The organism is Kitasatospora sp. NPDC041988 (assembly GCF_055588525.1).
The window spans coordinates 1-57,113 of sequence record NZ_JBVJCO010000045.1 but is presented as its reverse complement, the minus strand read 5'-3'; the positions used below and the strand labels follow the sequence as shown (position 1 = coordinate 57,113).

At 71.7% G+C, this 57,113-nt stretch carries 51 protein-coding genes; 41 read left to right on the top strand and 10 right to left on the bottom strand.

The genetic code is table 11. The features are described 5' to 3' along the window. The first annotated feature begins 11 nt into the window (after positions 1-11). The 5 genes from ACZ6NC_RS33145 to ACZ6NC_RS33125 all read left to right on the top strand — a co-directional run bounded on the left by ACZ6NC_RS33145 (position 12) and on the right by ACZ6NC_RS33125 (position 6,648). Positions 12-1,370 (top strand): ammonium transporter, encoded by a 1,359-nt coding sequence (locus ACZ6NC_RS33145; protein WP_465737558.1) that lies wholly within the window; start codon positions 12-14, stop codon positions 1,368-1,370. Beyond that, entirely contained in the window at positions 1,370-1,708 is a 339-nt protein-coding gene (locus tag ACZ6NC_RS33140) for a P-II family nitrogen regulator (protein ID WP_148642777.1), read from the top strand. Before ACZ6NC_RS33145 ends, ACZ6NC_RS33140 begins: the two co-directional genes overlap by 1 nt. Positions 1,709-1,840: 132 nt before the next feature. After that, positions 1,841-4,336: a [protein-PII] uridylyltransferase gene (locus ACZ6NC_RS33135; RefSeq protein WP_465737557.1), complete on the top strand. Its 2,496-nt coding sequence runs from the start codon at positions 1,841-1,843 to the stop codon at positions 4,334-4,336. A 133-nt stretch (positions 4,337-4,469) separates the two neighbouring features. After that, the gene (gene ffh / locus ACZ6NC_RS33130) at positions 4,470-6,035 is read left to right on the top strand and encodes a signal recognition particle protein (RefSeq protein WP_465737576.1); all 1,566 of its coding nucleotides are present in this window, start codon (positions 4,470-4,472) and stop codon (positions 6,033-6,035) included. A gap of 70 nt (positions 6,036-6,105) precedes the next feature. After that, complete coding sequence (locus ACZ6NC_RS33125; protein WP_465737556.1) at positions 6,106-6,648, top strand: GNAT family N-acetyltransferase; 543 nt, start codon at positions 6,106-6,108, stop codon at positions 6,646-6,648. Between the two features lie 318 nt (positions 6,649-6,966). On the opposite strand, the gene ACZ6NC_RS33120 is transcribed toward ACZ6NC_RS33125, so the two are convergent. Beyond that, complete coding sequence (locus tag ACZ6NC_RS33120; protein ID WP_465737555.1) at positions 6,967-7,791, bottom strand: class I SAM-dependent methyltransferase; 825 nt, start codon at positions 7,789-7,791, stop codon at positions 6,967-6,969. Between the two features lie 278 nt (positions 7,792-8,069). Between ACZ6NC_RS33120 and proS the strand changes: the two genes are divergently transcribed. The 18 genes from proS (at position 8,070) to ACZ6NC_RS33030 (ending at position 25,307) form a co-directional block, all read left to right on the top strand. Beyond that, positions 8,070-9,482, top strand: coding sequence for a proline--tRNA ligase (gene proS / locus ACZ6NC_RS33115; RefSeq protein ID WP_465737554.1), 1,413 nt, complete (start codon positions 8,070-8,072; stop codon positions 9,480-9,482). A 566-nt stretch (positions 9,483-10,048) separates the two neighbouring features. Continuing rightward, positions 10,049-10,627 carry a hypothetical protein gene (locus ACZ6NC_RS33110; RefSeq protein WP_380327407.1) on the top strand — a complete coding sequence of 193 codons (579 nt, stop codon included), beginning with the start codon at positions 10,049-10,051 and terminating at the stop codon, positions 10,625-10,627. 490 nt (positions 10,628-11,117) lie between these two features. After that, a complete protein-coding gene (gene rpsP, locus ACZ6NC_RS33105) occupies positions 11,118-11,546 on the top strand; it encodes a 30S ribosomal protein S16 (RefSeq protein ID WP_396325485.1) in 429 nt (142 codons plus the stop codon). A gap of 2 nt (positions 11,547-11,548) precedes the next feature. After that, a complete protein-coding gene (locus ACZ6NC_RS33100) occupies positions 11,549-11,788 on the top strand; it encodes an RNA-binding protein (protein WP_030306741.1) in 240 nt (79 codons plus the stop codon). A gap of 162 nt (positions 11,789-11,950) precedes the next feature. Next, a complete protein-coding gene (gene rimM / locus ACZ6NC_RS33095) occupies positions 11,951-12,511 on the top strand; it encodes a ribosome maturation factor RimM (RefSeq protein WP_465737553.1) in 561 nt (186 codons plus the stop codon). Between the two features lie 191 nt (positions 12,512-12,702). Then, on the top strand, positions 12,703-13,521 hold the full coding sequence (gene trmD, locus ACZ6NC_RS33090) for a tRNA (guanosine(37)-N1)-methyltransferase TrmD (protein WP_465737552.1): 819 nt from the start codon (positions 12,703-12,705) through the stop codon (positions 13,519-13,521). Between the two features lie 154 nt (positions 13,522-13,675). Beyond that, positions 13,676-14,026, top strand: a complete 351-nt coding sequence (gene rplS / locus ACZ6NC_RS33085; protein WP_063347674.1) for a 50S ribosomal protein L19 — start codon at positions 13,676-13,678, stop codon at positions 14,024-14,026. A 77-nt stretch (positions 14,027-14,103) separates the two neighbouring features. Further along, positions 14,104-15,060 carry a signal peptidase I gene (gene lepB / locus ACZ6NC_RS33080; protein ID WP_465737551.1) on the top strand — a complete coding sequence of 319 codons (957 nt, stop codon included), beginning with the start codon at positions 14,104-14,106 and terminating at the stop codon, positions 15,058-15,060. Next, positions 15,044-16,030 (top strand): signal peptidase I, encoded by a 987-nt coding sequence (gene lepB, locus ACZ6NC_RS33075; protein WP_465737575.1) that lies wholly within the window; start codon positions 15,044-15,046, stop codon positions 16,028-16,030. The genes lepB (ACZ6NC_RS33080) and lepB (ACZ6NC_RS33075) overlap by 17 nt, the downstream gene beginning before the upstream one ends. 245 nt (positions 16,031-16,275) lie before the next feature. Then, positions 16,276-17,277: a signal peptidase I gene (lepB, locus tag ACZ6NC_RS33070; RefSeq protein ID WP_465737550.1), complete on the top strand. Its 1,002-nt coding sequence runs from the start codon at positions 16,276-16,278 to the stop codon at positions 17,275-17,277. Positions 17,278-17,494: 217 nt separating this feature from the next. Then, positions 17,495-18,181 (top strand): signal peptidase I, encoded by a 687-nt coding sequence (gene lepB, locus ACZ6NC_RS33065; protein ID WP_465737549.1) that lies wholly within the window; start codon positions 17,495-17,497, stop codon positions 18,179-18,181. Between the two features lie 181 nt (positions 18,182-18,362). Continuing rightward, positions 18,363-18,836, top strand: a complete 474-nt coding sequence (locus ACZ6NC_RS33060) for an NUDIX hydrolase (RefSeq protein ID WP_465737548.1) — start codon at positions 18,363-18,365, stop codon at positions 18,834-18,836. 55 nt (positions 18,837-18,891) lie between these two features. Further along, positions 18,892-19,218: a DUF2469 domain-containing protein gene (locus tag ACZ6NC_RS33055; RefSeq protein ID WP_030056781.1), complete on the top strand. Its 327-nt coding sequence runs from the start codon at positions 18,892-18,894 to the stop codon at positions 19,216-19,218. A 363-nt stretch (positions 19,219-19,581) separates the two neighbouring features. Further along, entirely contained in the window at positions 19,582-20,037 is a 456-nt protein-coding gene (locus ACZ6NC_RS33050) for a YraN family protein (RefSeq protein WP_465737547.1), read from the top strand. 1 nt (position 20,038) lies between these two features. Next, positions 20,039-21,733, top strand: a complete 1,695-nt coding sequence (locus tag ACZ6NC_RS33045) for a YifB family Mg chelatase-like AAA ATPase (protein WP_465737546.1) — start codon at positions 20,039-20,041, stop codon at positions 21,731-21,733. A gap of 38 nt (positions 21,734-21,771) precedes the next feature. Next, a complete protein-coding gene (dprA, locus tag ACZ6NC_RS33040) occupies positions 21,772-22,950 on the top strand; it encodes a DNA-processing protein DprA (protein WP_465737545.1) in 1,179 nt (392 codons plus the stop codon). 680 nt (positions 22,951-23,630) lie between these two features. Then, a complete protein-coding gene (gene whiG / locus ACZ6NC_RS33035) occupies positions 23,631-24,431 on the top strand; it encodes an RNA polymerase sigma factor WhiG (RefSeq protein ID WP_465737574.1) in 801 nt (266 codons plus the stop codon). 303 nt (positions 24,432-24,734) lie between these two features. Continuing rightward, entirely contained in the window at positions 24,735-25,307 is a 573-nt protein-coding gene (locus ACZ6NC_RS33030) for a TetR/AcrR family transcriptional regulator (RefSeq protein ID WP_465737573.1), read from the top strand. Positions 25,308-25,319: 12 nt separating this feature from the next. On the opposite strand, the gene ACZ6NC_RS33025 is transcribed toward ACZ6NC_RS33030, so the two are convergent. Further along, positions 25,320-26,063, bottom strand: coding sequence for a M23 family metallopeptidase (locus ACZ6NC_RS33025; protein WP_465737544.1), 744 nt, complete (start codon positions 26,061-26,063; stop codon positions 25,320-25,322). Between the two features lie 674 nt (positions 26,064-26,737). Between ACZ6NC_RS33025 and rpsB the strand changes: the two genes are divergently transcribed. The 6 genes from rpsB (at position 26,738) to rlmN (ending at position 32,935) form a co-directional block, all read left to right on the top strand. Continuing rightward, positions 26,738-27,634, top strand: a complete 897-nt coding sequence (rpsB, locus tag ACZ6NC_RS33020) for a 30S ribosomal protein S2 (protein WP_465737543.1) — start codon at positions 26,738-26,740, stop codon at positions 27,632-27,634. Between the two features lie 129 nt (positions 27,635-27,763). Then, positions 27,764-28,603 carry a translation elongation factor Ts gene (tsf, locus tag ACZ6NC_RS33015; protein WP_465737542.1) on the top strand — a complete coding sequence of 280 codons (840 nt, stop codon included), beginning with the start codon at positions 27,764-27,766 and terminating at the stop codon, positions 28,601-28,603. A 263-nt stretch (positions 28,604-28,866) separates the two neighbouring features. Further along, positions 28,867-29,631: a UMP kinase gene (gene pyrH / locus ACZ6NC_RS33010; RefSeq protein ID WP_465552086.1), complete on the top strand. Its 765-nt coding sequence runs from the start codon at positions 28,867-28,869 to the stop codon at positions 29,629-29,631. Positions 29,632-29,750: 119 nt separating this feature from the next. Further along, entirely contained in the window at positions 29,751-30,308 is a 558-nt protein-coding gene (gene frr, locus ACZ6NC_RS33005) for a ribosome recycling factor (protein ID WP_465737541.1), read from the top strand. A gap of 281 nt (positions 30,309-30,589) precedes the next feature. Further along, the gene (locus ACZ6NC_RS33000; RefSeq protein WP_465737572.1) at positions 30,590-31,729 is read left to right on the top strand and encodes a phosphatidate cytidylyltransferase; all 1,140 of its coding nucleotides are present in this window, start codon (positions 30,590-30,592) and stop codon (positions 31,727-31,729) included. 105 nt (positions 31,730-31,834) lie between these two features. Beyond that, a complete protein-coding gene (gene rlmN, locus ACZ6NC_RS32995; protein WP_465737540.1) occupies positions 31,835-32,935 on the top strand; it encodes a dual-specificity RNA methyltransferase RlmN in 1,101 nt (366 codons plus the stop codon). An 82-nt stretch (positions 32,936-33,017) separates the two neighbouring features. Here the strand turns inward: rlmN and ACZ6NC_RS32990 are convergent, their stop codons facing one another. From ACZ6NC_RS32990 to ACZ6NC_RS32975, 4 genes are all read right to left on the bottom strand, one after another. Next, positions 33,018-34,169 (bottom strand): hypothetical protein, encoded by a 1,152-nt coding sequence (locus ACZ6NC_RS32990; protein WP_465737539.1) that lies wholly within the window; start codon positions 34,167-34,169, stop codon positions 33,018-33,020. 27 nt (positions 34,170-34,196) lie between these two features. Further along, entirely contained in the window at positions 34,197-34,982 is a 786-nt protein-coding gene (locus tag ACZ6NC_RS32985; RefSeq protein ID WP_465737538.1) for an ABC transporter ATP-binding protein, read from the bottom strand. Positions 34,983-35,302: 320 nt separating this feature from the next. Beyond that, complete coding sequence (locus ACZ6NC_RS32980) at positions 35,303-36,697, bottom strand: aspartate aminotransferase family protein (RefSeq protein WP_396325959.1); 1,395 nt, start codon at positions 36,695-36,697, stop codon at positions 35,303-35,305. Beyond that, positions 36,694-37,167, bottom strand: coding sequence for an Lrp/AsnC family transcriptional regulator (locus ACZ6NC_RS32975; protein ID WP_030243538.1), 474 nt, complete (start codon positions 37,165-37,167; stop codon positions 36,694-36,696). Before ACZ6NC_RS32975 ends, ACZ6NC_RS32980 begins: the two co-directional genes overlap by 4 nt. Before the next feature lie 251 nt (positions 37,168-37,418). On the opposite strand from ACZ6NC_RS32975, the gene ACZ6NC_RS32970 reads away from it, so the two are divergent. From ACZ6NC_RS32970 to ACZ6NC_RS32960, 3 genes are all read left to right on the top strand, one after another. After that, positions 37,419-38,912, top strand: a complete 1,494-nt coding sequence (locus ACZ6NC_RS32970) for a gamma-aminobutyraldehyde dehydrogenase (RefSeq protein ID WP_465737537.1) — start codon at positions 37,419-37,421, stop codon at positions 38,910-38,912. Between the two features lie 236 nt (positions 38,913-39,148). Further along, the gene (locus tag ACZ6NC_RS32965; protein ID WP_465737536.1) at positions 39,149-40,507 is read left to right on the top strand and encodes an aminotransferase class III-fold pyridoxal phosphate-dependent enzyme; all 1,359 of its coding nucleotides are present in this window, start codon (positions 39,149-39,151) and stop codon (positions 40,505-40,507) included. Positions 40,508-40,574: 67 nt separating this feature from the next. Then, positions 40,575-41,771: a polyamine ABC transporter substrate-binding protein gene (locus tag ACZ6NC_RS32960; protein WP_465737535.1), complete on the top strand. Its 1,197-nt coding sequence runs from the start codon at positions 40,575-40,577 to the stop codon at positions 41,769-41,771. A 61-nt stretch (positions 41,772-41,832) separates the two neighbouring features. Here ACZ6NC_RS32960 and ACZ6NC_RS32955 read toward each other — a convergent pair whose 3' ends face one another. Continuing rightward, positions 41,833-43,485: a PucR family transcriptional regulator gene (locus tag ACZ6NC_RS32955; protein WP_465737534.1), complete on the bottom strand. Its 1,653-nt coding sequence runs from the start codon at positions 43,483-43,485 to the stop codon at positions 41,833-41,835. 444 nt (positions 43,486-43,929) lie between these two features. Between ACZ6NC_RS32955 and ACZ6NC_RS32950 the strand changes: the two genes are divergently transcribed. The 9 genes from ACZ6NC_RS32950 to ACZ6NC_RS32910 all read left to right on the top strand — a co-directional run bounded on the left by ACZ6NC_RS32950 (position 43,930) and on the right by ACZ6NC_RS32910 (position 54,385). Continuing rightward, the gene (locus ACZ6NC_RS32950; protein WP_465737533.1) at positions 43,930-45,441 is read left to right on the top strand and encodes a gamma-aminobutyraldehyde dehydrogenase; all 1,512 of its coding nucleotides are present in this window, start codon (positions 43,930-43,932) and stop codon (positions 45,439-45,441) included. Positions 45,442-45,491: 50 nt separating this feature from the next. Beyond that, positions 45,492-46,745 (top strand): ABC transporter substrate-binding protein, encoded by a 1,254-nt coding sequence (locus ACZ6NC_RS32945; protein WP_465737532.1) that lies wholly within the window; start codon positions 45,492-45,494, stop codon positions 46,743-46,745. A gap of 37 nt (positions 46,746-46,782) precedes the next feature. Continuing rightward, a complete protein-coding gene (locus ACZ6NC_RS32940; RefSeq protein ID WP_465737531.1) occupies positions 46,783-47,925 on the top strand; it encodes an ABC transporter ATP-binding protein in 1,143 nt (380 codons plus the stop codon). Then, the gene (locus ACZ6NC_RS32935; protein WP_465737530.1) at positions 47,922-48,866 is read left to right on the top strand and encodes an ABC transporter permease; all 945 of its coding nucleotides are present in this window, start codon (positions 47,922-47,924) and stop codon (positions 48,864-48,866) included. Before ACZ6NC_RS32940 ends, ACZ6NC_RS32935 begins: the two co-directional genes overlap by 4 nt. Next, complete coding sequence (locus ACZ6NC_RS32930; protein ID WP_465737529.1) at positions 48,866-49,669, top strand: ABC transporter permease; 804 nt, start codon at positions 48,866-48,868, stop codon at positions 49,667-49,669. Before ACZ6NC_RS32935 ends, ACZ6NC_RS32930 begins: the two co-directional genes overlap by 1 nt. Before the next feature lie 84 nt (positions 49,670-49,753). After that, positions 49,754-51,148 (top strand): NAD(P)/FAD-dependent oxidoreductase, encoded by a 1,395-nt coding sequence (locus ACZ6NC_RS32925; RefSeq protein WP_465737528.1) that lies wholly within the window; start codon positions 49,754-49,756, stop codon positions 51,146-51,148. Between the two features lie 144 nt (positions 51,149-51,292). Continuing rightward, the gene (locus tag ACZ6NC_RS32920) at positions 51,293-51,724 is read left to right on the top strand and encodes a bifunctional DNA primase/polymerase (RefSeq protein WP_465737527.1); all 432 of its coding nucleotides are present in this window, start codon (positions 51,293-51,295) and stop codon (positions 51,722-51,724) included. 145 nt (positions 51,725-51,869) lie between these two features. Continuing rightward, a complete protein-coding gene (locus ACZ6NC_RS32915; protein WP_465737526.1) occupies positions 51,870-52,652 on the top strand; it encodes a hypothetical protein in 783 nt (260 codons plus the stop codon). Positions 52,653-52,861: 209 nt separating this feature from the next. Beyond that, a complete protein-coding gene (locus ACZ6NC_RS32910; RefSeq protein ID WP_465737525.1) occupies positions 52,862-54,385 on the top strand; it encodes a CoA-acylating methylmalonate-semialdehyde dehydrogenase in 1,524 nt (507 codons plus the stop codon). A gap of 89 nt (positions 54,386-54,474) precedes the next feature. Here ACZ6NC_RS32910 and ACZ6NC_RS32905 read toward each other — a convergent pair whose 3' ends face one another. From ACZ6NC_RS32905 to ACZ6NC_RS32895, 3 genes are read right to left on the bottom strand one after another with little or no spacing between them, the layout of a single operon-like run. After that, a complete protein-coding gene (locus ACZ6NC_RS32905; RefSeq protein ID WP_465737524.1) occupies positions 54,475-55,119 on the bottom strand; it encodes a TetR/AcrR family transcriptional regulator in 645 nt (214 codons plus the stop codon). Between the two features lie 56 nt (positions 55,120-55,175). Further along, entirely contained in the window at positions 55,176-55,952 is a 777-nt protein-coding gene (locus tag ACZ6NC_RS32900; RefSeq protein ID WP_465737523.1) for a DUF4166 domain-containing protein, read from the bottom strand. Then, positions 55,949-56,743, bottom strand: a complete 795-nt coding sequence (locus ACZ6NC_RS32895) for a hypothetical protein (protein WP_465737522.1) — start codon at positions 56,741-56,743, stop codon at positions 55,949-55,951. The genes ACZ6NC_RS32900 and ACZ6NC_RS32895 overlap by 4 nt, the downstream gene beginning before the upstream one ends. Positions 56,744-57,113: the final 370 nt, after the last annotated feature.

Here is a 57,113-nt window from a genome sequence, read left to right as displayed (position 1 = left end):
AGGAGACGCCGATGCCGGACGGCTTCAGCGCGGGCGATACCGCCTTCGTGCTCATTTGTGCGGCCCTGGTCATGGTGATGACCCCGGGCCTGGCCTTCTTCTACGGAGGCATGGTCAGGGCCAAGAGCACACTCAACATGCTGGCGATGAGCTTCCTCTCGCTCGGCATCGTCAGCGTGCTCTGGGTCCTCTACGGGTACTCGCTCAGCTTCGGGCCCGACGCGGGAGCCGGCCTGATCGGCAACCTGGACTTCCTCGGGATGCGCGGGATCGAGCTGAACGACCTGACCGGAACGATTCCGGTCACCGCGTTCTCCGCCTTCCAGCTGATGTTCGCGATCATCACCCCGGCGCTGATCAGCGGCGCGGTCGCGGACCGCGCCAAGTTCACCGCCTGGGGCCTGTTCATCGCGCTCTGGGTGACCGTCGTGTACTTCCCGGTCGCGCACTGGGTCTTCTTCTTCGACGGCGGCAACGGCGGCTGGCTCGGCGACCGCAACGGCGTGATCGACTTCGCCGGCGGCACCGCCGTGCACATCAACGCCGGCGTCGCGGGCCTGGCGCTCTGCCTGGTGCTGGGCAAGCGGGTCGGCTTCCGCAAGGACCCGATGCGCCCGCACAGCCTGCCGCTGGTCATGCTCGGCTCCGGCCTGCTCTGGTTCGGCTGGTTCGGCTTCAACGCGGGCTCGGCGCTGGCTGCCAACGGCGTCGCCGCGATGGCCCTGGTCAACACCCAGGTCGCCACGGGGGCCGCGCTGGTCGGCTGGCTGGTCTACGAGAAGCTGCGGCACGGCGCGTTCACCACGCTGGGCGCCGCCTCCGGCGCGGTGGCCGGCCTGGTCGCCATCACCCCGGCCTGCGGCTCGGTCAGCCCGCTCGGCGCGGTCGCGATCGGCCTGATCGCCGGTGCCGTCTGCGCCGCCGCGATCAGCCTCAAGTACCGCTTCGGCTTCGACGACTCGCTCGACGTGGTCGGCGTGCACGCGGTCGGTGGCGCCATCGGCTCGCTGCTGGTCGGCCTCTTCGCCACCGGCACCGTCGGCCAGACCGCCAAGGGCCTCTTCTACGGCGGCGGCCTGGAGCAGCTCGGCAAGCAGGCGATGGGCGTGGCCGTGGTCGGCGCGTACTCCTTCGTCCTCTCCTGGCTGCTGGCCAAGGCGATCGACAAGACGGTCGGCTTCCGGGTCGCCGAGGAGGTCGAGGTCGCCGGAATCGACCAGGCCGAGCACGCCGAGTCCGCGTACGACTTCAGCGCGCTGGGCTCCGGGCTCGCCCGGACCACCCCGGCCCCGGCCGCGGCCGTGGTCGCCGCCCCCGCCGCTGCGAAGACCACCGACAAGAGCACCGAGAAGACCGAGGTCGACGCCTGATGAAGCTCATCACCGCGGTCATCAAGCCGCACCGCCTGGACGACGTGAAGGCCGCCCTGCAGGCCTTCGGGGTGCACGGTCTGACCGTGACCGAGGCCAGCGGCTACGGCCGCCAGCGCGGCCACACCGAGGTCTACCGGGGCGCGGAGTACACCGTGGACCTGGTGCCCAAGGTCAGAATCGAGGTCCTGGTCGAGGACGACGACGCCGAGCAGCTGATCGACGTCCTGGTCAAGGCGGCCCGGACCGGCAAGATCGGGGACGGCAAGGTCTGGAGCATCCCGGTCGAAACCGCCGTCCGGGTCCGGACCGGCGAGCGCGGCCCCGACGCCCTCTAGACCGGGCAAGCCCTAGCATTCAGCTCGTTCAGCTTGATCACGCAGGCGGACCTGCGACCGGCCCCCGGTCGCAGGTCCGCTGACGGCGTATCGGCGCCGTTGGCTCAACCGCACGACGGACGGGGACTTCGCATGGCCACCGAAACCGACGACCCCTGCGACTACGGTGCCGCCCGCGCCCGGCTGCTGGGCGAACCCGGCCCCGCCGGCAGCGCCCGCCGCGCCGCACTGGCCGCGCTCACCGACGACTGGCTGGCCGGTCTGCTCACAGCGGCCGGCTCCCCGCCCGGCGTCGCCCTCGTCGCCGTCGGCGGCTACGGGCGCGGGGAACTCTCCCCGCGCAGCGACCTCGACGTCCTGCTGCTGCACGACGGCCCGCTCGACCCCGCGCTGCCCGAACGGATCTGGTACCCGGTCTGGGACACCGGCACCGCCCTCGACCACTCGGTACGCACCCCCGCCGAGGCCCGCGCGGTCGCCGCCGCCGACCTCAAGGCACAGCTCGGTCTGCTGGACGCCCGGCACATCGCCGGCGACCCGGCGCTCACCGCCGGGCTGCGCTCCGCCGTCCTCGCCGACTGGCGCGCCGCCGCCCCCGCCCGCCTGCCCGAGCTGCGCGAACTCGGCCGAGAGCGGGCCGAGCGGCACGGCGAGCTCTCCTTCCTGCTGGAGCCGGACCTCAAGGAGGCCCGCGGCGGCCTGCGCGACGTCGTCGCGCTCAACGCGATCGCCGCCACCTGGCTGGCCGACGCCCCGCGGGACGGCCTGGACGCCGCCGCGCTGCGGCTGGCCGACGTCCGGGACGCGCTGCACCTGGCCACCGGCCGGGCCACCGAGCGGCTCAGCCTCCAGGACCAGGACCAGGTCGCCGAGCGGCTCGGCGTGCTGGACGCCGACACCCTGCTGCGCCAGGTCTACGAGGCCGCCCGCACCGTCGCCTACGCGAGCGACGTCACCTGGCGGGCGGTGGACCGGGTGCTGGCCGCCCGCTCCGGCCGGGGCCGGCGAACCTCCCGGCTCTCCTTCCCGTTCACCGGCTCCGGGCGCGGCGCGGGTGCGGTGGCCCGGGGCGCCGTCGAGCGCCGTCCGCTCGCCGAGGGCGTGGTCGAGCAGGACGGCGAGGCGGTGCTCGCCCAGGGCGCCCGCCCGGCCGCCGACCCGGTGCTGCCGCTGCGCGCCGCGGCCGCCGCCGCGCAGAACGGTCTGACCATCTCCTACGCGACCGTGCGCCGGCTGGCCGCCGAATGCCGTCCGCTGCCGGTGCCCTGGCCGGACGAGGCCCGCGAGCAGCTGGTCACGCTCCTCGGCGCGGGCGAGGCCTGTCTGCCGGTCTGGGAGGCTCTGGAGGCCGAAGGACTGATCACCCGGCTGCTGCCGGACTGGGAGCGGGTCCGCTGCCGTCCGCAGCGCAACGCGGTGCACCGCTGGACGGTGGACCGCCACCTGGTGGAGACGGCGGTGCGGGCCGCCGCGATGACCCGCCGGGTGGCCCGGCCGGACCTCCTGCTGGTCGCCGCGCTGCTGCACGACATCGGCAAGGGCTGGCCCGGCGACCACAGCGAGGCGGGCGAGGTGATCGTCCGCGATGTGGCGGTCCGGATGGGCTTCGACCGGGAGTCGGTCGAGACCTTGGCGATGCTGGTCCGCCACCACCTGACCCTGGTGGACACCGCGACCCGGCGGGACCCGGACGACCCGGCGACCGTGGAGGCGATCACCAAGGTGGTCGCCACCCTGCAGCAGCTGGAGCTGCTGCACGCGCTGACCGAGGCCGACGCGACCGCGACCGGCCCTGCCGCGTGGAGCCGCTGGCGGGCCTCGCTGGTGGACGGGCTGGCCGCCCGGGCCGCCGCCCAGCTGGCCGGTGCGTACCCCGCCCCGGGGGAGGGCGCGCCGACCGCCGAGCAGGAGCGGCTCGCGGTGGAGGCCGCCCGGACGGGCGGTCCGGCGCTCTCGCTGCTGGCCCAGGCCGAGGTGGCGGCCCGGGCGGAGACGACCGGCGGGGCCGGGGTGACGGGCGGGCCGGGTACGGGCGGGTCGGGCACGGGCGAGCCGGGCGCCGAGCCGATGGGCGTCCGGCTGACCCTCGCCGTACCGGACCAGCCAGGACTGCTCGGCACCGTCGCCGGGGTGCTGGCGCTGCACCGGCTGACCGTCCGCTCGGCCGGCCTGCGCGAGCTGGACCCGATCGGCGCCGGCCCGGTGCTGCTGCTCTCCTGGACGGTGGCCGCCGAGTTCGGGGAGCTGCCGGAGGCGGCCCGGCTCCGGGCCGACCTGCGCCGGGCGTTGGACGGTTCGCTGGACGTCTCGCGCCGGCTCGCCGAGCGCGACGCGGCCGCCCCGCGCCGGCGCGGCATCCCGACCCCGCCGCCGCTGGTCGCGGTGGCGCCCGCGGTGGCCTCGGCCACCGCGACGGTGCTGGAGGTGCGCGCCCACGACGCCCCCGGCCTGCTGCACCGGATCGGCCGGGCGCTGGACGGCGCCGGCGTCCGGGTCCGGACCGCGCACGTCTCCACGCTCGGTGCCGATGCCGTCGACTCCTTCTACCTCACCGACGACGCGGGGCGGCCGCTCACCGCCCAGCGGGCCGGGGAGGTGGCGGCCGCGGTCCGGGCGGCGCTGGGCTGAACCCTGCCCCAGGGCACGTCAGGCACCCTCCGGGGCAGGTCGTCCCGGGGGTGGAGACCGTTCCCAGGGCGGCCGGATACCCTTGGGAGCGACGACCGTACCGATACCGATGCCGCAGAGGACCCGCGACGACGTGTTCGACACCCTTTCCGATCGCCTCGCAGCGACGTTCAAGAACCTCCGGGGCAAGGGCCGCCTCAGCGAGGCGGACATCGACGCCACCGCCCGCGAGATCCGCATCGCGCTGCTGGAGGCGGACGTCGCGCTGCCGGTCGTGCGGGCCTTCATCAAGCAGGTCAAGGAGCGGGCGCTCGGCGTCGAGGTCTCCGGCGCGCTGAACCCGGCGCAGCAGATCATCAAGATCGTCAACGAGGAGCTCATCGCGATCCTCGGCGGCGAGACCCGCCGGGTGAGGTTCGCCAAGAGCGGCCCGACGGTGATCATGCTCGCCGGTCTCCAGGGCGCCGGTAAGACCACCCTGGCGGGCAAGCTCGGCCACTGGCTGAAGAAGCAGAAGCACACCCCGCTGCTGGTCGCCTGCGACCTCCAGCGCCCCAACGCCGTCAACCAGCTCCAGGTCGTCGCCGACCGCGCGGGCGTGGCCTTCTACGGCCCGCAGCCCGGCAACGGCGTCGGCGACCCGGTGCAGGTCGCCCGCGACTCGATCGAGTACGCGAAGCAGAAGCAGTACGACGTCGTGGTCGTCGACACCGCCGGCCGCCTCGGCATCGACGCCGAGCTGATGCAGCAGGCCGCCGACATCCGGGCCGCGGTCAACCCGGACGAGGTCCTGTTCGTCGTCGACGCGATGATCGGCCAGGACGCGGTCACCACCGCCCAGGCCTTCCTCGACGGCGTCGACTTCACCGGTGTGGTGCTCTCCAAGCTCGACGGCGACGCCCGCGGTGGTGCCGCGCTGTCGGTCGCGCACGTCACCGGCCGGCAGATCATGTTCGCCTCCAACGGCGAGAAGGTCGACGACTTCGACGCCTTCCACCCGGACCGGATGGCCTCGCGCATCCTCGGCATGGGCGACATGCTCTCGCTGATCGAGAAGGCCGAGCAGACCTTCTCGCAGGCGGAGGCCGAGAAGATCGCCTCCAAGCTGCAGGGCGGCGGCAAGGACTTCACGCTCGACGACTTCCTGGCCCAGCTGGAGCAGGTCCGGAAGATGGGCTCGATCTCCAAGCTGCTGGGCATGCTGCCGGGGATGGGCCAGATCCGCGAGCAGATCAACAACATCGACGACAAGGACGTCGACCGCGTCGGCGCCATCATCAAGTCGATGACGCCGGCCGAGCGGACCGACCCGAAGCTCATCAACGGCTCGCGCCGCGCTCGTATCGCCAAGGGCTCCGGCGTCCAGGTCGGCGAGGTCAACAACCTGGTCGAGCGGTTCTTCGAGGCCCGCAAGATGATGTCGGCGATGGCCTCCGGCAAGGGCATCCCCGGCATGCCGGGGATCCCGGGCATGGGCGGCGGCTCGAAGAAGTCCTCGAAGAAGGCGCCGACGGCCAAGGGCAAGCGCAAGAGCGGCAACCCGCTGAAGCGCGCGCAGGAGGAGGCCGCGGCCGCCGAGCGCCGCGCGCTCGGCGCGGGCGGCGGCCAGGACCCGGCCCAGGGCGGCGCGTTCGGTCTCGGCGCGGGCAAGGGCCCGGCCGACTTCGAGCTGCCGAAGGAGTTCAAGGACCTGCTGTAGGGCCCGGTAGGCCTCCCTGTCGCGGGTGAACGGCCCGCCGCCCGGTTCCTCCGCGCGGCGGGCCGTTCGCATGTCCGATGATGAGGGGGTGAGAGTGACGATCAGGGCCCCGCGGGCCGAGGACGAGGTTGCGTACGCGGAGGCGGTCCGACGGTCCGCCGATCACATCGGACGGTGGAACCCGGTCGAGCCGGACGGGCTGCCGGACCTCCTGGAGCGCCAGGGTGCCGGGCTGCGCACCTTCCTGATACTCGACCAGGAGACCGGCGGGTTCGTCGGCAAGGTCAACGTGGCCAACATCGTGATGGGGCGGTTCTGCAACGCCGCGCTCGGCTACGACTCGTACGTGCCGTTCGCCGGCACCGGCCGGATGACCGAGGGCATGCGGCTGGTGCTGGACCGCTGCTTCGCCCCGCAGGTGGACGGCGGCCTGGGGCTGCACCGGCTGGAGATCAACGTGCAGCCGGACAACGGGCGTTCGATCGGGCTGGCCAAGCGGCTGGGCTTCCGGCACGAGGGGTTCACACCGCGGATGCTGTTCCTGCAGGGCGCCTGGCGGGATCACGAGCGGTTCGCGCTCACCGCCGAGGAGTGGCCGGGGCTGGAGCGGTAGCGCGGCCGGGCGGCAGGTCCTGGCCGGGGCTCGGCGCGGCCCTGGCCGGGGTCTGGTCGCGGCCCTGGCCGGGGCTCGGTGTGGTCCTGGCCGGGGGCGCGGGGTACGGCGTTGCGGGTGGATCACCCTTCTCTCCTCCGAGTGCTACGACGAGGCGATCCGGCTGCTGACCGAGCAGCGCGCCCGGCTGGACGCGCCGGCTGCGGCACCGCTGGCCGAGACGCTGGACGAGGAGGAGGCCTACCGGGCGGCGGGGGTGCCGCAGAAGGCGCTCGACCAGGCCCGAGGCCGTTCGGGGGACCGGCGTGGCCGGGCCGGTCAGCGGGGCTGTTCGGCGACCAGGTAGCGGAACACGTTCTCCATCCGGACCGAGCCGTCCGGGCGCAGGTACGGGTGCAGCACCTCCGCCAGCTCCTTCGCCACCAGTGGCAGCCCCGAGAACTCCGCCGCCGCGTCGTACAGGCCGGTGGAGAGCAGCCCGCGGACCGCGCTGTCCAGGTCCGGGTAGGCGAACGGGCAGCTCACCCGGCCGCTCCCGGCCGGGCGCAGGCCGGCCGGTGCCAGCAGATCCTCCAGGGCGCCGGGCGTACTCAGCCCGAACGGGTCACGCGCCGTGGTGCGCCCCGCCATCCGACGGGCCACGTCCAGCACGGCCGCGCTCTCGCAACGCTCCGGCGGGCCCCAGGCGGCCAGCACCACGTGACCGCCGCGGAGCGTCAGCCGGGCCGCCTCGGCCACCTCGCGCTGCGGATCGGCGGCGCCCGGCAACTGCTCGAAAACCGTGACCAGCGAATGGGCCGAGCGGGGGACGGCCGCCGCCGTCCGGGCGCTCGCGCCGACCTGGAGCCGGCGGCCCCGGGCCAACTCGCGCAGCTCGTCCTCCGGCTCCAGACCGGCGACCTGCGCACCCCGCCCGGCCGCCAGCAGCAGGGCCAGGCCCGACCGGCAGCCCAGACCCAGCACGCTGGTCGCCGGGCCGACCTCCAGGCGGTCGTAGACCGCCTCGTAGAGCGGCACCAGCATGCGTTCCTGAATCTCTGCCCAGTCGCGCGCCCGCGCGGGCCACGCTGCCGCGGGCAGCGGGTCGTGCGATCGTGCGCCCGCGGGTCGTACGGTTGTGCCGGTCGTTCGAGCTGAAGCCATCGCGGCCTCCCATCCGGTCCTTCGGTGTGCTGCTACGGCTCCCCCAAAGTCCCGCCCCACTCCAGCGAACAGCGGCTCGGGCGTGGCGTCCAGAGGGGTGCAGGGTGGTGCGCGCGTGTTGCGGTCGTGCGCCCCCCGGCAGCAGCCGCGTTACCGGTCCCGTCACCGGGCCGGTTGCCGGTCCCGTCACCGGGCCGGTTGCCGGGCCCGTCACCGGCCGGTTGCCGGGCCGGCCACCGATTCGAAGTCGGGGCTCTGATCCCCGTACGATTCGCCCCATGGCAAAGGCACCCGTTCTCACCCCCCAGGCGGACGACTTCCCGCGTTGGTATCAGGACCTCATCAACAAGGCCGAGCTGGCCGACAACGGTCCGGTGCGCGGCACCATGGTCATCCGACCGTACGGCTACGGCCTGTGGGAGCGGATGCAGCAGGAGATGGACGCCCGCATCAAGAAGGCCGGCGCGCAGAACGCCTACTTCCCGATGTTCATCCCGCAGTCCTACCTGACCAAGGAAGCCGAGCACGTCGAGGGCTTCGCCCCCGAGCTCGCGGTGGTCACCCACGGCGGCGGCAAGCAGCTCGATGAGCCGGTCGTCGTCCGGCCCACCTCCGAGACGATCATCAACGAGTACTTCTCCAAGTGGGTTCAGAGCCACCGCGACCTGCCCCTGCTGATCAACCAGTGGGCCAACGTGGTCCGCTGGGAGCTGCGCCCGCGCGTCTTCCTGCGTACCACCGAGTTCCTCTGGCAGGAGGGCCACACCGCCCACGCCACCTACGAGGACGCCCGCGACTACGCGTCGATGATCCACACCCAGGTCTACGGCGACTTCATGACCAACGTGCTCGGCATCGACGTCGTGCTCGGCCGCAAGACCGCCAAGGAGCGCTTCGCCGGCGCCATCAACACCCTCACGCTCGAAGGCATGATGGGCGACGGCAAGGCGCTGCAGATGGGCACCAGCCACGAGCTGGGCCAGAACTTCGCCAAGGCGTTCAACACCACCTACCAGCTCCAGGGCGCCGAGCGCGAGTACGTCTGGCAGACCTCCTGGGGCGTCTCGACCCGTATGGTCGGCGGCCTGATCATGTCCCACGGTGACGACAACGGCCTGCGGGTGCCCCCGCGGCTGGCCGCCGTCCAGGCCGTCGTCCTCGCCATCAAGGGCGACGACGCGGTGATCGCCAAGGTCCGCGAGATCGGCGCCACGCTGGAGGCCGCCGGCATCCGGGTGGTCGTCGACGACCGCACCGACACCCCGTTCGGCCGCCGCGCGGTCGACTGGGAGCTCAAGGGCGTGCCGCTGCGCATCGAGGTCGGCCCGCGCGACCTGGAGAACGGCACCGCGATGCTGGCCCGCCGCATCCCCGGCGGCAAGGAGCCCGTCTCGATCGATGCCCTGGCGTCGCTGGTGCCGGGCGTGCTGGAGGAGGACCAGGCGCTGCTGCTGCGCCAGTCGCGCGAGCGCCGCGAGGCCCGCACCGTCGACGTGAGCAACCTCGACGAGGCCGTCGAGGCCGCCGCCACCGGCTGGGGCCGCATCTCCTGGGCCGAGCTGGGCCCGGAGGGCGAGGCCAAGCTGGCCGAGCAGGGCGTCTCGGTGCGTTGCCTCGTGGCCGCCGACGGCTCGGTGCCGGCGACGGACGACCAGGACGGCAACATCGCGATCGTCGCGCGCGCCTACTGAGCAGTTCGGTAGCGGGTGGTTCGGTAGCGGGTGGTGCGGCGGCAGCGGTTCGGCGGAGGCCGTGCGGCAGCGTCCGTTCGGGGGAAGCGGTTCGGTACTGGACGGTTTGGTTTCGGTACTGAGCGGTTCGGGGTGTTCCGTCGCGTTTTCGAGGCATCCGGGTTGTCGGAAACCGACATGTACTGATGAGTACTGACGGGCGCCGACAACCGCCGCCGGGAATTCCGGCGGTAACCGCACAGGCGTTGTCCGACCTCTCGACATAGCTACTGACCGGTCAACTCCCGGTATTAACGGAATAGCGGTACGGTGTACGGCCCGTGGCCCTGTCAACTCGACAGGATCATGGGCCGTACGTACGTCCGGGGGTCGACAGCCCGTTCCCCGAGGCGGAAAAGGACGAGGCCCGCCGAGCTGCGACGGGCCCAAACGTGCAGGGGGTTGGTCTTGCGTCAGATCCGAAACGCGCAATTTGCGCGCGCTCGTACATTCCTGAGAGTTTCCTGGGAATTCCCGGGGAGCGGGAACGCGCGGAACATCGGCTCGCACTCCATCGTTGGTCTAGCGTGAGCACGACACAGCCCCTCGTTCTCGCGGCCGAACTGGCCGCCGCCTGGAGCGACATCCAGGCCTTCCATCAGGACCTCCCCGACCTCGCCTCGCCCGAGGCGCTGATCGGCGAGTCCTCCTCGGCCTGTGGCACGCGGCTCGGTTTCGAGCGGCTCCTCCACGAGGCTGCCCACGGTCTGGCCGCGGCCCGGGACATCCGGGACACCTCGCGCGCCGGCCGCTACCACAACCGACGCTTCCTGCTCCTCGCCTCGGAGCTGGGTCTGGCGCACCCGGTCGAACCGCACGCGAGCAGCGGCTTCTCCCAGGTGACGATGCTCAAGGAGACGCGCGAACGGTACGCGGAGACCATCGAGCGCCTGGACCGCGCCCTCGGCGCGCACCAGGAGGCGGTGACCGGCGACGGTGCGTCGCGCGCCTTCCGCGGCCCGGCCGCCCGGCACGGCTCCTCCGGGGGCGGCGTCCGGGTCAAGGCGGTCTGCGGCTGCGGGCGCAACGTCCGGGTCGTTCCGTCGGTGCTCGCGCAGGCGTCCATCGTCTGCGGTGCCTGCCAGCAGCCGTTCAAGATCGCGTAGTCGGCGGCCAGGAGAAACGGCCGGCAGCTGTGCGGGCAGTTGGTCCGGCCGGAGCGAATCCGTGCGACGCCGATCGGCACTCGGCCGATCAGTGGTGGTGAGTTGGGCTGACCGGGAGCGGGGGCTCCCGGTCGACCTGTCCCTCCCGGCCCCGCGCCCCGACTCTCCCGGCCCCTGCCCTCTGTCCGTCCCTGGCTTCGTCTCCCCGGGTTTTCCTGCTTTCCTGCCACTCCGGGCCGCCCGCCCCGAGCCGCCGAGGTCCGTGTCAGTCCACGTTGAGCCGTGTCGGGCCGTGTCGGGTCGTGTCGGTCCACCGGAGGCCGGTCAAGGCGGTTCGCGCCGGTATGGCAGAATGGACAGCTGAGTACTCGGCAGCCGAGACAGGACCCCTCTCTCCTACGGCTGGCGTGTCCCTTGAACGGCCCACCCCCGCAACCCCACGCGAGGGCCAGGCTGCTCACCCACGTCAACACCAGGAGAATCCACTCCCGTGGCAGTCAAGATCAAGCTCAAGCGTCTCGGCAAGATTCGCTCCCCGCACTACCGCATCGTCGTCGCCGACGCCCGCACCAAGCGTGACGGTCGCGCGATCGAGGAGATCGGCATCTACCAGCCGACCTACAACCCCTCGAAGATCGAGGTCGACAGCGACCGCGCCCAGTACTGGCTGTCCGTCGGCGCCCAGCCGACCGAGCCGGTGCTCGCCATCCTGAAGCTGACCGGCGACTGGCAGAAGTTCAAGGGCCTGCCGGCCCCGGCGCCGCTGCTGGTCGCCGAGCCCAAGGTCGAGGACTTCTCGCACCTGTTCGCGAAGGCCGTCGCCGGCTTCGAGGACGCCACCACCGGTGTCGCCATCACCCCGAAGGCCAAGAAGTCGGACAAGGCCGAGGCTGAGGCCGACGCCGCCGCCGAGGCCTGATCGTGATCGAGGACGCCCTCGACCACCTGGTGAAGGGCATCGTCGAGCACCCCGACGAGGTGCAGGTGCGTTCGCGCAACCTGCGTCGGGGTAACACCATCGAGGTGCGAGTGCACCCCGATGACCTCGGCAAGGTGATCGGCCGGGGCGGCCGCACGGCGCGCGCACTGCGCACCGTCGTCGGCGCCCTCGGCGGTCGCAACGTCCGTGTCGACCTGGTCGACGTGGACAGCATTCGCTGACGCTGCTGCTCGTTCAGCCGTCAGGGCTTGAGGCCGGTCGGGACGCATGTCGTCCCGGCCGGCCTTCGCCGTTTCTCTCCCAGCTCTTTCATAGCTCTGCTCTTTTCATTGCTCTGCCTTCCCCAGGCCCTTCCCTAGCACCCATCCAGGAGAACGATCACCGTGCAGCTCGTCGTCGGCAAGATCGGCCGCGCCCACGGCATCAGGGGGGACGTCAGCGTCGAGGTCCGCACCGACGAGCCGGAACTCCGGCTCGGCCCCGGTGCTGTCGTGCTCACCGACCCCGCGTCGGCCGGACCGCTGACCGTCGAGTCCGGCAAGGTGCACAGCGGCCGGCTGCTGCTGCGCTTCGCCGGCGTCAAGGACCGCAACGCCGCCGAGGCGCTGCGCGGCACCATCCTGATCGCCGAGGTCGACCCGGACGAGAGCCCGGACGACCCGGAGGAGTACTACGACCACCAGCTGATCGGCCTGGACGTGGTGCTGCTGGACGGGACCCCGGTCGGCGAGCTGACCGAGGTCGTCCACCTGCCCTACCAGGACCTGCTCACGGTGGAGAAGCCCGACGGCACGGAGGTGCTGGTGCCGTTCGTCACCCGCATCGTGCCGACCATCGACCTGGAGAACCAGCGGGTGGTGATCGACCCGCCGCCGGGGCTGATCGACCCGGAGCAGGCCGACGTCGTGCAGGCTTCGGCGGAGGAGCCGGAGGAGTCGGAGTGACCGCCGAGGGACTGCCGCCGCAGGAGCGCCCCGAGGCGCCGTCCGCCGCGCCCGCCGTTTCTGCGTCGTCTGCCGTGCCCGCGCCGTCTGTCGCGTCCGCGCCCTCTGCCGTGCCCGCGCCGTCTGTCGCGTCCGCGCCCTCTGCCGTGCCCGCGCCGTCTGTCGCGTCCGCATCGTCCGTGCAGGACGGGATGCGGATAGACGTCGTCACGATCTTCCCGGAGTACCTGGAGCCGCTGGACATCTCGCTGGTCGGCAAGGCCCGCGCCCGCGGCCAGCTCGACGTCCACGTCCACGACCTGCGCGACTGGACGCATGACATCCACCGGACCGTGGACGACAGCCCCTACGGCGGTGGCCCCGGCATGGTGATGAAGCCCGAACCGTGGGGCGAGGCGCTGGACGCCGTCATCGGCCAGGGCCCGGCCGGCGAGGTGCCCACGCTGGTGGTGCCCACCCCGAGCGGGCGCCCGTTCACCCAGGAGCTCGCGCAGGAGCTCGCCGGCCGTCCGTGGCTGACCTTCACTCCGGCCCGGTACGAGGGCATCGACCGGCGCGTGATCGAGGAGGCGGCCACCCGGATGCCGGTGGTCGAGGCGTCGATCGGCGACTACGTCCTGGCCGGCGGCGAGGTTGCCGTCCTGGTCATGGTCGAGGCGATCGCCCGGCTGCTGCCGGGCGTGCTCGGCAACGCGGAGTCCCACCGGGACGACTCCTTCGCGCCCGGCGCGATGGCCGACCTGCTGGAAGGCCCGGTCTACACCAAGCCCGCCGAGTGGCGCGGCCGAACCGTCCCGGACGTGCTGCTCAGCGGCAACCACGGCCGGATCGCCCGCTGGCGGCGCGAACAGGCGTTCGCCCGCACCCTGGCGAACCGGTCCGACCTGGTGGAACGCTGGCAGTACGGCGCCTTCGACAAGAAGGACCGCGAGGCGCTCAGCATCCTCGGCCTGGCCTGGGACGAGCGGCTCGGCCGATTTCGGTCCGTGGCCGATGATGTGGAAGAATAGGCCGCTGCTGTCTGTCGCTGGGCTCCTCCCGTAGGAGTCACGTGGTCCGGTGCCCCCGCCACGGGGGGATCATCGCCAACCGACGCGGCCCGCAGCGAACCCCATTGTGACGAACTTCCGTGGGCGGCCCGTGGCGCCTGCGATGGAGAGCAACATGAGCAACAAGCTCGCTGCTGTCGACGCGGCTTCGCTGCGTAGCGACATTCCGGCCTTCCGCGCCGGTGACACCCTGAAGGTTCACGTCCGGGTCATCGAGGGCAACCGCTCCCGTGTCCAGGTCTTCCAGGGCGTCGTCATCCGCCGCCACGGCGCCGGTGTCGGTGAGACCTTCACCGTCCGCAAGGTCAGCTTCAACGTCGGCGTGGAGCGCACCTTCCCGGTGCACACCCCGGTCGTCGAGAAGATCGAGGTCGTGACCCGCGGTGCGGTTCGCCGCGCCAAGCTGTACTACCTGCGTGACCTCCGCGGCAAGGCCGCGAAGATCAAGGAGAAGCGCGACCGCTGATCCACCGACCCCCGGTTCTGCCGGGGGATCGGAGCGCTCTGGGGGGCGTTGCTGCCGCAAGGTAAGCTCAGCCCCCGATGAGCACGCACGAACCATCCGCGGACCGCGACGGCTGTCCCGCACCCACCGGTGCGGACTCGCCGTTGCGGTCCGCGGTCGTTTCCGCGGCCCTTTCCGGCGTCGGTTCCCCGGCCGCGCCGGTGGAACCGGGGGTCGATCCGGGGCCTGGGCTTGGGCTTGGGCTTGAGCCGGCGGTCGGGCCGGCCGGGGATTTCGCGGAGGACTCGGTAGAGGAATCCCCGGAGGGCGCCGAAGAGGGCGCTGACGAGGGCGCGGAATCGGGAGCCGAAGAGCCGGGTCGTTCTCGGTCGCGTGACGTCCTTCTGCTCGTCGGTATCTGCCTGCTCACCCTGCTCCTGGTGAATGCCTTTGTGGCACGGCCGTTCGCGGTGCCGTCCGCATCGATGGAGAACACCCTGCGCACCGGCGACCGCCTGATCGCGAACAAGCTGGCCTACTCCTTCGGCGGCCACCCCCGGCGCGGCGATGTCGTGGTCTTCGACGGAACGGGCTCCTTTCGGCAGGGGCCGGCCGAGCCGAGCGGTTTCTGGGACGGCCTGCGGGCGCTCGGCCAGGACCTCGGGCTGGCCCCCGCCGGCGACTCGATCTACGTGAAGCGCGTCATCGGCGTCGGCGGCGACCGGGTGACCAGCACCGGCCCGGGCGGGCGGATCACCGTCAACGGCGTGCCGATCGACGAGTCCTCCTACCTCGCGCCGGGGGACGACCCGTCGAGCGTGGCCTTCGACGTGGTGGTGCCGACCGGCACGCTCTGGGTGATGGGCGACCACCGCAGCGCCTCCCGCGACTCGCGCGACCACCTGGGCGAGCCCGGTGGCGGCTTCGTTCCGGAGGACAAGGTGATCGGACGGGCGGAGTGGGTGGTCCTCCCGGTCGGCCACTGGACCAGCCTGGACCGGCCGGCGGCGTTCGCCGCGGCAGGGGGGACCGGTGGACATGGGGACCAGAGGTAGAGGCCGGCTGACCGACCGCCCGGCCGGCCGCTCCACGGACAGGTTCGCCGACCAGCCTGCCGTAGGGCCCTCGGAAGAGGCTGCGGGTGCGGCCGCCCCGGAGGCGCCCTCGCCCGCGCCGCCCGCGCGAGGCCGGGCCGAGCGCCGTCGCACCGCCCGCCGGGCGGCCCGCCGGCGCAAGCGCTCGCTGCTGCGTGAGTTCCCGCTGATCGTCCTGGTGGCGCTGGTGGTCGCGCTGGTGATGAAGACGTTCATGGTGCAGGTCTTCGTGATTCCCTCCGGGTCGATGGAGCAGACCATCCAGATCGGGGACCGGGTGCTGGTGGACAAGCTCACCCCCTGGTTCGGTGCCGAGCCGCAACGCGGCGATGTGGTGGTGTTCAAGGACCCGGGCGGCTGGCTGGAGGCCGATCGCAAGCCGTCCACGGACGGGCCGATTCTGCGTGGAGCCAAGCAAGTCCTCACCTATGTCGGGCTGTTGCCGTCCGCCGGCGAGCAGGACCTGATCAAGCGCGTGATCGGTGTCGGAGGGGACACCGTGGAGTGCTGTGACGAGCAGGGCCGGCTGAGCGTCAACGGCACCCCGGTCGACGAGCCTTACCTGGCTCCGGGGAACCCGCCGTCCCGGCAGCCCTTCAAGGTGAAGGTGCCGGAGGGGCGGCTCTGGGTCATGGGCGACCACCGGGACGTGTCCGCCGACTCCCGCTTCCACATGGGGAATCAGGGGCAGGGCACCATCCCGCTGAGCGGTGTGGTGGGCCGGGCGTTCGTGATCGCCTGGCCGGTGGGTCGGGTGCATCAACTTGATGTGCCGGGTTCACTCTCCAAGCTGGCGAGGGCTCCGGAAGGTCGTGGAACTGCGCCGAACTCGATGGGGGTTGGGCCGCTTCCGGAGGAACCTCCGCTCGTTATGGGTGTGTTGGGCATCTTTCCGCTTGTCGGCCGAAGGCCGGAGCGATCCCCGGAGTAGCGCGGGCCGGCCGGTGACCGGCCAGGCCGGGCGTGTGGGAGTGCGAGCCGGATGCCTGGGAGTGATAGAGAAGTGCTGATGCGGCCGGTACGCGACAACGGCCGCGTCCGAAGGCTGTGCTGGTGTCAGGTGTGCCCGAGACGGGTGGCCCTGGGGCGTTCACGGTCGATGGTGGAGCGTGGTGCCCGCTGTGCGGCACTGTGAGCGCGGGCGCACAGGCGTCCGCACAGCAGGGAGGAGACGTTGTGGGGGATTTGGTGATCGGCGCCCGCTCAGGCGCCGGAGAGCCCGAGGGCTCCGGCGGCCGGGCGGCCCGGTCCACGGAGTCCGCAGTGTCTTCGGCATCCGCCGAGGACTCGGCGGCCCAGTCCGCCGACGAACAGGGCAATGGCACCGGTGACGTCCCGGACGACTTCCGGGACGAGGCGGGGCCGGCCGAGCAGTCGGAGGAGAAGCCCGCCGACGAGCGCAAGCAGCGGTCCTTCTGGAAAGAGCTGCCGATCCTGATCGGTATCGCGCTTGTCCTGGCGCTCGTGATCAAGACGTTCTTCGTCCAGGCGTTCTCCATTCCGTCGGAGTCGATGCAGAACACGCTTCAGGTCGGCGACCGTGTCCTGGTGGACAAGCTGACGCCGTGGTTCGGAGCCGAGCCCGAGCGCGGAGAGGTCGTGGTGTTCCACGACCCGGGTGGCTGGCTGGCCGACGAGCCCACCAACCAGAGCAGCAACTCCTTTGTCCGGGGCGTCCAGGACGTGCTCAGCTTTGTCGGCCTGATGCCCTCCGACAACGAGAAGGACCTCATCAAGCGCGTCATCGCGGTCGGCGGGGACACCGTCGAGTGCCACGGCGACGGGCCGGTCAAGGTCAACGGGATCGCACTCAACGAGCCGTACGTCTTCCCCGGGAACACCCCCTGCCAGTTGAAGGACTTCGGTCCGGTGAAGGTGCCGGAGGGCCGGATCTGGGTGATGGGCGACCATCGTGGAGACTCGCTGGACTCCCGCTTCCACATGGACCAGCCGGGCGGCGGCACCGTCCCCGTGGACGACGTGATCGGCCGTGCGTTCGTGGTGGCCTGGCCGGTCGATCACTGGGCGACGCTCCCGGTGCCGGACACCTTCGACCAGAAGGGGTTGGCGGCGGCCGCGCCGCTCGTTCCGCCGATGGCCGGGGCTGTCGGCGCCGTCGGTCTGCTCCCGCTGACGCGCCGGCTGAGGGGCCGGGCGGACCGCAAGAAGAAGTCCTGACCTCAGCCGGGTCGCCCCCGGGCCTTGCGCGGGCCGTAGTACCGACGAGTAATCTGCTCGGACGTGCCACGGCCCGCCGGGTTTTCCGCCTGTGCCCCTGGCGCGCCGTGAGCGTTTCCGGTTCGGTCGGGGTTGGACGGTGTCGATGAGCAGTGTCGTGGACGAGACGACGGATCGCCCGCCTGCCGTCACGCGGCCTCGACGCCGGCCTGCGGCGGTGCTTCAGGGCCTGCTGATCGGACTCGGCCTGGTCCTCCTGGTCGGTGGCTTCGTCGTCATGGCGGTCGACTACCGGCCTTACGGCATTCCGACGGGCTCGATGACCCCCACGCTGAAGGTCGGGGACACCGTGGTCGCCCGGCAGATCGACGGCAAGACCGTCGGCCGGGGCGATGTCGTGGTCTTCCGCGACCAGGCCTGGGGCGGTGAGCTCATGGTCAAGCGGGTGGTCGCGGTCGGCGGCGACACGGTGGCCACCACCGGGGACGACCAGCGTCTGACCGTCAACGGCAAGCCGGTGGATGAGCCCTACCTGGCGGCGCAGGGCCCCCAGGGCAGCGCGTTCAGCGTGGAAGTACCGACCGGCCGGCTCTTCCTGATGGGCGACAACCGGCAGGGGTCGCTCGACTCGCGTCTCCACCTGGAGATCGACGGCGGCACGATCCCGGCCACTGAGGTAGAGGCCCGGGTGGAGGCCACCGTCCTGCCGTTCGGCCGCACCGGAATGTTCGCCCGGACAACGGCCTTCGACGGGATCGGCGGGCCGAAGGCCGGTGAACGGGGACCGCTGGAACCCGCCTTCTACGCCACCGTTGTAGGCGCGGCGACGATCGTGGTGACCTCCGCGGTGGGCGGGGTGGCGGGCCTGGCCCGGCGGCTCGGCCGCCGCCGCGCGGAGGCCTGACCACCACGGCCGCAGCGACCGCTGTCGTGGCAGCCGGAACGGCGACCACAGCAGGGGCGGCCACAGACGGCGCCACTGCCGCCGCTCGGGCGGCTCTGCCGAACAAGGCCCCGGACGGTCGTGCCGGGTGGCAGGATCGGGAGAGTCAGCTGGGCACACGAGGGGAGGGGGAAGAGCTGTCATGGAACCGCAGCGCCGCAGGGCCGCTCGGATCCTGCTGCTGGACCGGCAGGACCGCCTCCTCCTCTTCCGGGGATCCGATCCGGCGGTGCCGGACGTCACCTGGTGGTTCACCCCCGGGGGCGGCTTGGAAGCCGGCGAAGGCGTGCGCGAGGCCGCGGTGCGGGAGCTCTCGGAGGAGACCGGGCTGCGGGGCGTGGAGCTGGGGCCGGTGGTTGCGTACGGCACGGCTTCGTTCTCCTTTCGGGGAAGGCGGTACGAGCAGGAGCAGTGGTTCCACCTGGCCCGGACCACGGAGACGGTGCTCAACCACTCGGGAATGGGTGCGGACGAGCACGCGCAACTGCTGGCGGCGCACTGGTGGACGATCGATGAGTTGAAGGAAACCGCGGAGACGGTCTACCCGGTCGGGCTGGCGGACTTCCTGGAGCAATTGGTGGCCGAGGGGCCCCCAGTCACTCCGGTAAGGCTCTGAGGGCGGGTGCGGTGGTCCACAATGGGTGGACGTGACAAGTTGAGGGGACGCCTGGATGAGTGCCGAAGATCTCGAGAAGTACGAGACCGAGATGGAGCTCAAGCTCTACCGGGAGTACCGGGACGTCGTCGGCCTGTTCAAGTACGTGATCGAGACCGAGCGACGTTTCTACCTCACCAATGACTACGAGTTGCAGGTGCACTCGGTCCAGGGCGAGGTCTTCTTCGAGGTGTCGATGGCGGATGCGTGGGTCTGGGACATGTACCGGCCGGCCCGGTTCGTCCGTAAGGTCCGGGTGCTGACCTTCAAGGACGTGAACATCGAGGAGCTCGCGAAGAGCGATCTGGAGCTGCCCTCGGACGAGTCCGGCTTCGGGAACTGACGTTGGACCGCCCGGTCCCGCGGTGTCCAGGGGAATTTCGAGTTTTCCGGGATTCTCACCCCTGCGGGTGACGGAAGTTATCCACAGGCCCGGGTTATCCACAGGAAATAACAACTCTCTGGTCCTGTCCCAGGCCGCACGGCAACCTCCCCGGCGGAGGTGGTCACCGTGCAGGACACCAAGCGCACCACTCGCAAGCAGACACCGTCGCCGCAGGCACCGAAGCCCCAGCAGGGCGCTCAGCCCCGCCGCAAGGCGGCGCGACGGCCGGAGGGAGGACCGTCCGCGCCCGGTGGGTCCGCTCCGCCGCGCCCGGAAGGGGCCGGACCGGACAGGGACTGCGAGGAGAGAGCCGCCCCGGCGATGCCGAGCCCGGACGGGGCCGGCGCCGGGCGCACTACCAACAACGCCCTCGGCCGCTACGGGGAGCGGGTCGCCGCCCGCCGCCTCGCCGAGGACGGGCTTCGCATCCTGGACCGCAACTGGCGTTGCGTCGAGGGCGAGCTCGACATCGTCGCCCTCGACGGGGACACCCTCGCGGTCTGCGAGGTCAAGACCCGTTCCGAGCGGGGGTTCCAGCAGCCCAGCGAGGCCATCGACCGGGCCAAGGCCGCCCGGCTCCAGCGTCTCGCCGAGCGGTGGATGGCCGAGCGCTGGCCCAGCCACTTCGCCAGGCTGGCAGGCCCCGAGTACCAGCCCGCTCCCGCCGACCCGCAGTGGCCGCCGGTCCCGCCCGGCGGTGTCCGGATCGACCTCGTCGCCGTGATCAACCGGGTCCGCGGCGCCGCCTCGGTGGACCACCTGCGGGGGGTGGTCTGAGATGGCCTTCGCCCGTACCTGCTCCGTCGCCCTGGTCGGCGTCGACGGCGTGATCGTCGAGGTCCAGGCCGACCTGGAGCCGGGAGTCGCCGCTTTCACCCTGGTCGGCCTGCCCGACAAAGCGCTGTCCGAGGCTCGCGACCGGGTGCGCGCGGCCGTCGTGAACAGCGGCGAGGCGTGGCCGCAGCGGAAGCTGACGGTGGGGCTCAGCCCCGCCGCGGTCCCCAAGAGCGGCAGCGGCTTCGACCTGGCCGTGGCCTGCGCCGTCCTCGCCGCTGCCGAGCGGCTGGACCCGTCGTCCATCGCCGATCTGCTGATCATCGGCGAGCTGGGGCTGGACGGCCGGGTGCGCCCGGTGCGCGGCGTGCTTCCGTCGGTGCTCGCCGCCGCCGACGCCGGGTACCAGCGGGTCGTGGTGGCTGAGCAGACCTCCGCCGAGGCCTCGCTCGTCCCGGGCGTCACCGTCATCGGGGTGCGCAGCCTGCGCCAACTGGTCGCCGTCCTCACCGGTGCCCCCGCGCCGGAGGAGCCACCGGACCCGATCGGCGGCCGTCCGGACCCGCTGATGGCAGGGTTGATGCTCCCCACCGCAGGGGTACGGGGGCTGCCCGACGACAAGGCGTCCCGCCTCGACCTGGCCGATGTGGCCGGCCAGTACGAGGCCCGCCGAGCCCTGGAGATCGCCGCTGCGGGCGGTCACCATCTGTACCTCAAGGGCCCGCCGGGCGCGGGGAAGACGATGCTGGCGGAGCGGCTGCCAGCACTCCTGCCGCCGCTCACCCAGAAGGAGTCCCTGGAGGTCACCGCCGTCCACTCCGTGGCGGGGCTCCTCCCGGTCGGCAGGCCACTGATCGCCAGCCCGCCGTACTGCGCCCCGCACCACTCGACCACCATGCCGGCGATCGTCGGCGGCGGCAGCGGCTTGCCCAGACCGGGCGCGGTGTCCTTGGCACACCGGGGAGTTCTGTTCCTGGACGAGGCTCCGGAGTTCCCGGTCAGGGTCCTCGACGCGCTGCGCCAGCCGCTGGAGTCGGGCGAGGTGGTGATCGCCCGGTCGGCCGGATCGCTCCGGCTCCCGGCCAGATTCCTGCTCTGCCTGGCCGCCAATCCCTGCCCGTGCGGGCGGTACTCGCGCCGGGGCGAGGGCTGCGAGTGCACCCCCGCGATGGTCAGCCGGTACCAGGGGAGGCTCTCGGGGCCGCTGCTCGACCGGGTCGATCTCCAGGTCCAGGTGGCCCCGGTGACCAGGGTCGAGCTCATGGAGCGGGACACCACGGCGGAGAGCACGGAGATCGTCGCGGCCCGGGTGCTGGCCGCGCGGGAGCGTGCGGCGGCCCGGCTGGCGAGCACACCGTGGCGGACCAACGCCGAGGTGCCCGGCCATGAGCTGCGCACCCGCTGGCAGCTCGGGTCCGGCGCGCTGAACGACGCCGCGCGCCAACTGGAGCGAGGACTGCTGACCGCCCGCGGCCTGGACCGGGTGCTCCGGGTCGCCTGGACGGTCGCCGACCTCGCCGGGAGGGACCGCCCGGACCAACGGGACGTGCGGACCGCCCTTGTGCTGCGGACCGGCGTCGAAAACGGGCTGCCGCTGACCGAGCGCGCCTTCGGCCGGCTCGGCATCGGCAGGGCGGCAGGCGACACGCCCAAGGGTGAGAAGGCGGCCCGGTCCGGCCCTGCCGGTGGTGGCGGATGACCGGGACTCAGCAGACCAGGACACGAGGAGACGAGACCGTGAACCAGACGATCAACCACCGTCAGCCTCTCTCCGGGACCACCGCGGAGGCCGGGCCCGAGCGCTTCGCCAGGGCGGTGTTGAGCCGGCTCAGCGAACCGGGCGATGCCGTCCTGGGGCGATGGCTGTCCCAACTCACCGCCGTCGATGTCGTCCAGGCAATCCGGGACGGCACCGTGCCCGACCATCCGGGGCTGGACGCGGACCGGCTCGCGGCCTACCGGGCCAGACTCGTGGACGTGGACCCTGTCGCCGATCTGGAGCGGATGCGAACCGTCGGCGGGCGCTTCATCATTCCGGGCGACACGGAGTGGCCGAGCCAGCTGGACGACCTGGGGGACGGGCGGCCGATCGGGCTATGGCTGGCCGGGACGGGTTCGCTGCGTCTGCTCGCCCTCCGCTCGGTGGCGGTCGTCGGCGCACGGGCCTGCACGGCGTACGGCGCGCACGTGGCCGGGGAGCTGTCGGCTCAGCTCGCTGAACGAGGGTGGGTGGTGGTCTCCGGTGCGGCGTACGGGATCGACGCCTCGGCCCACCGGGGTGCCCTGGCCGTCGGCGGCATGACCATCGGCGTCCTCGCCTGCGGCGTGGACGTCGCCTACCCGCGCGGCAACGCCGAGCTGATCCGGCGGATCGCCTCGCAGGGGCTGCTGTTGAGCGAACTCCCGCCGGGGGAGCACCCGAACAGATTCCGGTTCGTGCTGCGCAATCGGGTCATCGCGGCGCTCACCCGGGGCACGGTGGTGGTCGAGGCGGCGTTGCGCAGCGGGGCGCTCAGTACGGCCAGACGCGCCCGCGACCTCAACCGGCACACCATGGGCGTCGCCGGGCCGGTGACCTCGGAGCTCTCCGCCGGGGTGCATGCCCTGATCCGCAGCGGCGCCACCTTGGTCACCGACGCGTCTGAGGTGGCCGAGTTGATTGGGGCGATCGGCGACGACCTGGCGCCGCCGCGAAGCGGCCCGGTGCTGCCCCGGGACCTGCTGGAGCCGGCGGTGGCCCGGGTGCTGGAGGCCGTACCCGCCACCGCGGAGGGCGCCCCGGTGGAGCGGTTGGCCAGGCAGTCCGGGCTCCCACCGGACGAAGTACTCCACCGGCTCTACGAGTTGGGGTCGCTCGGCTATGTCGAGCGGCACGGCGCGCACTGGCGGCTGATGCGGAGAAGGGGAGGCAGCTGACCGGGGCGGCGGTCGAGGGCCGGCGCGGGGAGAGGCAAGGGCAGAGGCAAGGGAAGAGGCCGTGACAGAGGCAAGGGAGCGGGCGGGGAGGGTGAAGGATCGGGCGAGTGGCACGGCCGGATGAGGGTGCGGGCAAGGAGCCGGCAAGGACCGGGGGAGGGCTGAGTAAAGGCCCGGCCACGACCGGGAGAGGAAGAGGTAAAGGGAAGAGGGGGGCGACTCATCCACCTCAGGCGCCCCGATCCGGTGACACGAACGCCACCGGATCGGGGGACGACCGAGTGGCGGTAGCACATTGCAGTGAGTCGGTCACGCTACGCTCGCCATGCCTTCCCTATCAGCACATGACTCGGCAGAACGGCGCAGACCAACGCATGCCCACACACATTCCCGGACACAGAGTGACCGGTGGCGCCCGGTCCTCGGGAGGGCCGCGGACCGAGCGGCGCCCCGTGACCGAGTTCCCGCCCAAGGCGACGGGTGCGATGGGGGCCCTCGCCCGGCAGGGCGGCAGGCCGGCGCACACCGGGGCGTACGCCGACCGGCCGGACGCGCCCGGTGCGCCGGACGCCGCCCCCGATCAGCCCGGTACCCCTGCGCGAGCAGGTGCCCCCGATCAGCCCGATGTCCCTGACCAGCCAGGCGCCCCCGACCAGAGTGTGGTGCCCCCGCCCGCCGAGGTGCCCCAGCCCGCGCCCCGGCGGGAGACGGGCGGCCACGAACGCACCGCGCTCGAAGTGCTCTGGCGCTCCTACAAGGAGACGGGTGACCAGCGGCTCCGGGAGCAGCTGATCCTGCACTACTCACCACTCGTCAAATACGTGGCGGGCCGGGTCGGCGTCGGCCTGCCCTCCAACGTCGAGCAGGCCGACTTCGTCTCCTCCGGCGTCTTCGGGCTGATCGACGCGATCGAGAAGTTCGACATCGACCGCGCCATCAAGTTCGAGACGTACGCCATCAGCCGGATCCGCGGCGCGATCATCGACGAGCTGCGGGCACTGGACTGGATCCCGCGCTCGGTGCGGCAGAAGGCCAAGGCCGTCGAGCGGACGTACGCGACGCTGGAGGCCCGGCTGCGCCGGACGCCGCACGAGCCCGAGGTCGCGGCCGAGATGGGCATCGCGATCGAGGACTTGCACGCCATCTTCAGTCAGCTCTCCCTCGCCAACGTGGTGGCGCTCGACGAACTGCTCCACCCGGTCGGCGAGGGCGGGGACCGGCTGAGCCTGATGGACACCCTGGAGGACCACAGCGCGGACAACCCCGTCGAGGTGGCCGAGGACCGGGAGCTGCGCAGGCTGCTGGCGCAGGCGGTCAACACCCTCCCCGAGCGGGAGAAAACGGTGGTGACGCTCTACTACTACGAGGGGTTGACCCTCGCCGAGATCGGACAGGTCCTGGGGGTGACGGAGAGCAGGGTCAGCCAGATCCACACCAAGTCGGTGCTGCAGTTGCGGGCCAAGCTGTCCGACATCCGGTAGGGCACACCGCACCTGCCCGTGCGCACCCGCCCGCCTCCACTCATGCAACCGCCCACGTCCGCCGGCCTGTATACGCTCGCCCGCCCGCGCACCTCCCGGGCCCCCGGGCACCGCCCGGGCCCCACGCACCTCCCGGGCCCCCGGGCGCCCGCCCACGCGCACCCGCCCCCGTGTACGCCCGGCCGCTCCCCGGCCCTGATGGCCTGGCCGCGCTCCTCCGCGTCCTCGGGTGTGCGCGGCGCCGTATCGGTGGGATGTAGGGCTCCGTACAGTGGGAGGGTGCCGAAGATTCGAGCGGCCACTTTGGCCGAGCATCGCCAGCTGCAGCGGGCAGCTCTTCTCGACGCTGCCCGCAGCCTCCTCACCGAGGGAGGCATGGAGGCCCTGACCTTCCCCGCGCTCGCGGCGCGCACCGGGCTGGCGCGTTCCTCGGTCTACGAGTACTTCCGTTCCCGTGCCGCGGTGGTCGAGGTGCTCTGCGAGGTCGACTTCCCGCTCTGGGCGGCCGAGATCGAGGCCGGGATGGAGAGCTGCGACAGTGCGGCCGGCCGGATCGAGGCGTACGTCCGGGGCCAGCTCGCGTTGGCCGGGGACCCTCGCCACCGGGCGGTGGCGGCGATCTCGGTGCTGGAGCTGGACGAGGCGGCGCGCGAGCGCATTCGGGCGGCGCACGGGAAGCTGGTCGGGCTGGTGATCCAGGCCCTGGAGGATCTCGGTCACGAGCAGCCCCGGCTTGCGGCGGCACTGCTCCAGGGGGTTGTGGAGGCTGCCGTCCGGCAGGCCGAGCAGCGCGCGGGCTGCGGCCCGGCCGAAAGCCCGGACGTGATCGCGGACGCCGCCGTCGCCCTTGCGCTGCACGGCCTGGGCGGTAGCTGAGCGGAGGCGGGCTCACCGGTCCCGGCCGAGCGGGAGCAGTCGTGACGTGCCTCCGCCGAACAGTGTCAGCGGATCCAGGTAGCGCTGACCACGCAGCAGCCCCCAGTGCAGGCAGTCGCGGCCGGCGCAGTGACCGGTGCCGGGCGCGAGCTGTCCGATCACCTGGCCGGCCGTGACCGTGGTGCCGCCGGGGACGGAGCCGGTGACGGGTAGATAGGTGGTCCGCAGCGGGGGAGCACCGGACGAGGGGTGGGTGACGGTCACGACCGGTCGGCCCGCCACCAGGCCGGAGAACGAGACGATGCCCGGGGCGGCCGCCCGGACGTCCGTCCCGGGTGTGGCCACCAGGTCGACACCCCGGTGGCCGGCGGCCCAGGGCGTCGGCGGCGCGTCGAACCGCGCGACCAGCCCGCCCGGCCCACCCACCGGCCACGCTCGTCCGGCACCGGGGCCACTCCCGGGACGGCCCCCGCCACCAGTACCAACCACGCCGCCCCGGCCGGCAGCACCGCCCCCGGTACCACCTGCCGCATGCCCGACCGGCCCCGGCAGTGTGATCAGCAGCAGGGCCGTCAGCACCAGCAGCGTCAGGAGCACCACCCGGCGGTTGCGCCCAGGCCCAGGCGGCGGGGACGACAGTTCCGCAGGCCGCTGCTCCACGGACGACAGCTCGGGGATCGACAGCTCGGGGATCGGCAGCTCGGGAAACGACAGCTCGGGAAACGACAGCTCGGGGTAGGACACCCCCGCGAACAAGCCGGATGCACCTCCCGAACCAAGGGCAGCAGACCCGCCCCGGGGCCTGGCCCACGGCCCGACCCACGACCCGACCCGGGCCCCACCCAAGGAACCGGCCACACCGGCAGCAGCACTCATGCGCACGAGACTCCCCACATCCCGCCACCCCGGCCAGCCCCGCCCCGATTCCTGTGGACAACCCGCCCCTGTGGACAATCGCCGTCCCCCCGACGGGTGTACACGGCCCCGGCAGCCCCGGCAGCCGCTCAGCCCGCTCACCCGGGCGCTCACCCCGCTCACCCGGGCGCCCTCCCCGCCCACCCAGGCGCCCTCAGCTCACCCCCCACCCCGCTGGAGTCGCCCGCCGCTCGGCGCTTCCCGTACACTTCACACGCGACCCGGTCCGCCGGGTCGACTTCGCACGCCCCGCCACCGGTGGACGGATGCGGCTCAGCCGCCGCCCCCGCCAGGTGCGAGTGCCGCTCGGTCCGCCGAGCCCGTACCGGTCTCCGGACCGCTCGGGCCGAAGCGGCTCGGCACGTTCGGGGCGTCAGGCGTGGCTGTCACCTGGCTGCCACGGACAAAACCGAGCCTGACCCGGCCGTACGCAGACGCCCGAGCGGGGAGCGCCACCGCGCGCACCACGCCGTCGGCTGCGCGGGAGCCGGGCGCAACACCTTAGGAGTACGGCTATGGCCGTCGTCACGATGCGGGAGCTGCTGGAGAGCGGCGTCCACTTCGGTCACCAGACCCGTCGCTGGAACCCGAAGATGAAGCGCTTCATCATCACCGAGCGCAACGGCATCTACATCATCGACCTCCTGCAGTCGCTGAACTACATCGACCGCGCCTTCGAGTTCATCAAGGAGACCGTTGCCCACGGCGGCAGCGTCCTCTTCGTCGGCACGAAGAAGCAGGCCCAGGAGGCCATCGCCGAGCAGGCCACCCGCGTGGGCATGCCCTACGTGAACCAGCGCTGGCTCGGCGGCATGCTGACCAACTTCTCGACCGTCTACAAGCGTCTGCAGCGCCTCAAGGAGCTCGGCGAGCTGGACTTCTCGGACGTGGCCGGCTCCGGCCTGACCAAGAAGGAGCTCCTGGTCCTCCAGCGCGAGCACGACAAGCTGGAGAAGACCCTCGGCGGTATCCGCGACATGCAGCGCGTTCCCAGCGCTGTCTGGATCGTGGACACCAAGAAGGAGCACATCGCGGTCGGTGAGGCCCGGAAGCTCAACATTCCGGTCGTCGCCATCCTCGACACCAACTGTGACCCCGACGAGGTCGACTACAAGATCCCGGGCAACGACGACGCGATCCGCTCCGTCACCCTGCTGACCCGTGTGATCGCCGACGCCGTCGCCGAGGGCCTCAAGTCCCGCGCCGGCGTTGCCAAGGGCGACGTCAAGGCCGAGCCGGGCGCCGACCAGCCGCTGGCCGATTGGGAGAAGGACATCCTCGAGGGCGAGAAGAAGGCCGAGGAGGCCCCCGCCGCCGCCGAGGCCGCTGCCGAGGCTCCGGCTGAGGCCCCCGCCGCCGAGGCTCCGGCCGCTGAGGCCCCCGCTGCCGAGGCTCCGGCCGAGCAGGCCTGACGTACCAAGGGTGAGGGGCACCCACCGGTACGACACCGGTTGGTGCCCCTCTCTCCCGTGCCGGGACCGAACCAGCGGTCCCGGCGCAACCCCACGCAGACACGCGAGACGCGAGAAGAGATTCACACCATGGCGAACTTCACCGCCGCGGACGTCAAGAAGCTCCGTGAGCTCACCGGCGCCGGCATGATGGACTGCAAGAAGGCCCTGGACGAGGCCGAGGGCAACGTCGACAAGGCCGTCGAGCTCCTGCGCATCAAGGGCCAGAAGGGCGTCGCCAAGCGCGAGGGCCGTGACGCCTCCAACGGCGCCGTCGCCGCCCTGATCGCCGAGGACAAGAAGTCCGGCGTTCTGGTCGAGCTCAACTGCGAGACCGACTTCGTCGCCAAGGGTGACAACTTCGTCAAGGTCGCCGACGCGATCGCCGCCCACGTCGCCGCCACCGCCCCGGCCGACCTGGAGGCCGCGCTGGCCTCCGAGATCGAGGCCGGCAAGACCGTCCAGCAGTTCGTGGACGAGGCCAACGCGACCCTGGGCGAGAAGATCGTCTTCCGTCGCTTCGCCCAGTTCTCCGGTGACGGCTTCGTCGCTGTCTACCTGCACAAGACCAGCCCCGACCTGCCGCCGGCCGTCGGCGTCCTGGTCGAGCTGGACAAGGAGAACGCCGACGTCGCCAAGGACGTTGCGCAGCACATCGCCGCCTTCGCGCCGAAGTACCTCTCCCGCGAGGAGATCCCGGCCGAGGAGATCGAGAACGAGCGCCGCGTCGCCGAGGCCACCGCTCGCGAGGAGGGCAAGCCCGAGGCCGCCCTGACGAAGATCGTCGAGGGTCGCGTCACCGGCTTCGTGAAGGAGAACTCCGTTCTGGAGCAGGCCTTCGCCAAGGACAACAAGAAGACCGTCGCCAAGGTCCTCGAGGAGAACGGCGTCGCCCTCAAGCGCTTCGCCCGCTTCCGCGTCGGCGCCTGAGCCACGTTCCACCGGACTCCCGGCACGCTTAGGCTGGGAACCGCCCCCGCCCGCTGACCAGGGCGGGAGGGACGCGCCGAACGGGCTCACCCCAGCGTCATCCGTCTATGGGCGGGCCGCGTCGGCACCATGAACGACGAGGAGGCCATTGCCGTGCAGGACACCGTACCGGTTCCCGCGGCAGTGGCCTCCTCGCGTGTACGCGCAGGCTTGGGATCCGCACCCCAGCGCCTGTGAACCAGTAGGTGTAGAAGGAGAAGTCCATGCAGGAGACGCAGGAGACCGCGCAGGACCCCCAGGGCGGCTCGCGCCGCCGGGTGCTGCTGAAGCTGTCCGGTGAGGCCTTCGCCGGTGGCGGCGGGCTCGGCGTCGACCCGGACGTCGTGCACGCGATCGCCCGTGAGATCGCCACCGTCGTCCGCGCCGGTACCGAGGTGGCGGTGGTCATCGGTGGTGGCAACTTCTTCCGCGGCGCCGAGCTGCAGGTCCGCGGCATGGACCGGGCCCGTTCCGACTACATGGGCATGCTCGGCACCGTGATGAACTGCCTCGCGCTGCAGGACTTCCTGGTCAAGGAAGGCATCGAGACCCGGGTCCAGACGGCCATCACCATGGGCCAGGTCGCCGAGCCGTACCTGCCGCTGCGCGCCGTCCGGCACCTGGAGAAGGGCCGCGTCGTGATCTTCGGTGCGGGGATGGGCATGCCCTACTTCTCCACCGACACCACGGCCGTCCAGCGCGCCCTGGAGATCCACGCCGACGTGCTGCTGATGGGCAAGAACGGCGTGGACGGCGTCTACGACTCCGACCCCCGGACCAACCCGGACGCGGTCAAGTTCGACGCGCTGGAGTACTCCGAGGTCATCGCCCGCGACCTCAAGGTCGCCGACCTCACCGCGATCACGCTGTGCAAGGACAACAACCTCCCGATGCTCGTCTTCGAGCTGCTGGCGGAGGGCAATATCGCGCGTGCGGTGAAGAGTGAGAAGATCGGCACACTCATCAGCCAGGATTCTGTCCGGGCCTGAGCAGCAGTCAGCCGTACGGGAGGGCGCCGGCACCGTGACCGGTTTCCTCCACACCGCGACCGGCTTCGAGGCCGACACCGGTCGGGACACCAGCAGATGAACCGGACAGGGAGTACACAGTGATCGAAGAGACCCTCCTCGAGGCCGAGGAGAAGATGGAGAAGGCCGTCGAGGTCGCCAAGAACGACTTCGCCGCCATCCGCACCGGCCGCGCCCACCCGGCGATGTTCGCCAAGATCGTGGCCGAGTACTACGGCGCCGTGACGCCGATCAACCAGCTGGCCTCCTTCTCCGTGCCGGAGCCGCGGATGGCGATCGTCGCGCCGTTCGACAAGACCGCGCTGAAGGCCATCGAGCAGGCGATCCGCGACTCCGACCTGGGCGTCAACCCGAGCAACGACGGTTCCATCATCCGGGTGGTGCTCCCCGAGCTCACCGAGGAGCGCCGCCGCGAGTACATCAAGGTCGCCCGCGGCAAGGGCGAGGACGCCAAGGTCTCGATCCGCTCCGTGCGCCGCAAGGCCAAGGACGCCATCGACAAGCTGGTCAAGGACGGCGAGATCGGCGAGGACGAGGGTCGCCGTGCGGAGAAGGAGCTCGACGACACGACGGCCAAGTACGTGGCCGGCGTCGACGAGCTGCTGAAGCACAAGGAAGCCGAGCTGCTCGAAGTCTGATGAACGACGCCCCTGACGCCCCTGGCTACTGGGGCCCATCCGACCAGCAGTACCCGCAGTACCAGCCGCACCCCCCGTACCAGCCCGCGCCGGCTCCGCAGCCGGCCGGGCCGGAGCAGCCCCTGCAGCACCAGCCGCAGCCCGGGCAGCACCGGCCCGCGCAGCAGCACCAGCAGCAGCCGGCCGGGCCGGGCGCCGCTGCGGGTGACCCCGGCCACCGAACGGGTCACTCGCAGCAGCCTCCGGTGTACTGGGGCGGCGACGCGGAGGAGACTCAGGTCATGCCTCCCGTACCGGCCGATCCAGGGCCCGACCCTGCCGAGGGGCCGGCCCGGGAGCCCGGGCGGCTGAGCGGCCCGCTGTTCCGGGACGAGCAGCCCCGAACGGCGGTGCCGGGTGCGGCGGAGACGGTCGTGCTGCGCGCGATCACCGACGACGTCGCCCCCACCCCCGGCCACGGCGGTCAGCCGCCGTACCCGGGGGCCCCGGCGTACCCCGCGCCGCCGCAGAGCCACCCGGCGGCCGGGCAGCCCCACCCTGTGCCGTCGTCCCCCCCAGGGCAGGAGACACCCGTGGCCCAGCCCGACCCGCAGCCGCAGCCGCGCAAGCAGCGCGGTGGTCGCAACCTCCAGGCCGCGATAGGCGTGGGGGTGGGCCTCGGTGCGGTGATCATCGCCTCGCTGTTCGTCGTCAAGGCGCTGTTCCTGGTCGTGGTGATGGCGGCCGTGTCCGTCGGCGTCTGGGAGCTGACCAGCCGGCTGTCCGAGCGCAAGCAGATCAAGGCGCCGCTGGTCCCGCTGGTCGCGGGCGGCATCGCGATGATCGCCACCGGCTACTGGTCCGGGGTGCAGTGGGCGGCGGCCTCGCTGGCCCTGACCGGACTGGCGGTGATGGTCTGGCGGATGGCCGAGCCGCCGGAGAACTACCTGCGCGACATAACGGCCGGCATCTTCACCGCCTTCTACGTGCCGTTCCTGGCCACCTTCGTGGCGTTGATGCTGGCGGCCGACGACGGCCCGCAGCGGATCGTGCTGTTCCTGATCGTCACCGTCTGCAGTGACACCGGCGCCTACGCGGTGGGCTACAAGTTCGGCAAGACCAAGCTGGCCCCGACGATCAGCCCGGGCAAGACCCGCGAGGGACTGGCCGGCGGCATCGGCCTGTCGATGCTGGCGGGCGCGCTGCTGATGCAGCTGATCATCGACGACGGCAGCTGGTGGCAGGGCCTGATCCTGGGCGGCTGTGCGGCGGTCGTCGCGACCCTGGGCGACCTGGGCGAGTCGATGATCAAGCGGGACCTCGGCATCAAGGACATGGGCACGCTGCTGCCCGGTCACGGCGGCATCATGGACCGGCTGGACTCGCTCCTGCCGACCGCCCCGGTGGTCTGGCTGCTGCTGGCGGCCTTCGTCGGCAGCTGACCGACGGCAACCGGGCGGACCGGTACGAGCAGGGCCCCGGACGTCTGGCGTCCGGGGCCCTGTGCCGTCGGCGCACCCCGCGGCGTCTGCGACACTGGATGAACCATGCCTAAGCCCGGAGAACTCACCTTTGTCGCGCCGCGCGGCGCCAAGCCCCCGCGACACCTCGCCGACCTGAGCCCCGCCGAGCGCAAGGAGGCCGTCGCCGAGCTGGGCGAGCAGCCGTTCCGCGCGAAGCAGCTCTCCAACCACTACTTCGGCCGGATGTCGAACGACCCGGCGGCCTGGACGGACATCCCCGCCGCCAGCCGGGAGAAGCTCACGGAGGGCCTGCTGCCCGAGCTGATGTCGGTCGTCCGCCACGTCTCGTGCGACGACGACACCACCCGCAAGACGCTCTGGAAGCTGTTCGACGGCACGCTGGTCGAGTCGGTGCTGATGCGTTACCCGGACCGGGTCACCATGTGCATCAGCTCGCAGGCAGGCTGTGGCATGAACTGCCCGTTCTGCGCGACCGGCCAGGCCGGGCTGACCCGCAACCTCTCCACCGCCGAGATCGTCGAGCAGATCGCCGCCGGCATGCGCGCGCTCAAGGCCGGCGAGATCCCGGGCGGCGAGGCGCGCCTGTCCAACGTGGTCTTCATGGGCATGGGCGAGCCGCTGGCCAACTACAACCGGGTGCTGGCCGCGATCCGCCGCCTCACCGACCCGGCGCCGGACGGCTTCGGCCTCTCCCAGCGTGGCATCACCGTCTCCACCGTCGGCCTCGTCCCGGCGATGAACCGGCTCGCCGACGAGGGCCTGTCCTGCCGGCTCGCGCTGTCGCTGCACGCCCCGGACGACGAGCTGCGTGACGAGCTGGTGCCGGTGAACACCCGGTGGAAGGTGGCCGAGGTGCTCGACGCGGCGTGGAACTACGCGGAGAAGTCCGGCCGCCGGATCTCCATCGAGTACGCGCTGATCAAGGACATCAACGACCAGGCGTGGCGGGCGGACCTGCTCGGCCGGCTGATCAAGAACCACCGGGTGCACGTCAACCTGATCCCGCTGAACCCGACCCCGGGCTCCAAGTGGACGGCCTCCCGGCCCGAGGACGAGCGTGAGTTCGTCCGCCGGCTCCAGTCCCACGGCGTGCCCACGACCGTCCGGGACACCCGCGGCCAGGAGATCGACGGCGCCTGCGGCCAGCTCGCCGCGGCGGGCTGACAAGGCCCGGGAGGCAGCGGCCGGCCGGGGAGAGCCCCGGGGAAGCACCGGCCGGCTGGGAAAACCCGGGGCGAGCGGCGGCTCAGCGCAGACCGGCGGCCGCCAGGACGGCGGTGAGCCCGCCGGTGACCAGCAGGACGGTGCCGACCGCCAGCGTCCGCAGCGCCACCGCCCCGGCCAGCAGCCGGGGTGAGGCGCCGAGTCGCAGCAGCGCGTCGGCGACGTCCCGGCGGGCGCTGCGCAGCTCGGCGAGCCGGGCCGCCACGGCGGCCGCCGTGCAGCTGAGCACCAGGCAGGCCTCGACGGCGGGCAGGGCGTCGGCGCTGTCGGGCGTGCCGATCCAGTAGCGGATGGTGGTGAGCACCAGCGCGAACGCCAGGGCGAGGACGGCCAGTGGGGGTCCGAGCCGGCGGGCCTGCGCGGTCAGGCCCCGCCCGGCCAGCAGCCGCAGCGGGGTCGGCCGGCCGAGCGCGAGCAGCCGGCCGGCCCAGGAGAGCAGCGGTCCGGTCAGCAGGGCGAGGCCTAGGGCGCTCGCGGCCCAGCCGCCGAGGGCGGCGGTGCTGGTGGTGCCGAGCCCGGCCGGCAGGTGGATCGGGCGGCCGTCGACGGCGGCGCCGGGCCGCAGGGCGATCAGCTCCAGCGCGAGGCCGATCACGGCCATGCCGACCGGCAGCGCGATCCGCATCGGGCCGAAGCCGGTCCGGACCGGCCGCGGGCGGCCGGGCAGGGTCTCGGCGAGCGGCACCGCGCCGGCTGCGGCGATCCCGGCGGTGAGCGGTACCAGGGCGAGCAGGGTGACCGGTGCGGCGGCCGGCAGCTTGACCCCCATCCCGAGGTCGGGGGCGAGCGAGGGTCCGGCGATGTCGTTGCGAAGGACCAGGAAGAGCAGCAGGGTCAGCACGGAGCCGAGGGTGCAGGCGAGCGCGACCTCGCCGGCGATCAGGGCCCGGATCCGGGCCGACCCGGCCCCGGCGGCGGTGAGGCCGGTGATCCGTTCGGGCCGCTGGGCGGGGACGGCGCGGGCGGCCACGGCGGCGAACCAGGCGACCGCGGCCAGCGGGGGCAGGCACCAGAGCAGGCGGGCGAGGGTGTCGCCGCCGCCCGGCGGGTCGCTCATCGCCCGGCCGAGGGCCCGTAGCAGGAAGGCGGCGACGACCGCGCCGGCCACGGCGGTGAGCAGCCAGCGGCCGAGGTCGAGCACCCGGTAGCCCCGGGCCAGACGGAGATAGAACACGTCGACTCTTTCAGCGGCGGGGCGGCGTCAGCGGCGCGTGGCCGATACGGCGGACGCCCCGGTGGCTCCCGGCGCGGCGGTGGTCCCGGTCGTCCCGGTGAACCCGGCGGTGGTGCGCGGGACGGGCGCGGCGGGCGCGGCCAGCCGTCCGTCGACGAGGGCGACGGCGCGGTCCGCGAACCTGACGAGCTCGGGGTCGTGGGTGGCCAGGACGAGCGTGAGCTGGTGCGAGCGGGCCGCGCTGGTCAGTATCCGCAGGACCTGGTCGGCGGCCTCGCGGTGGAGCGGGGCGGTCGGGTCGTCGGCGAAGACCACCGGCGGCAGCGGGGCGAGCGCCCGGGCGACGGCGATCCGCTGGCGCTGGCTCTGGATCAGCCGGTCGGGCCGCAGCCGGGCGATCTCGCCGACGTCGAGGCGTTCCAGCCACTCGTCGGCGGCGGTGTACGCGGCCTTGTTGCCGGCGCCGGCCAGCAGCAGCGGCAGGGCGACGTTCTCGCGGGCGGTCAGCTCGGGCACCAGGTGCGGTTCGGAGCCGACGAAGCCGAAGCGGTCGCGGCGCAGCCGTTCGCGGCCGGCCCGGCCGAGGGTGTGGACGGGGGCGCTGTTGAACCAGACCTCGCCCTCGTCGACCGGGAGGAGGGCGGAGAGACAGCCGAGCAGTGTGCTCTTGCCGGAGCCGCGCGGGCCGGTGACGGCCAGCACCTCGCCCTCCCGGACGCCGAGCGAGATACCGCGCAGGGCGGGGGTGCCGTGATGGGACTTGACCATCCCCCGGGCCCACAGCACGTCGTTGTCAGGCGGGGCCGCTGACATGAGGTTCCATCCTGGGTGGCTGCAGGGATATGACAGTCGTCAGATTAGAACGATTGGGACCAGGCGCGGTTGCGGCGCACTGGACCATCAGGGGCAAATCACCCGCAATCAGGCGTGTTTGATTCGTCTTCGGTGCGGGATCGCGGCGGAAAACGTGCGGTGCCTGTGGGAAGCGGGTGTCTGCGGTAAGCGGGTGCCTGTGAGAAAAGGTGCGGCCGCCTGCGGGACGGGTGCGACCACCCGCCGGAAAACACCGATGGGCGGCCCCGCGGGAAGCGGGGCCGCCCATCGGCGGAGGGTGAGGAAGAAAGATCGGGTCGTCAGATCTTCGCCCACGCGTCGGTGAGGCTGACCCGCAGGATCTGCTCGATCTCGTCGAAGGTCGACTGGTCGGAGATCAGCGGCGGCGCCAGCTGGATGACCGGGTCGCCACGGTCGTCGGCGCGGCAGTACAGGCCGTTGTCGAAGAGCGCCTTCGACAGGAAGCCGTAGAGCACGCGCTCGACCTCGTCGTCGTTGAACGACTCCTTGGTGACCTTGTCCTTCACGAGCTCGATGCCGTAGAAGTACCCGTTGCCGCGGACGTCGCCGACGATCGGCAGGTCGCGCAGCTTGTTCAGGGTGCCGAGGAAGTTCGCCTCGTTGTCCAGCACGCGCTGGTTGAGGCCCTCGCGCTCGAAGATGTCGAGGTTGGCCAGCGCCACCGCGGAGGAGACCGGGTGGCCACCGAAGGTGTAGCCGTGCAGGAAGGTGTTGTCACCCTTGTAGAACGGCTCGGCGAGGCGGTCCGAGATGATCGTGGCGCCGATCGGCGAGTAGCCCGAGGTCATGCCCTTGGCGCAGGTGATCATGTCGGGCTGGTAGCCGAACTTGTCGGCGCCGAACATGGTGCCCAGGCGGCCGAAGGCGCAGATGACCTCGTCCGAGACCAGCAGCACGTCGTGGCGGTCGCAGATCTCGCGCAGGCGCTGGAAGTACCCGGGCGGCGGCGGGAAGCAGCCACCGGCGTTCTGCACCGGCTCGACGAAGACGGCGGCGACGGTCTCGGCGCCCTCGTTGAGGATGGCCACCTCGATCTCGTCGGCGCACCAGCGGCCGTAGGCCTCGGGGTCGACCGTGCCGTCGGGGCTCTCCAGGAAGGCCGGGGCGCGGTAGATGTTGGTGTTCGGGGCCTTGTGGGTGCCCGGCACCAGCGGCTCGAACGGGGCCTTCAGGCCCGGCAGGCCGGTGATCGACAGGGCGCCCTGGGGGGTGCCGTGGTAGGCGACGGCGCGCGAGATGACCTTGTACTTGGTCGGCTTGCCGGTCAGCTTGAAGTACTGCTTGGCGAGCTTCCAGGCGGTCTCGACGGCCTCGCCACCACCGGTGGAGAAGAAGACCTTGTTCAGGTCGCCCGGGGCGTAGTTGGCCAGGCGCTCGGCCAGCTCGACTGCCTTCGGGTGGGCGTAGCTCCACACCGGGAAGAAGGCGAGCTCCTTGGCCTGCTTGGCAGCGGCCTCGGCCAGCTCCTCGCGGCCGTGGCCGGCCTGGACGACGAACAGGCCGGCGAGGCCGTCGAGGTACTTGCGTCCCTTGTCGTCCCAGACGTAGGTGCCTTCGCCCTTGACGATCGTCGGCACGGGGGAGTTCTCGTACGACGACATGCGGGTGAAGTGCATCCACAGGTGGTCGTAGGCGGTCTTGGAAAGGTCCTTCTGCGCCGGGTCGGCTGTCATCGGGTGCCCCAGGTGTAGGTCTGTTTCCGGAGCTTCAGGTAAACGAAGCTCTCGGTGCTCCGCACGCCGGGAAGGGCGCGGATGCGCTTGTTGATCAGTTCGAGCAGGTGCTCGTCGTCCTCGCAGACCAGTTCGGCCAGGAGATCGAACGAGCCTGCGGTGCAGACGACGTAGTCGACCTCGTCGAGGGCGGCCAGCGCGTCGGCGACGGGCTCGATGTCGCCCTCTACCCGGATTCCGACCATCGCCTGGCGGGTGAAGCCGACGGTGAGCGGGTCCGTGACGGCGACGATCTGCATCACGCCCTGGTCGAGCAGCTTCTGGACGCGCTGCCGTACGGCTGCCTCGGACAGGCCGACGGCCTTGCCGATGGCGGCGTACGGGCGGCGCCCGTCCTCCTGGAGCTGCTCGATGATCGCCTTGGAGGCGGCGTCGAGGGGAACGCTGGCGTTCCGGTCGCGGTTGGCCACGCCGCAACTGTGCCTGATCGTTCCTGCCTTCGCAAGCGAGAGAGCTGCTGATTTCGTCGTGATCTTGGAAATCCCATGCGGATTTCATCGTGATATCGGAGTTGGTCTGTCGATTACCGCAGCCGTGCGGCTACCCTGGCCCGGTACGCGCGCAGCTTCGCAGCGCAGCGGGCGTACCCCCAACCAGTGGACCGCGCCGCTTCCGGCCCGGCCACTCGGCACCCTTCGTCCGGCGGACCCGCCGACGTACCATGGCGCCGGAATCTGCAACGCCGCAGGCCCAGACCGAGGAGAGACCCGTGAGCGACCTTCGCACGCTGCGCAACTACATCAACGGTGAGTTCGTCGATGCGGCGGACGGCCGCACGCTCGACATCGTGGACCCCACCACCGGCGAGGTCTACGCGACGTCCCCGCTGTCCGGCGCCTCCGACGTCGACGCCGCCATGGCCTCCGCCGCCGCGGCCTTCCCGGTCTGGCGCGACGCCACCCCGAGCACCCGGCAGAAGCTGCTCCTCAAGATCGCGGACGCGGTCGAGGCGCGCGCCGACGAGATCGTCGACGTCGAGGTGCGCAACACCGGCAAGCCCCGCGCGCTGACCCTCTCCGAGGAGATCGGCCCGATGGTGGACCAGATCCGCTTCTTCGCCGGCGCCGCCCGCCTGCTGGAGGGCAAGGCCGCCGGTGAGTACATGGATGGGATGACCTCGATCATCCGCCGCGAGCCGGTCGGCGTCTGCGCCCAGGTCGCGCCGTGGAACTACCCGATGATGATGGCCGTCTGGAAGTTCGCCCCGGCCATCGCCGCCGGCAACGCCGTCGTGCTCAAGCCCTCCGACACCACCCCGGCCTCCACCGTGCTGCTCGCCGAGATCATCGGCGGCGTGCTCAAGGAGCTGGACCTGCCGGCCGGCGTCTTCAACGTGATCTGCGGCGACCGCGAGACCGGCAAGGCCATGGTCGAGCACCCCACCCCGGCGATGGCCTCCATCACCGGTTCGGTGCGCGCCGGCATCTCGGTCGCCGAGTCCGCCTCCAAGGACGTCAAGCGCGTCCACCTGGAGCTGGGCGGCAAGGCCCCGGTCGTGGTCTTCGAGGACGCCGACATCGCCGAGGCGGTCGAGGGCATCTCGGTGGCCGGTTTCTTCAACGCGGGCCAGGACTGTACTGCCGCCACCCGCGTGCTGGTGCACGAGTCGATCCACGACGCCTTCGTCGAGGCGCTGGCCAAGGCCGCTGCCGAGACCAAGACCGGCGGCGTGGACGACGAGGACGTGCTCTACGGCCCGCTGAACAACGCCAACCAGCTGCAGCAGGTCACCGGCTTCATCGAGCGCCTGCCCGCGCACGCCAAGGTCGAGGCCGGTGGCCACCGGGTCGGCGACAAGGGCTACTTCTACGCCCCGACCGTCGTCTCCGGCCTGAACCAGGACGACGAGATCATCCAGAACGAGGTCTTCGGCCCGGTCATCACCGTGCAGAAGTTCTCCGACGAGGACCAGGCTGTCGGCTACGCCAACGGGGTGGAGTACGCGCTGGCCTCCTCGGTGTGGACCAAGGACCACGCCCGTGCGATGCGGATGTCGCGCCGGCTGGACTTCGGCTGCGTCTGGATCAACACCCACATCCCGCTGGTCGCCGAGATGCCGCACGGTGGCTTCAAGAAGTCCGGCTACGGCAAGGACCTCTCCTCCTACGGCTTCGAGGACTACACCCGCGTGAAGCACGTCATGACGGCGATCTGAACCGGGACCTGAACCGGGATCTGAAGCAGTCTGAGCCGCGATCCGGGCCGCGATCTGAGCCGCGATCCGGATCGCGCTCCGAAGCGCACTCAGAGAAGTGAATGATCGTGTGATCTGACAATGGGCCCGGGTCTCTGTGACCCGGGCCCTGTGTCTTGTCACCCTGTCGGCCGTTGGCGTGACCGCCTGACAAGATGAACCTGCATTTCCGGGGCGTGACTCCCTAGCCTTGCCGCATGAGCATCCCCACCGCTGACTCAGCTGCCGGCCAGGCCGTCAAGGCCGCCGACCGCGCGCACGTCTTCCACTCGTGGTCCGCCCAGGCGCTGATCGACCCCCTCGCGGTGGCCGGCGCCGAAGGCTCCTACTTCTGGGACTACGAGGGCAACCGCTACCTGGACTTCTCCTCGCAGCTGGTGAACACCAACATCGGGCACCAGCACCCGAAGGTGGTCGCGGCGATCCAGGAGCAGGCCGGGAAGCTCTGCACCATCGCGCCCGGCTTCGCCGTCGAGGCCCGCAGCGAGGCGGCCCGGCTGATCGCCGAGCGCACCCCCGGTGACCTGGACAAGATCTTCTTCACCAACGGTGGCGCCGAGGCCGTCGAGAACGCCATCCGGATGGCCCGGCTGCACACCGGCCGGCAGAAGATCATGTCGACCTACCGCTCGTACCACGGCGCCACCGCCAACGCGATCGCCCTCACCGGCGACCCGCGCCGCTGGGCCAACGAGACCGGGGTCTCCGGTGTGGTCCACTTCTGGGGCCCGTACGCCTACCGCTCCCCCTTCCACGCCGAGAACGAGGCGCAGGAGTGCGAGCGCGCGCTGCAGCACCTGGAGGAGATGATCGCCTTCGAGGGCCCGGGCACCGTCGCGGCGATCATCCTGGAGACGGTGGTCGGCACTGCCGGGATCCTGATCCCGCCGCAGGGCTACCTGGCCGGGGTGCGGGAGATCTGCGACCGGTACGGGATCGTCTTCATCCTGGACGAGGTGATGGCCGGGTTCGGCCGTACCGGCGCCTGGTTCGCCGCCGATCACTGGGGTGTCACGCCGGACCTGATGACCTTCGCCAAGGGCGTCAACTCGGGCTACGTGCCGCTGGGCGGCGTGGCGATCAACGCCGAGATCGCCGCCACCTTCGCCGAGCGGCCGTTCCCCGGCGGGCTCACCTACTCCGGCCACCCGCTGGCCTGCGCCTCGGCCGTCGCCACCATCAAGGTGATGGCGGAGGAGGGCATCGTCGAGAACGCGAAGCACATCGGCGAGAACGTCCTCGGCCCCGGCCTGCGCGAGCTGGCCGAGCGCCACCCCTCGATCGGCGAGGTGCGCGGCCTCGGCGTGTTCTGGGCGCTGGACCTGGTCAAGGACCGCACCACCCGCGAGCCGCTGGTGCCGTACAACGCCGCCGGCGCCGCCAACGCGCCGATGGCCGAGCTGGCCGCGGCCTGCAAGCAGCGCGGGCTCTGGCCGTTCGTCAACATGAACCGGTTCCACGTCGTCCCGCCGTGCACCGTCACCGAGGAGGAGGCCAAGGCCGGCCTCGCGGTGCTCGACGAGGTGCTGTCGCTCACCGACGCGCACACTGTCTGACCTACCGACAGGACGGCCCCGGGTTGCCCGTGCGCCCGGGGCCGTCCCATGCCCCGGAGGCCCCACCATGTCCAGCACCACCCTCACCCGCCCGGGCGGCCGCCGCCGGCCGACCCGCCGCAGCGTGCTCGGCACCGCCGGGCTGCTCGGCCTCGGCACCCTGACCGGCTGCGGCATCCCGTCCGCGTACGTGGCCGAGGACCGCCGCTCCGCCCCCGACCGCTCGGAGCGCGAGCAGCGGCTGGCCTTCTCCAACTGGACGCAGTACATCGACACCGACGACGAGGGCGGACGCCCCACCCTCGACGCGTTCACCGAGCGGACCGGGATCGAGGTCACCTACACCGAGGACATCAACGACAACGACGAGTTCTTCGGCAAGATCGGCCCGGTGCTCACCCAGGGCACCGACCCCGGCCGCGACCTGATGGTGGTCAGCGACTGGATGGCCGGACGGTACGTCTCGCTCGGCTGGGTGCAGACCATGGACCGGGCCAACCTGCCCAACGTCACCGCCCAGTTGGACCCGCAGCTGGCCAGTCCGGCGTTCGACCCCGGGCGGCGGCGCAGCGTGCCGTGGCAGTCCGGCATCACCGGCATCGCCTACAACCGCAAGGAGCTCGGCCGGGAGATCAAGTCCACCGCCGACCTCTGGGCGCCCGACCTCAAGGGCCGGGTCACCCTGTTCGCCGGGCTGGACGAGGCGCTCGGCCTGCTGATGCTGGCGCACGGTGCCGACCTCGCGGCCTTCACCGAGGACGACGCGCACCGGGCGATGGACCTGGTGCAGAAGATGGTCGACGCCCGGCACATCCGCCGTTTCACCGGCAACGACTACACCAGCGACCTGGCCTCCGGCGCCGCGCTGGCCTGCCAGGCGTACTCCGGCGACGCCGTCCAACTCACGGCCGAGAACCCGGACATCGCGTTCGTGGTGCCGGAGGAGGGCGGCGAGCTCTGGGCGGAGAGCCTGCTGATCCCCAACCGGGCCGGGCACAAGCGCAACGCCGAGCTGCTGATCGACCACTACTACCGGCCCGAGGTGGCCGCCGAACTGGCCGCCGCCGTGCAGTACATCTGCCCGGTGCCGGCCGCCCGCGAGGTGCTGGCGGCCAGCGGGGAGAGGGAGAAGGCCGAGCTGGCGGAGCACCCGCTGCTCTTCCCGACCGATGAGATGCGGGCCCGGCTGCACACCATGCGCGACGTCACCTCGGCCGAGCGGCCCGGCCTGCACAAGGTCTGGGGGCGCATCACCGGGGTCTGACTCTCACCGACGCATCGCCGCCGGTCCGGCGCTCACCGACGCGTCACCGCTGGTCCGGCCGTCACCTGCGTACCGCGTCCAGGGCGAGCAGCGCGACGTGCAGGGAGAGACAGGACTCCACCTGGTCGAGGTCGACGCCGAGGATCCGTTCGACCTTGTGCAGCCGGTCGTAGAAGGACGGCCGGGACAGGTGCGCGGCGTCGGCCGCCGCGGACTTGTTCCGGCCCTGCTCCAGGTAGATCCGCAGCATCTGCACCAACTGGGCGTTGTGCTCGGCGTCGTAGGCGAGCAGCGGGCCCAGTTCGCGCTCCACGTAGGTCTGCAGCCGGGCGTCGTCGCGCAGCAGGTGCAGCAGGCCGCGCAGCCGGACGTCGGGCAGCCGGTAGTAGGCGGCGGCCCGGCCGCCGGGTGCGTCGTGCAGGGCGGCGTCGGCGACCTGGGTGGCCTCCAGCAGGGTGCGCCGGGCGTCGCGGACCGAGCCGACCGAGGAGCCGACCGCGACCACCGGGGCCGGTACGGGGGCGGCGTCCCGGTGGGCCTCCGCGGTCAGCCGGCGCAGCGCCGCGGCGAAGGCGTCCAGAGCGGCGTGCTCGTCCTGCTGGGTGCCGAGCGCGATCAGTACGCCCACGCCCTCGTCGTCCAGCGCGCCGACCAGGGCGGAGAGCCGGCAGACGCGGACGGCGCTCGCCGCCAGCTCGGTGAAGTCGCGCAGCCGGGCCTGCGCCTCCAGGGCGGCCGGGATCGGCCCGCGGCGCTGGCGCAGCACCACGCCGACCAGCCGTCGGCTCTCCAGCGGCACGCCGAGCGCCTGGGCGCGCAGGGCGACCTCGGAGACGGTCAGCGCGTGGGTCAGGATGCCGGAGAGGAGGGTGCGGTGGGTCTGCCGCTCCAGGCTCTCCCGGTCGCGGACCACCAGCCGGTTGAGCGCCAGCGCGGAGGCCCCGCGCTCCAGCAGCATGGTGTGAGGGTGGGTACCGCCCTCCGGCAGCGGCCCCGGGTCCTGCACCAGGACGAGCCGGCCCCAGTCCTGGCCGCGGGCTCCGACGGTGGTCACCAGCCAGCCGCTGCGCGGGTCGTGGCCGGTCCGCCCGGCCGGGCGGACCCCGCGGGAGCGGCGCTCCCAGTCCTCCAGCAGCTCGGTCTCGGGCCGGCCCGCGGTGTCGTGCGCGAGCACCTGGTGGGCGAGGTTCTCCAGGACGACGGGCCCGCCGGCCATCCGGGCCACCTGGCGGACGACCTCGGCCGGTTCGGCGCCCTCCACCACCAGTTCGTTGAAGACCTGGTGGACCGCCTCGGAGATGCGCAGCTGCTCCAGCTGGGCGTTGACCACCAGGGCGTGCACGGCCTCGGTGACGGCGACGAAGCGCAGCTCGCGGCGGAGCGCGATCAGCGGCAGGCCGCGCTGCTCGGCGGCGTGGACGAGCGCGCGCGGCAGCGAGTCGAAGTAGCGCCGGCCGAACTCGATGACCAGCCCGGCCACCCCGACCTCGTCCAGCTCGCGCACGTACTGCGCCAGGCCCTCGCGGTGCTCGGGCAGTGCGATGCCGGTGGTCAGCACCAGCTCGCCGCCCTGGAGGACGCCGGCGACGTCGGGCAGTTCGCTGACGTGGACCCAGCGGACCGGGCGCTCCAGATGGCCGGCGCCGGCGACGACCTGGGGGAGACCGCGCCGCATCACCTCAAGGTCGAGCACACGGGCGACGGTGGGGAGCATCGCGGGCCTCCAGGGTTCAGAGTGTCAGGTAAATCATCCCTCGCGGCGACGATCTGTTGCCCTGCCCGAACCCTTCCACCCTGTAAGGCCCTTTGTGCCGCGCTTGTCGCAGTGACCCTTGTCACGCCCGGGCGGCACCGGGCATGGTCAGCGGGTCGGCTGTGGCGAAACACGACATCACCGTCGGAATCCGTCGCGTAACCAGAAAGCAACAGCGGAATCCCTTGCCGGGGTAACGCACGGCTGTCAGGATCGCGCTCCCGGTGATCGACCGGACCGGATTCCCCCCGTACCCCGGGGCGCGGCGACTCGACCAGTCGTACGACGCCGGTACGGGCCCCGTGCCCGCCGGCACGGGCAGCATGGCGGGGATCAGCCGATCGGCAGGCCGTACGGGCAGTCGAACCGCAGGCCGTCGAACCACCGGGCACTTGGAGGAACCAGATGGACCTGACCGACTTCGGGGCAGGCGCGCAGTACATCGCGGGCCGGCAGAGCCGGGGTGGCGGCGAGCCCTTCCAGGTCGTCAACCCGGCCGACGGCAGCGTCGTCGAGCAGGTCTCCCTGGCCTCCACCGAGCAGGTGGACGCCGCCGTGGCCGCCGCCCGGGCCGCGCTGCCCGAGTGGGCCGGTGCCACCCCGGGCGCCCGCTCCGAGGCACTGACCCGGCTGGCCGGCGTCCTCACCGACGCCGCCGCCGACCTCGCCGCGGTGGAGACCGCGCAGACCGGCAAGCCGGTCAAGCTCGCCACCGAGTTCGACGTCCCCGGCACCATCGACAACACCGCGTTCTTCGCCGGGGCCGCCCGCAACTTGGAGGGCAAGGCGGCCGGCGAGTACTCCGGCGACCACACCTCGTACGTGCGGCGCGAGCCGATCGGCGTGGTCGGCTCGATCTCGCCGTGGAACTACCCGCTGCAGATGGCCGCCTGGAAGATCCTCCCGGCCATCGCGGCGGGCAACACGATCGTCCTCAAGCCGGCCGAACTGACCCCGCTGACCTCGCTGATGTTCGCCCGGGCCTGCACCGCGGCCGGCATCCCGGACGGCGTGGTCAACGTCGTCACCGGCGCCGGGCGCACCGCGGGCGAGCACCTGGTCTCCCACCCGGACGTCGCGATGGTCTCCTTCACCGGCTCCACCCCGGTCGGCCGGCGGGTCGCCGAACTCGCCACCACGGGCGTCAAGCGCACCCACCTGGAGCTCGGCGGCAAGGCCCCGTTCGTGGTCTTCGACGACGCCGACCTGGACGCCGCCGTACACGGCGCGGTCGCCGCCTCCCTGATCAACGGCGGCCAGGACTGCACCGCGGCGACCCGCGCCTACGTGCAGCGCCCGCTCTACGAGGCCTTCGTGGCCGGCGTCGCCGAGCTGTACGGCGCGATCCGGCTCGGCGACCCGCTGAACCCGCAGACCGACCTCGGCCCCCTCGTCTCCTTCACCCACCGCGACCGGGTGGCCGGCTTCGTCGAGCGCGCCCGCTCGTACGCGACCGTCGTCACCGGCGGCCGCGCCCCCGGGAAGGGCCACGACGGCACCGACCTCACCCGCGGCGCCTACTACGCGCCCACCCTGGTCACCGGCGCCACCCAGGACAGCGAGATCGTCCAGGGCGAGATCTTCGGCCCGGTTCTGGTCGTGCTGCCCTTCGACAGCGACGACGAGGGCCTGCGGCTGGCCAACGACACCCCGTACGGCCTGGCCGCCTCGGCCTGGACCAGCAACGTCCACCGCTCGCTGCGGGCCACCCGGGAGATCGCGGCCGGCTGCGTCTGGGTCAACGACCACATCCCGATCATCAGCGAGATGCCGCACGGCGGTTACAAGTCCTCCGGCTACGGCAAGGACATGTCGCAGTACTCGCTGGACGAGTACACCCAGGTCAAGCACGTCATGTTCGACACCACCGCGGTCGCCCGCAAGGACTGGCACCGCACCGTCTTCGGAGACAGATAACCGGCCGGGTGGACCCCCACACCCCCCTTCTCCCCCAGGAGGCCCGTTCCATGGCGTTCAACGAGCTCACCGACGGCCTGTCGGAACCGGTCCGCAAGGCCTGGGAACGCAGTCTGACCGGCGGCCGGGCCGCCCTCAGCAGGCGGACCGTGCTGCGGGCCGCCGCCCTCACCGCCGGCGCGGGCAGCCTGGCCGCCTGCGGCATCCCGCCCGCCAGGACCGCCGGGACCGGTGATTCCACCGCGAACGCCGCCAAGGACCTCTCGGACAGCGAGAAGGAGGTGAACTTCTCCAACTGGCCGCTCTACGTCGACACCGACGAGGAGGACAAGGAGAAGCACGGCACGCTGGAGGCCTTCACCGCCGCCACCGGGGTCAAGGTCAGGTACACCGAGGACGTCAACGACAATGTCGAGTTCTTCGGCAAGGTCAAGCCGCAGTTCGCGGCCGGCCAGGACACCGGCCGCGACCTGATGGTGCTCACCGACTGGATGGCCGCCCGGCTGATCAGGCTCGGCTGGGCACAGAAGCTCAACCCGGCCAACGTCACCACCGCCATCACCAACGTCGAGTCGCGCTTCCGCGCCCCCGACTGGGACCCGGGCCGGCTCTACAGCTACCCCTGGGCCGGCATCCAGACGGTGGTCGCCTACAACAAGAAGGCCACCAAGGGGAAGGCGGTCACCAGCATCGCGCAGCTGCTGGAGGACCCGGACCTCAAGGGCCGCGTCACCTTCCTCTCCGAGATGCGGGACAGCATCGGGATGACCCTGGTGGACATGGGCAAGGACCCGGCGAAGTTCACCGCCGACGACTACGACGCGGCGATCGCGCGACTGCAGAAGGCCGTGGACAACAAGCAGATCCGCCGCTTCACCGGCAACGACTACGGCCAGGAGCTCTCCTCCGGCGACATCGCGGCCTGCGTCGCCTGGGGCGGCGACCTGATCCAACTGCGGGCGGACAACCCGGACATCGAGTTCGTGATCCCGGAGAAGGGCTTCGTCACCGCGACGGACAACATGCTGGTCCCGGCCAAGGCGCAGCACAAGGCCAACGCAGAGAAGCTGATCGACTTCTACTATCAGCCCAAGATCGCGGCGCAGCTGGTCGCGGGCATCGGCTACGTCTCCGCCGTCGCCGGGATGCAGGAGGAGCTGGCCGCCCTCGCCCCGGACAGCGCGGCCAACCCGCTGGTCGTCCCCACCCCCGAGATGGCGGCCAAGGCGCACGTCTTCCGGACCCTCAGCGAGACCGAGGAGAGCGGCTTCGAGGAGAAGTTCTCCAAGCTCATCGGCGCCTGACCCCCACTGACGGCAGAGAACCAGAGAGACACCACCCATGACAGAGCAGCAGCGCTCCGCGGCCACCGGCGGCGACGTCCGCCTCACCGGCATCGGCAAGACCTACGGCTCCTTCACCGCCGTCCACCCGCTCGACCTGACCGTCCCGCAGGGCTCCTTCTTCGCCCTGCTCGGCGCCTCCGGCTGCGGCAAGACCACCACCCTGCGGATGATCGCCGGCCTGGAGGAGCCCACCAGCGGCACCGTCCTGATCGGCGGCCAGGACGTCACCACCCTGCCCCCGTACAAGCGGCCGGTGAACACCGTCTTCCAGAGCTACGCGCTCTTCCCGCACCTCGACATCTTCGAGAACATCGCCTTCGGCCTGCGCCGTCGCGGCCGCAAGGACGTCAAGAAGCAGGTCGACGAGATGCTGGAGCTGGTCGAACTCGGCCAGTACGCCCGGCGCAAGCCGCACCAGCTCTCCGGCGGCCAGCAGCAGCGAGTCGCCGTCGCCCGCGCGCTGATCAACCACCCGCAGGTGCTGCTCCTGGACGAGCCGCTCGGCGCCCTCGACCTCAAGCTCCGCCGCCAGATGCAGCTGGAGCTCAAGCGGATCCAGACCGAGGTCGGCATCACCTTCGTCCACGTCACCCACGACCAGGAGGAGGCCATGACCATGGCCGACACCATCGCGGTGATGAACGGCGGCCGGGTCGAACAGCTCGGCGCGCCAGCCGACCTCTACGAGAACCCCGCCACCACCTTCGTGGCCAACTTCCTCGGCCAGTCCAACCTGCTGCCCGCCGAGGTCACCGGCGGCGAGGGCGAGGACCTGCTGCTCACCGCCGGCGGCGTCCGGCTCGCCGTCCCGAAGGCCCGCTGCGCCACCGAGGCGAAGAAGGTCCACCTCGGCGTTCGGCCGGAGAAGATCACCATCGAGCACACCTCCGCCGAGGTCGCCGAGGGCCGCAACCGGCTGGCCGCCACCGTGGTCGACTCCAGCTTCATCGGCGTCTCCACCCAGTACCTGGTGCGCACCGACGGCGGCCAGGAGCTCACCGTCTTCGAGCAGAACATGGAGCGCGACGCCCGGATCGTCCCCGGCGCACCGGTCGTCCTGCACTGGAACCCGGCGCACTCCTTCGCCCTGGACGCCGCGCAGGCGATCGACGCGGGCACCGGGGAGGAGGCGGCATGACCACCACCACCCCGGCGGCACCGCCACAGTCCATACCGCCCGACGGCAGCCCGCTCCCCGGAGCGGCCCCGAAGCAGAAGCGCCGGCTCACCCCGTACTGGCTGCTGCTGCCCGGCATCGCCTGGCTGGTGGTCTTCTTCGCGGTGCCGATGGTCTACCAGGGCTCCACCTCCCTGCAGACCGGCTCGCTGGAGGACGGCTTCCGCGTCACCTGGCACTTCGCCACCTACTGGGACGCCCTGGTCGAGTACCGCTGGCACTTCGTCCGCTCGTTCGGCTACGCCGCCACCGCGACCGTGATGTGCCTGGCCATCGGCTACCCGCTCGCGTACACGATCGCCTTCAAGGCGAGCAAGTGCTGGCGCAACGTCATCCTGATCCTGGTGATCGCGCCGTTCTTCACCAGCTTCCTGATCCGCACGCTGGCCTGGAAGACGATCCTCTCGGACGGCGGCCCGGTGGTCGGCGCGCTCAACGCCCTGCACATCCTGGACGTCACCAGCGCGGTCGGTCTCACCTCCGGCGACCGGGTCCTGGCCACACCGCTCGCCGTGGTCTGCGGCCTCACCTACAACTTCCTGCCGTTCATGATCCTGCCGCTGTACACCTCGCTGGAGCGGATCGACCCGCGCCTGCACGAGGCGGCCGGCGACCTCTACGCCCGCCCGTTCACCACCTTCCGCAAGGTGACGTTCCCGATCTCGCTGCCCGGCGTGGTCGCGGGAACGCTGCTCACCTTCATCCCGGCGTCCGGTGACTACATCAACGCCCAGCTGCTGGGCTCGCCGAGCGAGCAGATGGTCGGCAACGGCATCCAGAAGCAGTTCCTGAACGTGCTCGACTACCCCACGGCGGCCGCGCTGAGCTTCATCCTGATGGCCCTGATCCTGGGCATGGTGACGGTCTACATGCGCAAGGCCGGGACGGAGGAACTGGTCTGATGTCCCGAGTGTTCACATGGATCCGCGCCCACCTGGTGGTGCTGGCCGGCCTGCTGGCCCTGGCCTACCTGGTGCTGCCCAACCTGGTGGTCCTCGCCTTCTCGTTCAACAAGCCGGTCGGCAAGTTCAACTACGAGTGGTCCGAGTTCTCCACCGACGCCTGGACCGACCCCTGCGGCGTCGCCGACATGTGCCAGTCGCTCTCGCTGAGCCTCCAGGTCGCGGTGCTCGCCACCATCGGCGCCACCGTCCTCGGCACCATGGTCGCCTTCGCGCTGGCCCGCTACCGCTTCCGCGGCCGCTCCGCCACCACCGCGATGATCTTCCTGCCGATGGCCATGCCCGAGGTGGTGATGGCCGCCTCGCTCGGCACCCTCTTCCTCAACATGCGCATCCCGTTCGGCTTCACCACCATCCTGATCGCGCACATCATGTTCTGCCTCAGCTTCGTGGTGACGGCGGTCAAGGCGCGCGTGATGAGCATGGACCCGACGCTCGAACAGGCCGCCCAGGACCTCTACGCCACCCCCGTCCAGACCTTCCTGAGGGTCACCCTGCCGCTCGCCGCCCCCGGCATCGCCGCAGGCGCGCTGCTCAGCTTCGCGCTCTCCTTCGACGACTTCATCATCACCCAGTTCAACTCGGGCCCGACCACGGTCACCTTCCCGATGTTCGTCTGGGGCGCCTCGCAGCGCGGCATCCCGGTGCAGGTGAACGTCATCGGCACCGCGATGTTCATCGCCGCCGTCGGGCTCACCGTGGGCGGCCAGTGGCTCGGCAACCGCCGCAAGGCCACGGGCTGAGGTACCTGCCCGCGGTACCGGCCGACGTACCGTCGAACACGGCCGACAAACCAACCCCTATGTTCTGAAAGTGGCTGATAATGCATGGACTCCGCCCGCGCACTCAGTGACGCCAGGCCCACCCCCTTCTGGCTGGAGGACCCGGGCCGGCCGGAGGCGCTGTCCGCCCTGGTCGGCGACGTCAAGTGCGACCTGCTGGTCGTCGGCGGCGGCTACTCCGGACTCTGGACCGCCCTCCTCGCCAAGGAGCGCGACCCCTCGCTCGACGTCGTCCTGGTCGAGGGCAACGAGGTGGGATGGGCCGCGTCCGGGCGCAACGGCGGATTCTGCGCGGCCAGCCTGACCCACGGCTTCGGCAACGGCCTCCAGCGCTGGCCCGGCGAACTCGCCCAGCTGGAACGCCTCGGCGCCGCCAACCTGGACGGCATCGAGGCCACCCTCAAGCGGTACGGCATTGACGCCGAGTGGGAGCGCACCGGCGAGATCGACGTCGCCACCCAGCCCCACCAGGTCGAGGAACTGCACGAGATCGCCGAGGCCGTCACCGAGTACGGCCTCGACATCACCGTCCTCGACGCCGACGCGCTGCGCGCCGAGGTCGACTCGCCGACCTTCCTCGGCGGGCTCTGGGACAAGGAGGGCGTGGCGATGGTCCACCCCGCCAAGCTCGCCTGGGGCCTCAAGGACGCCTGCCTGGGCCAGGGCGTGCGGATCTTCGAGCACACCCGGGCCCTCGACCTGCGCGAGTACGGCAGCGGCATGGCCGTCCGCACCCCGTACGGGCGGATCCTCGCCCGCCGCGTCGCGCTCGGCACCAACGTCTTCCCGTCCCTGGTCAAGCGGGTCCGCCCGTACGTCGTACCGGTGTACGACTACGCGCTGATGACCGAGCCGCTCAACGCCGAGCAGCTCGCCGCGATCGGCTGGCGCGGCCGGCAGGGGCTCGGCGACAGCGCCAACAAGTTCCACTACTTCCGGCTCTCCGCGGACAACCGGATCCTGTGGGGCGGCTACGACGCGGTCTACCACTACGGCGGGCGCGTCCGGCACGAGTACGACCAGCGGCCGGAGACCTTCCGGACCCTTGCGCAGAACTTCTTCCGCTGCTTCCCCCAGCTGGAGGGGCTCCGCTTCACCCACGCCTGGGGCGGCGCGATCGACACCTGCAGCCGGTTCTCGGCGTTCTTCGACACCGCCTACCGGGGCCGCGTCGCCTACGCGACCGGCTACACCGGACTCGGCGTCGGCGCCACCCGCTTCGGTGCCGAGGTGATGCTCGACCTGCTGGAGGGCGCCCGGACCGAACGCACCTCGCTGGAGATGGTGCGCAGCAAGCCGCTGCCGTTCCCACCCGAGCCGGTCCGCTGGGCCGGGATCGAGATCACCACCCGCTCGCTCGAGCGCGCCGACCGGACCGGCGGCCGGCGCAACCTCTGGCTGCGCACCCTCGACCGGATGGGGCTGGGCTTCGACAGCTGAGCCATTCGGATCACGTGATCCGGCTACCCGTGTAAGAGAGACCCGCCGTCCGCCTCTCGTTGGTGACGGCGGGTCTTGGTGTCCCGTCGCGCCACGACCAGTGAGCTACGACCGGTAGCGGCGCTGAGAGACGGGGACAGGACCATGGAGAGCACCGGACTGCACTGGCTCGCCGAGGCGGCACCGGACCCGGAGGCCTTCCGGGAGCAGTGGGAACGCACCGGACTGGGCCTGATGCTGCTGCCCGCCGGCCGGCGCTGGGACGTCCTCTCGGTGCCGGGTCGGCTCGGCCGTCCCGTCCTCGACATCCTGGACGGCCGCTCCTGCGGCCCGGTCCTCACCGACTTCGGCGGCGAGAGCGTCGGCTTTCTCGTCCCCGTCGGCACCGCAGCCCGCTGGATCGGCACCGGCGTGCGCACCGCGGGCGACGGCACCTGGATCGTCGTCCCGCACCCCGCGCGGCGCAGCCGGGGCGTGCGTTGGCTCGTCCCGCCCGACGGCTCCGGGCGGCTCAACGATCCGGTCGTGCTGGAACTCGCCCTGCACGAGGCCGCCGCCCGGCTCAGCGATTGGTGAGGGGGCTTCTGGGCCGGCGGCTCCCGGTGAAGGTGCTTCCGGGCAGGCGGCTCCCGGTGAAGGTGCTTCTGGATCGGCGGCTCCCGGTGAGGGGGACGCCCGGCGCGTAGGCGCGCGGGGCGGGCGGCCGCGTCAGACTGGAAGCGTGACCACCGCCCCGGGCGCCGTCGACGCTCCCCTCCGCCCCGGCCCGGCCCAGCTGCGGCTCGCCGAGCTGGCCCGGCCCGTCTGCGACCGGCTCGGACTCGCCCTCGCCGGCGGGCACGCGCTGCGCGCACACGGGGTGCCGGCCAGCGCCCAGGACGGGCTCACCCTGGTGACCAGCGGCGGCACCGACCTGCCGCAGGCCGCCGCCGAGCTGGCCGTCGCCTACCGCGCGGCCGGCGGCGGGGTCGCCGAACGCCCTGGCACGCCGCGCCTGGAACAGCTCTCCGTCCGGCTGACCCTCGGCGGGCGGACACACACGGTGGAGCTGCGCAAGGAGCCGCTGGGCCACCGCCCGGTACGCCTGGACCTCGGCGTACCGGAGGAGCCCTTGCCGATGACCGCAGTCGCCCTGGAGGACGCGGCCGCGCTGGCCACCGCGCTGCTCGCCGACCGCGGCCTGCCGCGCGACCTGGTCGACGTGCACGCGCTGACCGCCTGGTACCGGGAGGGCGAGCTGCTCGCGCTGGCCGGCGCGCTGGACACGGACCTCCAGCCCACCGTCCTCGCCGACCGCCTGGAGACGTTGGCCGACGCCGCCGACGGGCGGTTCCGCGCCCGCGGCGTCGCCGGTAGCGCGGTCGACGGGCTGAAGCGGTGGGCGCTGGCCTGGGCGCAGGACCTCCGGCTGGACCTGCTGGAGACGCAGGAGGCCCCGGACGGGCTGCACGACCCGTACCTGGAGGACGTCGAGGAAGAGGCCGCGGAAGCGGAAGAGCGCTGAGCTTCGCCCGTTCGGCCCAGCCGGCCTACGACCTGTAAGGCTGAATCCCCGATGCCCGTCAGCCTGTTCGTTGAGGCCGGGCACGGCGCCCACCAGACTGGGGGGTGAGCGCGGTAGCCCCGTGATCCCGTCGCCCGGCCCACTCGCGGGCGGCGCCAGACAAGGGACCGACGGCAGGACGCCGCCCGGGACTTCGGAGGCAGACGGACTTGAGCAAGCACATCATCCACTGGATCGGCGGCGAGCCGGTCGCCACCGCCGGCACCGCTCCCCGCCGCGGTGACATCTTCGACCCGGCCACCGGCCAGGTCGCGGGCCACGTCGACTTCGCGGAGATCGCCGAGGTCGACCAGGCGGTGGCCGCCGCCGCGTCGGCCTTCACCGAGTGGCGCAACGCCTCGGTGGCCAAGCGCAGCACCGTCCTCTTCAGCTTCCGCGAGCTGCTCAACGCCCGCCGCGACGAGCTGGCCGCGATCATCGTCTCCGAGCACGGCAAGGTGCACTCCGACGCGCTCGGCGAGATCGCCCGCGGCCTGGAGGTCGTCGAGTACGCCTGCGGCATCCCGCAGCTCCTCAAGGGCGGCTTCACCGAGCAGGCCTCCACCGGCATCGACGTCTACTCGATCCGCCAGCCGCTCGGCCCGGTCGCGATCATCTCGCCGTTCAACTTCCCGGCCATGGTGCCGATGTGGTTCTTCCCGATCGCCATCGCGGCCGGCAACACCGTCGTGGTGAAGCCCTCCGAGAAGGACCCGTCGGCGGCCAACTTCCTCGCCGAGCTGTGGAAGGAGGCCGGTCTGCCGGACGGCGTCTTCAACGTCGTGCACGGCGACAAGGTCGCCGTCGACCGCCTGCTGGAGCACCCCGACATCAAGTCGGTCAGCTTCGTCGGCTCCACCCCGATCGCCCGGTACGTCTACGAGACCGGCACCCGCTACGGCAAGCGCGTCCAGGCGCTCGGCGGCGCCAAGAACCACATGCTCGTCCTGCCCGACGCCGACCTCGACCTCAGCGCCGACGCCGCCATCAACGCCGGCTTCGGCGCGGCCGGCGAGCGCTGCATGGCCATCTCGGTCCTGGTCGCGGTCGACCCGATCGGCGACGAGCTGGTCGAGAAGATCAAGCAGCGGATGGCCCAGCTGAAGGTCGGCCCCGGCTGCAACGGCGAGTCCGAGATGGGCCCGCTGGTCACCGGCCAGCACCGGGACAAGGTCACCTCCTACGTGGAGTCCGGCGTCGCTGACGGCGCCGAGCTCTCCGTCGACGGCCGCAAGCACCCGATCACCGCCGAGGACAGGAACGGTGCCCCGACGGCGGACGGCTTCTGGCTCGGCCCGACGCTGTTCGACCACGTGAAGCCCGGCATGTCCGTCTACAACGACGAGATCTTCGGCCCGGTGCTGTCGGTCGTGCGCGTCGCCTCGTACGAGGAGGGCGTCGCCCTCATCAACGCCAACCCGTACGGCAACGGCACCGCCATCTTCACCAACGACGGCGGCGCGGCCCGGCGCTTCCAGTACGAGGTCGAGGTCGGCATGGTCGGCATCAACGTGCCGATCCCCGTCCCGGTCGCCTACTACTCCTTCGGCGGCTGGAAGGCCTCCCTGTTCGGCGACACCCACGCGTACGGCCCGGACGGCGTGCAGTTCTTCACCCGCGGCAAGGCCGTCACCCAGCGCTGGCTCGACCCCTCGCACGGCGGCATCAACCTCGGCTTCCCGACCAACAGCTGAGCCCCGCTTCGCCAAGGCCGCCGGCCGGACCCCTCTCCCCGGGATCCGGCCGGCGGCCTCCCGTCGTCGCTCGGGGTACGTCGCTCCGGCTACGCGGACCCGCCGTTGCGGCCGACCTCGCGGCGCACCTTGGCCCGGACCGCCCGCGACACCACCGGACCGAGCCCGTCCACCACCTCGACCAGCACGCCCAGCCGGTCCAGCGCCGCGAACGCCCCGGCCGCCCCCTGCGGGTCCACCCCTTCGTACAGCTCCAGCCCGACGAAGGCCGCCGCCACCGCACGGGCAAGCCCCGGCAGATCGAGGAACTCGGCGAGCGGATGCCCCGCGTACAGCCGCTCCAGGACACGCTGGAGCTCGTCCGTCCACATCCGCAGCGCGTCGGCCGTCGCCTCCGCGAGCTGCGGATGGCCCGTCGCACCGGCCAGGAACTGCCCGAGCAGGGCGATGTTCCCCGCGGCCCGTTCCTGCTCGTTGAGGTCCTGCCCGATGCTCAGCAGTTCGCGTAGCGAGCCCGCCGCCTCGAAGTGCGGCCGGTAGCGGTCCAGCCGGAGCCCGGTCTCGCGTAGCGCGGCCGCGGCCAGCAGGCCCTCCACCGTCTTGAAGTGGTAGAACACCAGGGCCTGGTTGGCACCGATCTCGGCGGCGATCGTGCGTGCCGATACCCCCGAGATTCCCTGCCGTTTGAGCGCGCTGATGGCAGCCTCCATCAGCCGCTCGCGTGTGTCGCTCATGTGCGGCAGCGTAGCGGCCCCGCTCCGCCGTCCGGGCGTCGGCCGGTTCCGGCCGCTCACGTACGGACGGACTCCCGGACCGGGCGGACATGGCTCGGAATGCCCTCAGGACCGACCTGGGGGTACTCCGCGGTGAACCACCCCTGGTACCCCATCACCAGGCCGACCAGCGGGTTGATCACCCGGACCTGGATGCGGAACCGGCCGGCCTCCTCGTCGAACCACTCGTGCAGGTCCGCCCGGCCGGTCAGCACGGCAGGCCAGCGCGGCGAACCAGGGAGCGCGGAGACCCGCTGCTCACCGGAGGAGATCAGCAGTCCGCCGCGCCCGGTGACCCGGACGTGCAGGTCCACGGCGAGGTGCTGATGCGTCCCCAGGAAGTCGATGACCGTACCCGGCTGCTGCGGTGCGGCCACCATCGTCGCGTCGAAGCGGCGGGGCCAGGTGAACTGGAACGTCCGCACGAAGGTGACCGTCTCCCGGCCGAAGCCGTCCCGGTAGGCGTAATTGGCGATGGTGAACGGAACATCGCGGCCCTGCTCCGGAAAGAGGATGTTCTGCCGGCTCCCGAGCCGGAGCAAGGGGGCGAGCCACCGGGCCCCCTGTCGGATGCGTTCCATCCGGCCGGTGCCGATGCAGGCGACGCCGTCCTGGGAGGAGAAGCCGAACCGGCGCTGGAGCTCGGGGTGCAGCCGGTCGAAGTCTGCCCCCAGGGCCTGCCGGAAGATCGACGGGCCGGCGCTCTCGGCCGTGGCGGCAGCGATGGACGAGGCGGTGGTGAAGGTGGCGGTGGTGGCGGTGGTGGCGAGTGCTGAGGCTGCGGCGATGGTCACGGCGTCTCCAAGGTGTTGAGCAGGCGGGGCCGGCGGGTGCTGCGGGCGGGGCTCTTCCTGTCCGGGCGCCTCGCACAACGCCGGGCGGCAGGGGTGACGGGGGAGGGCGGTACAAGTGCGGAGAGAAGGAGGACGACTCCGCCGCAGGCCGTCCCTATGACCGGGCCGGCCGCGCCGGCCGTCAGCAGCGCGGCTGCGACGGCGGTCCCGAGCCGCGCACCGGTCTCGGCCAGGGCGTGCAGGCGCGCGCGTTCGGGTGGGATCCCGCGCTCGGCCCAGAGCCGCAGCCGGTCGAACGACCACGCGGTGAGCCATCCGACGGCGGGGCGTACGAACCAGTGGTCCAAGAGGGCACCACCGGGCCATCGCCAACTCCGGTAGTGGTAGCCCGTGACGAATTGGACCGTTCCGTCGGAGGGCGACACAGCCGGCACGTAGCGCCAGTAGCCGGAGCCCTCCTGTAGCGGCGAGAGCCCGTTATCGGCGACGAACCGCAGCGCGCTGATCCGTGACCCGTCGGGCCGGTACCGCTCGGCCATGGTGATCCCGGTACCCGTGAGCGCCGGGCCGCCCGGCAGCCCGAGCAGGTAGCGGAAGCGGATCGCAGCCGGGCGGCCCGACTCTCCGCTCTCCTCCTCCTGTGCAGAGGCTCCGTACCGGATCCGCGTGAAGCGTGCGTCCCAGCGCTGGTGCTTGTGTGGTGTCTGGGTGAGGTCCCAGAGCACGTCCATCGGTGCCCGGATCTGCGTCTCGACGTAGATCGGCCTGGCCGGCCGCCTGATAGCAGGCATGACTGCCCCCCGAATGAGAGTTTGAGCGACTGCTCAACTTCGATGGGCGTCCATGATGGCAGAGATTTGAGCGGTCGCTCAAGGGTGGCTACGAGTCGCCGAGGCGTTTGCTTCGCCCGGAGGATCGGCGTAGTGTTCTCTAGTCGCTCGGCATGGAGCACCGGACACGCATCGGCGCGGACGGTCCCGGGGCGGCCAATCCCTAGAAACATCATTTCCCGGTTCGGGCTGGGTTGCGCCTTGTCTTTTTCGGCAACGCGGCTCGGGTCTTATTTGGTGTGCCCGTTTATATGGATTGCGGCCGGATTCGCTTTCTGAAGCGGGGATCGGCTAGAGTTTGAAACGTCGGACGGGGCGTCAAGCCGCAGAA

Excerpts from the sequence above, each read along its gene's own strand:
- ACZ6NC_RS33060 (WP_465737548.1), top strand. The coding sequence starts at position 18,363 with ATGGAACCGCAGCGCCGCAGGGCCGCTCGGATCCTGCTGCTGGACCGG.
- ACZ6NC_RS33145 (WP_465737558.1), top strand. The coding sequence starts at position 12 with ATGCCGGACGGCTTCAGCGCGGGCGATACCGCCTTCGTGCTCATTTGT.
- lepB (WP_465737551.1), top strand. The coding sequence starts at position 14,104 with ATGAGCACGCACGAACCATCCGCGGACCGCGACGGCTGTCCCGCACCC.
- ACZ6NC_RS33045 (WP_465737546.1), top strand. The coding sequence starts at position 20,039 with ATGGCCTTCGCCCGTACCTGCTCCGTCGCCCTGGTCGGCGTCGACGGC.
- ACZ6NC_RS32895 (WP_465737522.1), bottom strand. The coding sequence starts at position 56,743 with ATGCCTGCTATCAGGCGGCCGGCCAGGCCGATCTACGTCGAGACGCAG.
- ACZ6NC_RS33000 (WP_465737572.1), top strand. The coding sequence starts at position 30,590 with ATGCCTCCCGTACCGGCCGATCCAGGGCCCGACCCTGCCGAGGGGCCG.
- ACZ6NC_RS32980 (WP_396325959.1), bottom strand. The coding sequence starts at position 36,697 with ATGACAGCCGACCCGGCGCAGAAGGACCTTTCCAAGACCGCCTACGAC.
- rplS (WP_063347674.1), top strand. The coding sequence starts at position 13,676 with ATGAGCAACAAGCTCGCTGCTGTCGACGCGGCTTCGCTGCGTAGCGAC.
- rpsB (WP_465737543.1), top strand. The coding sequence starts at position 26,738 with ATGGCCGTCGTCACGATGCGGGAGCTGCTGGAGAGCGGCGTCCACTTC.
- ACZ6NC_RS32960 (WP_465737535.1), top strand. The coding sequence starts at position 40,575 with ATGTCCAGCACCACCCTCACCCGCCCGGGCGGCCGCCGCCGGCCGACC.
- ACZ6NC_RS32925 (WP_465737528.1), top strand. The coding sequence starts at position 49,754 with ATGGACTCCGCCCGCGCACTCAGTGACGCCAGGCCCACCCCCTTCTGG.
- tsf (WP_465737542.1), top strand. The coding sequence starts at position 27,764 with ATGGCGAACTTCACCGCCGCGGACGTCAAGAAGCTCCGTGAGCTCACC.
- ACZ6NC_RS32950 (WP_465737533.1), top strand. The coding sequence starts at position 43,930 with ATGGACCTGACCGACTTCGGGGCAGGCGCGCAGTACATCGCGGGCCGG.
- ACZ6NC_RS32905 (WP_465737524.1), bottom strand. The coding sequence starts at position 55,119 with ATGAGCGACACACGCGAGCGGCTGATGGAGGCTGCCATCAGCGCGCTC.
- ACZ6NC_RS33050 (WP_465737547.1), top strand. The coding sequence starts at position 19,582 with ATGCCGAGCCCGGACGGGGCCGGCGCCGGGCGCACTACCAACAACGCC.
- rlmN (WP_465737540.1), top strand. The coding sequence starts at position 31,835 with ATGCCTAAGCCCGGAGAACTCACCTTTGTCGCGCCGCGCGGCGCCAAG.
- ACZ6NC_RS32940 (WP_465737531.1), top strand. The coding sequence starts at position 46,783 with ATGACAGAGCAGCAGCGCTCCGCGGCCACCGGCGGCGACGTCCGCCTC.
- pyrH (WP_465552086.1), top strand. The coding sequence starts at position 28,867 with ATGCAGGAGACGCAGGAGACCGCGCAGGACCCCCAGGGCGGCTCGCGC.
- ACZ6NC_RS33140 (WP_148642777.1), top strand. The coding sequence starts at position 1,370 with ATGAAGCTCATCACCGCGGTCATCAAGCCGCACCGCCTGGACGACGTG.
- ACZ6NC_RS32955 (WP_465737534.1), bottom strand. The coding sequence starts at position 43,485 with ATGCTCCCCACCGTCGCCCGTGTGCTCGACCTTGAGGTGATGCGGCGC.
- ACZ6NC_RS32970 (WP_465737537.1), top strand. The coding sequence starts at position 37,419 with ATGGCGCCGGAATCTGCAACGCCGCAGGCCCAGACCGAGGAGAGACCC.
- ACZ6NC_RS32920 (WP_465737527.1), top strand. The coding sequence starts at position 51,293 with ATGGAGAGCACCGGACTGCACTGGCTCGCCGAGGCGGCACCGGACCCG.
- ACZ6NC_RS32965 (WP_465737536.1), top strand. The coding sequence starts at position 39,149 with ATGAGCATCCCCACCGCTGACTCAGCTGCCGGCCAGGCCGTCAAGGCC.
- ACZ6NC_RS32935 (WP_465737530.1), top strand. The coding sequence starts at position 47,922 with ATGACCACCACCACCCCGGCGGCACCGCCACAGTCCATACCGCCCGAC.
- trmD (WP_465737552.1), top strand. The coding sequence starts at position 12,703 with ATGCGGATAGACGTCGTCACGATCTTCCCGGAGTACCTGGAGCCGCTG.
- proS (WP_465737554.1), top strand. The coding sequence starts at position 8,070 with ATGGCAAAGGCACCCGTTCTCACCCCCCAGGCGGACGACTTCCCGCGT.
- ACZ6NC_RS33055 (WP_030056781.1), top strand. The coding sequence starts at position 18,892 with ATGAGTGCCGAAGATCTCGAGAAGTACGAGACCGAGATGGAGCTCAAG.
- ACZ6NC_RS33135 (WP_465737557.1), top strand. The coding sequence starts at position 1,841 with ATGGCCACCGAAACCGACGACCCCTGCGACTACGGTGCCGCCCGCGCC.
- lepB (WP_465737575.1), top strand. The coding sequence starts at position 15,044 with ATGGGGACCAGAGGTAGAGGCCGGCTGACCGACCGCCCGGCCGGCCGC.
- ACZ6NC_RS33120 (WP_465737555.1), bottom strand. The coding sequence starts at position 7,791 with ATGGCTTCAGCTCGAACGACCGGCACAACCGTACGACCCGCGGGCGCA.
- ACZ6NC_RS32985 (WP_465737538.1), bottom strand. The coding sequence starts at position 34,982 with ATGTCAGCGGCCCCGCCTGACAACGACGTGCTGTGGGCCCGGGGGATG.
- ACZ6NC_RS33125 (WP_465737556.1), top strand. The coding sequence starts at position 6,106 with ATGTCCGATGATGAGGGGGTGAGAGTGACGATCAGGGCCCCGCGGGCC.
- ACZ6NC_RS32945 (WP_465737532.1), top strand. The coding sequence starts at position 45,492 with ATGGCGTTCAACGAGCTCACCGACGGCCTGTCGGAACCGGTCCGCAAG.
- ACZ6NC_RS32930 (WP_465737529.1), top strand. The coding sequence starts at position 48,866 with ATGTCCCGAGTGTTCACATGGATCCGCGCCCACCTGGTGGTGCTGGCC.